Origin of the sequence: Streptomyces sp. NPDC007856 (assembly GCF_042868225.1) — a bacterium.
Lineage (GTDB): Bacteria > Actinomycetota > Actinomycetes > Streptomycetales > Streptomycetaceae > Streptomyces.
On sequence record NZ_JBIAEC010000003.1, the window covers coordinates 517,950 to 573,303 of the forward strand.

Consider the following 55,354-nt stretch of genomic DNA (forward strand, 5'->3'; position numbering starts at 1 on the left):
CGTCCGCCATTCGCCGTTGATGTCTCCGCGCCCGGTCTCCGCCGTTGATGTGTCGTGCGTCCGGTGTCCGCTGTTGACGTCTCCCGCGCCAGGCGCCCGCCGGGCGAACCAGCTGCCCGGCGCCCACGGCACACGTGTCCCGCGCCCGGCGTCTGCCGTTGACGTCTCCGCGCTCGCCGTGCACGTGTCCCGCACCCGGCGTCCGTCGTTGACGTCTCCGTGTCCCGCGCTCGCCGTTCGTTTGCCGCGCCAGGCGTGCGCCATGGTTGAACAGTTGAGCAAAGGAGCCCTCTGATGGATGGAAACCCGGCGAAGTTGGGTAAAAACGCTGTGGGGGCGCCTCTGTTCATGATTCCCTCTAAAACGCCAACGCAGCCCCTCGGACGTCCCTGAGACTCCCCAACCCGGCCGAGCCGGCTGGGCTGACATGGCCGATCTCCCCCTCATCGCGTGCTAGCGGAGCCGATCCATGCTCACGACCCTGAACACCTCCTACACCGATACGCGCGCTGCCGACCTAGCCTGGGCCCTGGGACGCGAGCCGCTGCCGGCCCTGGCCACCCTCGACCTCGAACTCGCCGGAGCCAAGCTCCAGTTGAGACTGCTCGGCGCGTCCCACCAGGTGCTGCTGGACGAGGAGCGCGGCCGCTGTTCGGAGACTGTCGCCTGCATCCCGGGCTCCAGCACCCCGCTGCCGCTCGGCGTCGCCAAGCGCGTCGGCGACTGGGAGTACGAGTTCGCCGCGCGCGTCGAGGTGCTCACCCCCGGCTCGTTCGCGGGCCGCGCCCAGGAGTTGCTGGCCCTGGTCTCCGACCATCCGCACGGCCTCGCCGGCGTCTTCCCGGGCAGCCCGCACGCCTTCACCGCCATGCTGGCCCAGCGCCACGAGGGCCAGGTGCACTGGCGCACCTGGCACGCCTACCCGCAGGACGGGCAGTTGGTGGCCACCCGGACCCGGGTCGGTGTGCGGGTGCCGACCGCACACCTGAGCTGAGCACGCCCGCGCGGAGATAAACCCCCAGGACCTCAACTGCCCCCAGATCCACACGTGTGGGTGACGAAGCGTGCCGCGCGTGTGACGTAACGTCGCAGAGTGATCGAACCGCACGCCCCCGCGCCCCCGGGCTGCCCGCCGTCCTGGACAGTCCCCGCCCGGCTGCCCGTCCGGCCCGGCACCGGGCGGTTCCTGGTCCTCGTGTGCGTCTTCGTCTGCGCGGCCTGCGGACTCGTGTACGAGCTGGAACTCGTCGCGTTTGCCTCGTACTTGATGGGCGACTCGGTCACCCAGGCCTCCGTCGTGCTGTCCGTGATGGTGTTCGCGATGGGCGTCGGCTCCCTCGGCGCCAAGCGGCTGCGCTGGCACGCGGCAGCCGGGTTCGGCGCGATCGAGACCGTCCTCGCGCTGGTCGGCGGATGCAGTGCGATGGCGCTGTACGCCGTCTTCGCCTGGACCGGCGGCTGGGGCGGGATGTGGGCCGAGGGCCCGCGCTGCCTGCTGGTCGCCTTCTCCCTCGCCATCGGCCTGCTCATCGGCGCCGAGGTCCCGCTGCTGATGGAGCTGATCCAGCGCATCCGGCACCAGGACGCGGGCGGCGCGGTGGCCGACCTGTTCGCGGCGGACTACGTCGGCGCGCTGGTCGGCGGCCTCGCCTTCCCCTTCCTTGTCCTGCCCGTCCTGGGCCAGTTGACGGGCGCGCTGCTCACCGGCACGGTCAACGTCGTCGCCGGCGGCGCCCTGGTCCTCGGCCTCTTCCGCCGCGACCTGACCCGCCGGGCCCGCTGGACCCTGCTCCTCGTCGGCCTCGCCGTCCTCGGCGTCCTCGCCTCCGCGGCGGCCCTCGCGGACGAGTTCGAACGCGCCGCCCGGCACGCCGTCTACGGCACGGACGTCCGGGTCGCCGAACAGACCGACGTCCAGGAGGTCGTCCTCGCCGGAGGCACCGACGGCAAGCCCCTCGACCTCTTCCTGGACGGCCGGCTCCGCGTCGGCGGCCGGGACGAACGCCGCTACCACGAGGCCCTCGTCCACCCGGCGCTGTCCGGCGGCCCGCACGCGCGCGTGCTGATCCTCGGCGGCGGCGACGGCCTGGCCGCCCGCGAGGCGCTGCGCCACGGCGGAGTGCGCCGCGTCGACGTCGTGGAACTCGACGCGGGCCTGCTCCGCCTGGCCCGCCACGACCCCGGCCTCGCCACCGCCAACCAGCACGTCTACGCCGACCCCCGCGTCCACACCACCACCGCCGACGCCCTCGGCTGGCTGCGCGGCGCGCCCCCCTCCCGGTACGACGTGGTGATCGCCGACCTCCCCGACCCCTGCATCACCGCCAGCACCAAGCTGTACTCCCAGGAGTTCTACGGCCTGGCCCACCGCGTCCTCGCCCCCGGCGGCCGGCTCGTCGTCCACGCCGGGTCCGTCACCACCCGCCCCCGTGTCTTCTGGACGGTCGCCGCGACCCTGCGCGCCGCCCGCTTCGCCGTCTCCTCCTACCGCGTCCTCGGCCACGACCCCGGCTTCCCGGCCGGCCCCGACCGCTCGGCGGGCGCGTCCGGCGCCCCGCACGACTGGGGGTTCCTGCTGGCGAGCCCGGCGTCCACGCCACCACCGCTGCGACTGACCGCCGGGCCGTCGCACACCCTGACGCAGACGGACCTGACGGCGGACGCGCGGGCGGCGGAACGGACCCGGATCGGCGGGCTGCCCGCGTCGACGCTGGTGCATCCGCGGTACTGACGAGCCGGTCAGGTGAGGGTGAATTCCGGTCACAGCTGGGTAGGCTCACCGGACATGGAGCACCAGGTCTTCGTCCCGGTCGGGCTCGAACCGCTCAGAGCCGCCCTCGCCGACCCCGCGCGCATCGCCCGCGCGATCCCCGGCCTGCAACAGGACGCCGGTGCCGAACCCGTCACCGGACGCCTGAAGCTCCGCGTCCAGGGACACTCCGTCACCTACCGGGGTACGGCCCGGGTGGTCGCCCACGACGACGGTACGTACGCCGTCGAGGCCGACGCCACCGAGGCCCGCGGCACCGGCGCGGTGAAACTCGCCCTCACCCTGCGCCTCGCGGAGGACGAGGGCGGTACGACGGTCACGGTCGAGGGCGCGGCGAACGCGGACGGCCGTATCGCGGAGCTGCCACCGGACGCGGTGCACGCGGCGGCGACCCGCCTGCTGAACCGATTCGTGGAGAACCTGGCGACGGTGGAGCCCCCGGCGGCCTCGGAGGAGGGGGAGGAACAGGCGCCGGAGCCCGAGGCCGAGCGCACCTCGGTCTTCGACACCGAGGTCCCGCCACCGTCCCTGGACCCGGCGGCCGACCGCCTCGCCGAGGACTTCGCCGACACCGGCGAGCCCCCCGCCGAGGCCGCCCATGCCCGCCGTACGATGATCGGCCGCAGCGCGGAGGAGGTCGACCACGCGCCGCCACGAGGCCGTTATGCACCGGTTCCGGCACCCCAGACGGTCACGGCGACATCGGCACTGCGCTGGGCGGCACCGGCGGCGGCCCTGGTGGTGGCGTCGGCGATCGTCGTGAGCAGGGCACTGCGCAAACGCCGTTGAGCGCGATGCGCCCCGATCTCCCCCAAGTACTGTCTTCCCGTGAGTAACGAAGACATCACGCTGACCGCAGGCAATGCGGAAGTACGCCTCAGCCCCACCAACGGCGGCCGTATCAGCAGCCTCAAGGTCAACGCCCTGGAACTGCTGAGGCAAGGGTCCCGCTACGGCTGCTTCCCCATGGTGCCCTGGTGCGGCCGTACCCGCGACGGCCGCTTCCTGGACGGCGGCACCGTCCGCCAGATGCCGCTCAACTCCCCGCCCCACGCCATCCACGGCACCACCCGCGACGGCGCCTGGCGCACCGCGCGCGTCGCGGAGAACGAGGCGGTGATCACGTACGACCTGGTCGACCCCTGGCCGCACCCCGGCCGCGTCACCCACGTCGTCACGCTCGCCGAGGACGGCCTGACGCTGACGATGTCGGTGGAGGCGCGGGACGACTCCTTCCCGGCGCAGATCGGCTGGCACCCCTGGTTCAACCGGAACCTCGGGCGCGAAGACGTGACGGTCGACTTCAAGCCCGCCTGGCAGGAGGAGCGCGGGGACGACCATCTGCCCACCGGCAACCGGATCGACCCCAGGCCCGGTCCCTGGGACGACTGCTTCGGCATGCCCGGCGGCGTCGACGTCACCCTCACCTGGCCGGGGCAGCTGGAGCTGAAGGTGACCAGCCGCGAGGAGTGGGTGGTCGTCTACGACGAGCAGGCCGAGGCCGTGTGCGTGGAGCCGCAGACCGGCCCGCCCAACGGCCTGAACACCCTCCCGCGCCTGGTCACCCCGCTGGAGCCGCTGGAGGCGACGACGACCTGGAGCTGGCGGCGCCTTTAAGCTGGTCGGCATGACGGACGTACGTGGCGCGCTGCTGCAGCAGATCAAGGACAAGGCCGTGGTGCACGGCAAGGTGACCCTCTCCTCGGGTCTTGAGGCCGACTACTACGTCGACCTGCGCCGCATCACCCTCGACGGCGAGGCCGCCCCGCTGGTCGGCCAGGTGCTCCTGGACCTGACGGCCGACCTGGAGTTCGACGCGGTCGGTGGCCTGACCATGGGCGCCGATCCGGTGGCGGCCGCCATGCTGCACGCCGCCGCCGCGCGCGGGCAGCGGCTGGACGCGTTCGTCGTACGGAAGGCGGCGAAGGCGCACGGGCTGCAGCGGCGCGTCGAGGGCCCGGAGATCAAGGGCCGCCGGGTGCTGGTCGTCGAGGACACCTCCACCACCGGCGGCTCCCCGCTCACCGCCGTCGAGGCCGTGCGCGAGGCCGGTGCCGAGGTCGTCGCCGTCGCGACCATCGTGGACCGCGCGACCGGCGCCGCCGAGAAGATCGAGGCCGGCGCGGGCGTTCCGTACCGGTTCGCCTTCTCGAAGGATGAACTGGGTCTGGACTGACGACGCGGATTGACCTGGACTTGACCGGCGCATGGACCATCGGTCCATGTCTGGAAAGATGGGGACGACGACGGCGTCGAAACCCTCAGGTCTAGGTCAGGGCCGTAACGCACAACCCCAACCCGCAACACAAGGAGCGGACAGATGCCCATCGCAACCCCCGAGGTCTACAACGAGATGCTCGACCGGGCGAAGGCAGGCAAGTTCGCCTACCCGGCCATCAACGTCACCTCGAGCCAGACCCTGAACGCGGCGCTGCGCGGCTTCGCGGAGGCGGAGAGCGACGGCATCGTCCAGATCTCGACCGGTGGTGCCGAGTTCCTCGGCGGCCAGTACAGCAAGGACATGGTCACCGGCGCGGTCGCGCTCGCCGAGTACGCGCACATCCTCGCCGAGAAGTACCCGGTCAACATCGCGCTGCACACCGACCACTGCCCGAAGGACAAGCTCGACGGGTACGTACGTCCGCTGATCGCGGTCTCCGAGGAGCGCGTGAAGGCCGGCAGGAACCCGCTGTTCCAGTCCCACATGTGGGACGGCTCCGCCGAGACCCTGGCCGACAACCTGGAGATCGCCCAGGAGCTGCTGGAGCGCACCCGCGCCGCCAAGATCATCCTTGAGGTCGAGATCACCCCGACCGGCGGCGAGGAGGACGGCGTCTCCCACGAGATCAACGACTCCCTGTACACCACGGTCGAGGACGCGATCCGCACCGCCGAGGCCCTCGGCCTGGGCGAGAAGGGCCGCTACCTGCTGGCCGCCTCCTTCGGCAACGTCCACGGCGTGTACAAGCCGGGCAACGTCGTGCTCCGCCCCGACCTGCTGAAGGAGCTGAACGACGGCGTCGCCGCCAAGTTCGGCAAGGCGTCCCCCTTCGACTTCGTCTTCCACGGCGGCTCCGGCTCCACCGAGCAGGAGATCCTGACCGCGCTGGACAACGGCGTCGTGAAGATGAACCTCGACACGGACACCCAGTACGCCTTCACCCGTCCGGTCGCCGCGCACATGTTCCAGAACTACGACGGCGTCCTGAAGGTCGACGGCGAGGTCGGCAACAAGAAGGCCTACGACCCGCGCACCTGGGGCAAGCTGGCCGAGGCGAGCATGGCCGCGCGTGTCGTCGAGGCCACGCAGAACCTGCGCTCGGCGGGCAACAAGATCAAGTAAGCGGTACGTCCGTTCTCCCGCGGCGCGCCCGGCGGCTGTTCCCGGCCGCCGGGCCGCTGTATACCTGGGGCATGCCCGACGTCCGGCTGGCCTCGCCCCAGGGCAAGTGGATCCTGCTCACCACGGTCCTCGGCTCCAGCATGGCGCTGCTGGACTCGACCGTCGTCAACGTGGCGCTCCCGCGCATCGGCCAGGACCTGGGCGCGAGCCTGGCCGCCCTGCAATGGACGGTCAACGCGTACATGGTCACGCTGGCCGGGCTGATCCTGCTGGGCGGCTCGCTGGGCGACCACTACGGCCGGCGGAAGATCTTCGTGCTGGGTGTGGTGTGGTTCGCGGTGGCGTCGCTGCTGTGCGGCCTGGCGCCGAACCCGGTCATGCTGATCGCCGCGCGGGCCCTGCAGGGCATCGGCGGCGCGCTCCTGACCCCGGGCTCCCTGGCGATCATCCAGTCGTCCTTCCACCGCGACGACCGCAGCCGGGCCGTCGGCCTCTGGTCCGGTTTCGGCGGGATCGGCGCGGCGGTCGGCCCGTTCCTCGGCGGCTGGCTGGTGGCCGGCCCCGGCTGGCGCTGGGTGTTCCTGCTGAACGTCCCGCTGGCCCTGCTGTGCGTACCGGTGGCCCTGCGGCACGTCCCCGAGTCGAGGGACGCCGGCAAGCACGCCCGCTTCGACGTCCTCGGCGCGGCACTGGGCGCCCTGGCCCTGGCCCTGCTGACGTACGCGCTGATCGAGGCGAAGGCGGGCTCCCTGGTGGTGACGCTGACCGGGGTGGCCGGTGTGGTCGCGGCGGTGGCCTTCGTGCAGGTGGAGCGGCACCGACCGGACCCGATGCTCCCGCCGGACATCTTCGCCTCGCGCCAGTTCACGGCGGTCAATCTGGTCACCCTGTGCGTGTACGCGGCCTTCGGCGGCTTCTTCTTCCTCACCGCGCTCCAACTGCAGGTGGTCTCGGGCTACTCACCCCTGCAAGCCGGTACGGCCCTGCTGCCGACCACGGCCCTGATGCTCCTCTTCTCCGCCCGCTCGGGCGCCCTGGCGGACCGCACGGGCCCGCGCCTGCCGCTGACGGCCGGCCCGCTGCTCTGCGCGACGGCGATGCTGCTGATGCTGCGGGTGGGGAAGGGTGCCGACTATCTGACGGACGTGCTGCCGGCCCTGCTGGTCATGGGCGCGGGCATGGTGACCCTCGTAGCCCCCCTGACGGCCACGGTCCTCGCCTCCGTGGACACCGCCCGGGCCGGCCTGGCCAGCGGCATCAACAACGCGGCGGCCAGGGCGGCGGGCCTGATCGCGGTCGCCGCGCTGCCGCTGCTCGCGGGGATGGGCCCGGAGGCGTACCGGTCGCCCACGGCGTTCGACGCGGCGTTCGATCGCGCGATGCCGATCTGCGCGGGGGTGCTGGTGGCCGGTTCGCTCGTGGCCTTCGCCCTGGTCCGCCGCCCGGCTCCGGAGTGCCGACACCCCGAGTGCCATGTACACGGGTGCGTCACGGCTCCGCCGTTGGAGGGGGAGCGGCGGGGTGGCTAGGGCCACCGCGGCGGACATGACTGTGCCGCCGTCGCTCAGCGCGAGACGGCGGCACTCAGTAGCACCCTTCTCTACCGCTTCAGCTCGGCGTACGCCTCGGCGCTGCTGTCCTTGAGGAACTGCCAGCAACGCTCCGTCTCGTCCTTCTCATCGATCTCGCCGGCGGCGCGAGCGAGGGCGGCGAGGCAGCGCAGGAATCCGCGATTGGCCCGGTGGCTCCAAGGGATGGGGCCGTGCCCCTTCCACCCCGCCCGGCGTAGCGCGTCCAGACCGCGGTGATAGCCGGTGCGCGCGTATGCGTACGACTCGACCGTTCGCCCTGCCTCGAAGGCGTCGTCGGCGAGCATCGCCCACGCGAGCGAGAACGTGGGGTGCTTCGCCGCGACCTCGGACGGAGACCGGGACTCCTCGCCCAGCAGGCGGTACGCCTCTTCGTTCTCCGGCAGGTAGGTCGGGTCCGGGCCCCCGAGCAGGTTCTTGTGCGTCGTCATGGAAGCAGTCTGCCACTTGGGTCTACACCCGGATCAGCAAGGACGACGAGGCGGAGGGGCTGGGCGTCGCGCGGCAGGAGGAGGACCGCCGACCGCACTGTGCCGTTCGGGGGTGGGAGGTCAGCGCATGTCCGCTGCCCGCTACATCGCGCTCACCGAGGACCCGGAGAAGCAGAGCGCGGAACTGCACCGGGAGCGGGCCCTGCACCGGGCCGAGGCCGCGACCTTCGCGGCGGGCCCGGCAGCACTAGCTGCAGCGCTCCAGCCGGTAGCCATGTCCGCGGAGGGTGGTGATGCGGGGCAGCCGGCAGGGGCGGCCGGAGGCGTCCGCGGCTTGGGCGAGGCGGCGGCGCAGGCCGGCCATGGTGACGTCCAGGGTCTTGGTGGGGCCGAACCAGTTCTCGTCCCACACCTGGGCCATCAGGTTTTCCCGTGAGACGGCCGCGCCCGGGCGCCGGGCGAGCAGGGCCAGCACGTCGAACTCCTTGGGGCGCAGGGAGACTTCGGCGCCGTGGAGGGTGCAGCGGCGGGCCGCGGCGTCCAGGACGAGGTCGCCGAGCCGTACCGGTTGCTCCGCCGGCGAGGTGGCGGTCTGGCGGCGCAGGTGGGCGCGGAGTCGGGCGAGAAGGACGGTGAGGCTGAAGGGTTTGACCAGGTAGTCGTCCGCGCCCGCGTCCAGGCCGGCGATGACGTCGATGTCGTCGGTGCGTGCGGTGAGGATCACGATCAGCAGGTCGGGGAAGCGGGAGCGCAGGGTGCGGGCGAGGTCCAAGCCGTCGAGGTCGGGCAGGCCGAGGTCCAGGAGCAGGGCGTCGTAGGCGGTTTGGGTGGCTTCGGCAAGGGCGGAGGCGCCGGTGCGGCTCCAGGTGGGGGCGTAGCCGTTGCTGCACAGGCCGGTTTCCAGGTGGCGCCCGATGGTGTCGTCGTCCTCGACGACGAGGACGCGGAAGCGGCTGCGGTCCGGTACGGCGGGCGTGCCCATGATGGTCAGCGTAGGAGGGGTCTGTGCGATCGGCACGGGCTCTTGTGCCTGCGGGCTGTTCACAGGTCGCGCAACTCCTCGACGGCGGGGCGTCGCGCGCGGCGGATGCCGTTCAGGGCTGCGGCCAGTACGGCGAGCAGAGCGGCCGACGCGGTGAGCGCGAGGTATGCGCCGGGGACCGACAGGCTTGCGGGCGGTGGGTCGAAGACGCCCGTCAGGACCTTGACCAGCATTTCGGACAGCGCCCAGCCGATCGCCGCGCCTCCGGCCAGGCCGGCCGCGGCCAGGAGGAGCGCCTCCGTGAGGACCATTCCGCGCAGCTGGCGGGTCCGGGCGCCGAGGACGGTGGCGATGGCGAAGGTGCGGCGGCGTTCGGCGAGGCCGAGGGCGAGGACGAGTCCGCCCGCTCCGGCGGCCAGCAGGACGGCGAAGGCGAGCTCGATACGGGTGAGCCCGGCCAGGTCGACGGAGGTCAGGCTGGTGCCGACGGTGCCGCGGGTCTGGGTGAGGTCGGTGACGGTGGCGCTGGTGCCTAGCTGTCCGCGCAGTTGCGCGGCGATCTGCTTCTGGTGGGTACCGCCGGTGTCGAGGAGGAAGGCGCCGATGGCGTCGCTGCCGGTCGCCTTGGCGATGTAGGAGGCGTTGGCGACGAAGAAGCTGTCCTTGGGGGCGGTGGGGAACTCCTTGGCGATGCCGGCGTAGTGGAAGGGGACCGTGCGCAGGGCCTTGGTTCGGGCGTCCTGGATGCGCAGGTTGACGGTGTCACCGGGGGAGAGCTGGAAGTCGTTGACGGTCTCGACGCTGACCAGCAGGTTGTCCGGACGCTCGGCCAGCTTCCGCATGAGCTGGTGCGCGGTGCCGCCGGCGAAGTAGGCGTCCTGGAGCGACGTGGCCCGCGCGATGGTGCCGGGGCGGACGCCGTAGAGGTCCTGCAGGTCGGAGCCGACGTACGCGAAGCGGTGCTGGAGTGGTTCTACGTGCCGTACACCGGAGATCTTCAGGGCGGCACCGGCGCTGGGCGGGACATGGGCGCCGGGTGGTTCGGTGACCGTGACGTCCGAGCCGTTGGTCAGTCGGGCGTCGACCTCGGCCTGCTGCTTGTAGGTGGCGTTGAAGACGGCGGTGGAGATCGCGAAGGACACGGCGAGGGCGAGCAGGACGATCGAGCGGGCGAGCGGGCGTCGGCGCCTGGAGAGGGTGGCGGCGGTGGTGCCGGCGAGGGTCGCGGTGAGCGGGCGGGCCAGCCGGGCCAGGGCGGGGCGGCCGTGGGTGAGGGCGAGGAGGGTGAGCCGCCAGACCAGCAGGGTGGCGCCCACCCACAGCAGGGCCGGGCCGAGGAAGGCCCAGTACGACACGGAGATGCTGGGCACGCCTTCGGGGGCGAGGACGAGGGCGTACTGGTTGCCGGCGGAGGCGCGGAAGACGAGCCAGGAGCCGATCAGGAGGGCGAAGTCCAGGCCGTAGCGCATCCACCACGGGCTGCGGGTGCTGCGGGCGCCGGACTCCTTGCGGGTTTCGGCAACAGTCACCGTGCGCAGGTCGCGCAGGGCGGGGACCAGGACCGCCCCGGCGGCGACGGCGGCGCCGAGGGCGAAGGCGATGCCGTACCAGGCGGCCCAGGTGCCCGCGCTCGCCCCGAAGGAGGCGGCACCGAAGGCGAGACGGCCGGTCAGCGCGGCGATGCCCAGCCCCGACAAGCCGCCCACGAGACCGATCAGGGCCGCTTCCAGCCCCGCGAGGGCGGTGATCTGGCGGGGGCGCAGGCCGCGCATCCGCAGCAGGCCCTGCTCCTGACGGCGGCGCTCACCGCCGGCGGAGGCGACCGCGGCGGTCAGTGCGGCGGCGAGGGCGGCGCCCGGGACGCCGAGGAAGAGGAAGAGGATCTGGGCGTACAGGGCGTCCTGGCGGGCGGAGTCGAGGGCGGCGCCGACGTTGTTGCCGACCAGGGCGGTGCCGGCCGAGCGGGCCTCCAGGTTGTGGGCGGCGCGGGTGACGGTGGTGAAGGCGGCGGCCGGGTCGGAGGGCAGACGGGCGTCGTCACGGGCCACGTGGATCTGCGTGGTGACCGCGGTGGCGCCCCGGGTGAGGGACGCGAACCGAGTGGCGGGCAGGAGGACGACGTTGTCCGGGGGTGCCGTGGGCTGGGACTGGCTGGGGGCGCCGACGGTCTGGAAGAGGGAGTCGGCCTGGGGCAGGTCGACCACGCCGTCCACCTTCACCTGCCTCAGTCCGATGCCGGGGAACCGGACGCCGATGGTGTCGCCGGGGGCTGCGTGCAGGTTGGAGGCGGTCTGCTGGGCCAGCAGGACGCCGGTCGGGGAGCCCGACAGCGTGCGGATGGCGTCGGGGAACAGCCGGCGATAGCCGTCGGGCAGGCCGAGGGCCATGCCGGGGCCGGTGGTCTGGGTGCTGCCCTGTACACGGGCGGTGAATCCGGTGGTGTGGGCGTAGCCGACCGGCAGCGCGGCGCGGGTGTCGGGCGTCCTGCGGACCAGGGTCATCACCGTGCCGGGCTCGGCGCCGGGCTGCACCTGGACCTGCCAGTCGACCGCGACCGAGTGTACGGCGCGCTGGGTCATGGTCGCCTTCGACGCCGTGAGGAAGGACCCCAGGGCGGCGACGAGGGCGACCGCGAGCGCGATGCCGGCCACTGCGGCGAGCAGGCGTCCGGTGCGGTGGCGGGCCAGGCCGGCCGCCCACGAGGTGATCACGACACTCCCTCGGGTGCGAGTAGCCGGCCGTCGCGCATGGTGCGTCGGGTGGTGAGCCGGGTGGCGATGGCCGGGTCGTGGGTGGTGACGACTAGGCCGGCGCCGGTGTGGTCGGCGGCGGTCAGCAGGGCGTCCAGGACGCGGGCGCCGGTGGTGTGGTCGAGGCGGCCGGTGGGTTCGTCGGCGAGGATCAGGCGTGGGGACTGGGCCAGTACCCGGGCGACGGCCACCCGTTGCGCCTGACCACCGGAGATCTCCTCGGGCAGCCGGTCGGCCAGGGCGGCGGCATCGACCAGGGCGAGCGCCGCCAGGGCGGCCTGCCGCGCCTCGTCCTCCGGCCGGTCGGCGAGGACCAGAGGGAGGGCGGTGTTCTCGGCCACGTTCAGGGCCGGGATCAGGCTGTCGCCCTGGAAGACCAGACCGATGTCGTACGGGCCCAGCGAGGCGGCCCGGGTCACCGTGCCGCTGGTGGGCTGCTCGAGCCCGGCCAGCAGGTGCAGCAGGGAACTCTTCCCGGACCCGGAGGGGCCGACGACGGCGAGCCGGTCGCCGGACCCGATCTCCAGGTTGGCACCGTGCACGGCCACGACCGCCTGCGTGCCCCGGCCGAAGGTCAGGGCCGCGTCCGTGCAGGCGACGAGCACCTCGTCACGTGACATCGTCAACCTCCTGCCGCAGCGGGCTCCGGTCCGGGGCCGCGGCGTCGGCGACCCTCCCGTCGTCCAGCGTGATCACTCGGTCCGCGATCCGGACGACTTCGGCGCTGTGCGTCACGATCAGCACCGCGCACCCTTGCGCGGCCCGGTCCCGCAGCATGGTGAGCACCAGCTGCTCCGTGTCACCGTCCAGTTCTCCGGTCGGCTCGTCGGCCAGCAGCACGTCGGGCGAGTTGGCCAGCGATACGGCCAGCCCGGCCCTGGCCAGCTCTCCGCCGGACAGCTGCAGGGGCAGGGAATGCATCCGGTCGCCGAGCCCCACCTGGGTCAGAAGCTCCTTGGCCGAGACGTCGGGCTTACGGCCTGCGGCCCGCTGGGGCAGGCGGACGTTGTCCCGCACGCTCAGGTGAGGCAGCAGGTTCCGGGTCTGCAGCAGCACGCCGATGTGCCGGGCGCGCAACCGGGCGCGCTCGGGCTCGGGCCGGTGGCTGATCCGCACACCACCCAGCCGGACCTCGCCACCGGAGGGCTCGTCGATCCCTGCCAGACACGCCAGCAGGGTCGACTTGCCCGCACCCGAGGGCCCCACGACCGCGACCGTCTCGCCCCGCCGCACCCGCAGCGACACCCCGCGCAGCGCGAGGGTCTCCTCCTCGCCGGCGCGGTAGAAGCGGTACAGCTCGCGGGCGGTGAGGACGTCCTCGTCCGGCCGGGAGGCGGGCATCGGTCTCACCGCCAGGTGAAGGAGTCGCTGATGATGCGCCACGGGTCGACGTTGTCGGCGTTGACCGGGCCGGACAGGGTCAGGTCCACCTCGTGGCCGGACCGGTAGAAGGCGTACCGCTCGAACGCGTCGCGCACCACCTTGCCGGTGACGGGATCCTTCGCCGAGTCACCCTGGTAGGTCAGCAGGACGACACGGCCGGCGTGCCGGTTCACCTCCGACACCTTCGGCGCGGCGAACTTCGCCACCTGGGAGCGCAACCGCGGGACGACCGTGTGGGTGACCGAGCCGGCCGTGGGGGCGGTGGCGGCGGAGGCCGCCGTGATCCTCACGGTGTTCAGCTTGTCGGTGAACACCGTGGTGTTCCCCTGCTCGGTGCGGGCCCAGCCTTCGGGCACCTTCACGGTGAAGCCGGTGAAGGTGCCGCTGGTCGGCCGGTAGGCGACGTACACCTGGTTGTCGGGGATGTCGCCGGGTGGGTTGGACTCGGTGGGAGCCGGGTTGCTCTGCCCGTTGCCGCTGCGTGCCGAGGAGGCCGGCGGTGCCGCCTTCGTCGTGCCGGAACCGGAGTGCGAGCCGGAGCCGGCACAGCCCGCGGTCACCGCCGCGAGGAGCGCCAGCCCGACGACCGCACCTGTCCGTGCGTGTGCTGCCATGGCCACTGCCCTCCAAACAGTCCCCGACGGGGGGTCATGGCACCCACGCTAGGAAGCGGCCGGTTAACACCCTGCTCGCCGAGGGTTAGACGACGGCAAAAAGCGTGGCGCACCGGTTCCGACCAGGTCGGCGGCCCGCAAGATGGAAGGTATGAGACAGCGCGTGGTGCGAGTGGCCCTCACCGCTGCCCTGGTCGCCGTCGTCCTCTTGGCTGTCCCCCTGGCCCTGGTCATCAGGTCCTCCCTGTATGCCGGCCAGCGCGACACCCTGGAACGCGCGGCCCTCGCCGCCGCCGTCCGGGTGAGCCCCGACTACGCGAGCGGCGACCCGGTGGAGCTGCCGGCGGCGCCAGCCGGTGGGCGCCTTGGCCTGTACGACCCGCAGTTGCGGCTCCGGGCGGGCAGCGGCCCCCGGGCCGGTGACACGGCGGTGCGCCGGGCCCTCGGCGCGCAGGTGGTGCGCGGCCACTTCGGCGATGACCTGGTCGCCGCCGTGCCCGTCTCGCACGCCGAGAAGGTGATCGGCGTCGTACGCGCCTCCTCGCCCGCCGCCGCCGTACGCGACCGCGTCATCGCCGCGTGGACGGTCCTCGCCGGTGCCTGCACGCTCGCCCTGACCATCGCCGTCCTGGTGGCGCGTCGCCAGGCACGGCGGCTGGCCGCACCACTGGAGGACCTCTCCCGTCACTGCCGGGCCGTCGCTGCCGGCGACCTGGGCGCACGCGCCGCCGCGAGCAGCATCGCCGAGATCGACCAGGTCGCCCGCACCCACAACGAGATGCTGCACAGCCTGACCGAACTGCTGCGCCACGAACGGGACTTCACCTCCAACGCCTCCCACCAGCTGCGCACCCCGCTGACCGGTCTGCAGCTCACCCTGGAAGCGGGCCTCGCGCAGGACGACGACGCCCGGCTGAGGCCCGCCCTTGAAGAGGCGCTGGCCACCACCCGGCGCCTGCACGGTACGGTCGAGGAGGTGCTGCGCCTGTCCCGTTCCCGCGGCCTGCCCCGTCCGGCTGCCCCGGACACTCCCGTGGCACGGCTGCTGCGGGAGACCGAGGAGCGGTGGCACGGGCTGCTCGCTCGCGACGGCAGGCGCCTGGTGAGCTCCCTCGGCGACGCGCCGGACGACGTCCCTGTCGCAGGCGCCCCCGTCGCCGAGATCCTCGGCATCCTGCTGGACAACGCGCGCGTCCACGGACGCGGCACCGTCCATCTGCGGGTGCGGGACCTCGACGACGCCCTCGCCTTCGACGTCAGCGACGAGGGCACCGTGGAGGACGAGGCGGCTTCGCTGTTCGACCGGGGACACACCGGCGACGGGGCAGGAGCCGGCATCGGCCTCGCGCTGGCCGGCGACCTGGCCGTCTCACTCGGCGGCAGGCTTTCCCTGACCAGCAGCCACCCGGCCACCTTCACCCTGCTCGTCCCGGTCCGCCAGAACGGGACCGTGCACGACGAGACGGGCGAGGGCAACGCCTGAAGGCGGCGGTAGGACCAGCTGGCGTACTCGACGAGCACCGCACAGACCGCCGCGGACACCAGTGCGGTGGTCCCGAGGCCGACTGGCCGGCGGCCAAGCAGGTTGAGCGTGCGGCGGAGACGCCGATGCACGGGCAACTCACACGTTCTTCACATCTGGGTCCTTCTACCGTGGGAGACATGCGGGTGCTGGTCGTGGAGGACGAGGTGCGCACCGCGGGGCTGCTGCGGCGTGGGCTGGAGGAGGCCGGATACACGGTCGATATCGCCTCGGACGGCCAGGATGCGCTGTGGCGTGCCGCCGAGTTCCCCTACGACGTGATCGTGCTCGATGTGTTGCTGCCCAAGCGCGACGGTTTCGAGGTGTGCGGTGAGTTCCGCAAGAGCGGGTGCTGGACGCCCGTGCTGATGCTCACCGCTCGGGACACCGTCCCCGACCGGGTGCGTGGACTGGATGTGGGGGGCGGACGACTACCTGACGAAGCCGTTCAGCTTCGCCGAGCTCTTCGCCCGGATGCGGGCACTGATCCGTCGTGGGGCGGTGGAGCGGCCCTCCGCGTTGCAGGTGGGGGACCTGCGCATGGATCCGCCGAGCCGTCGCGCCTGGCGGGGAGCCGTGGAGCTGGAGCTGACCGCGAAGGAGTTCGCGCTGCTTGAGCTGTTTCTGCGGCATCCCGGAGAGGTCTTGACGCGTACCCGCATCCTGGAGAGCGTGTGGGACTCCGCGTACGACGGTGTGTCGAACGTGGTGGACCAGTACATGGCCTATCTGCGGCGCAAGATCGACCGGCCGTTCGGCGTCGATCAATTGCAGACCGTGCGCGGCGCGGGCTACCGCCTGCGCGAGGCCGCGCCCTGGGATGGGTGACGGTCATGCCGCTGCGGATGCGCCTCGCGCTGATGTCCAGGGATCCGGCCACCTTCACCCTGCTGGTCCCGGTCCGCCGGGACGGTCGTGAGCACACCTGAGAGTCGGCACGCACCCGACCGAGGGGGACCCTCTTCGGCTAGCCGCGCATCACCGGTGTGGCCCGTCTGGCAACGGACGGGCCTTGCCGTACCGGGGGCCGATTGCGGAGGATGCCGGGTGGGGACCGGGGCCCCCGTGCCGGCATCGGCAGGGGCGGACCGCTACCCGGAGCTATAACAGGAGACAGCGATGTCCCAACCGGCTCAGCAGTCCTTGGAGACTCAGGAGCCCGAGACTCCGCATCTCGATTTCGCGGGCACGACGCCGTACGAGGACTACGTCAGGGCGGACGTGCTCACCCATCTCCAGCACACCCTCTCCGACGATCCCGGAGAGATGGTCTTCCTGGTCACGACCCAGGTCATGGAGCTGTGGTTCACCGTCATCGTCCATGAGTGGGAGACGGCCGCGGCCGCCCTGCGCGGCGACGACGTACCGACCGCGATCGCCGCGCTGAAGCGTTCCGTACGGGAACTGGAGGCTCTCAACGCCTCCTGGAAGCCCCTCGGCCAGCTCACCCCGGCGCAGTTCAACTCGTACCGCTCCGCCCTCGGCGAGGGCTCCGGCTTCCAGTCGGCGATGTACCGGCGCCTGGAGTTCCTGCTCGGCGAGAAGTCCGCGTCCATGCTCGTACCGCACCGTGGCGCCCCCCGCGCGCACGCGGAGCTGGAGAAGGCGCTGCACGAGCCGAGCCTGTACGACGAGGTGCTGCGGCTGCTGGCCCGGCGCGGGCATCCGGTCCCCGGGTCCGTCCTGCACCGGGACGTCTCGCAGCGCTACGAGCCCTCCGACGCGGTCGAGCAGGCCTGGACGGCGATCTACTCCGGCGACGAGGACGCCGAACTGGCCCGGCTGGGCGAGGCGTTGACCGACGTGGCCGAACTGGTCTGGCGCTGGCGCAACGACCACCTGGTGGCCACCCGCCGCGCGATGGGCGCCAAGCCCGGCACGGGCGGCTCGGCCGGCGTGGCCTGGCTGGAGAAGCGCGCCCGCAAGAACGTGTTCCCGGAGCTGTGGACGGCGAGGTCCCATGTCTGAGCTGGCTCTGGAGGCAGAGAAGCTGGACGCGGCGGACGAGCTCGCCCCGCTGCGTTCCCGTTTCGTCCTGGACGATGTGATCTACCTGGACGGCAACTCGCTCGGCGCGCTCCCGGCGAACGTCCCGGACCGGGTGGCCGACGTGGTCCGCCGCCAGTGGGGCGAACTGCGCATCCGCTCCTGGGAGGAGAGCGGCTGGTGGACCGCGCCGGAGCGGATCGGCGACCGGATCGCCCCGCTGGTCGGCGCGGCGGCCGGGCAGATCGTCGTGGGCGACTCCACAAGTATCAATGTTTTCAAGGCACTTGTGGCTGCCGTACGGATGGCGGGCGAGGACCGCACCGAGATCCTGGTGGACGCCACCACCTTCCCCACCGACGGTTACATCGCCGAGTCGGCGGCCCGCCTGACCGGGCGTACCCTGCGGGCGGTGAAGCCGGCCGAGGTGCCGGGGGAGTTGAGCGGCCGTACGGCGGCGGTCCTGCTCAACCACGTCGACTACCGCACGGGCCGCCTGCACGACCTGCCGTCCCTCACGGCGGCGATCCACGCCGCCGGCGCGCTCGCGGTCTGGGACCTGTGCCACAGCGCGGGCGCGCTGGAGGTGGGCCTGGACGCGCACGGGGTCGACCTGGCGGTCGGCTGTACCTACAAGTACCTGAACGGCGGCCCGGGTTCGCCGGCGTACCTGTACGTCCGTCGCGATCTCCAGTCCCGCTTCGACTCCCCGCTGCCCGGTTGGAACTCGCACACCGACCCCTTCGGCATGAGCCCTTCGTACACCGCGGCGCCGGGCGCCCTGCGCGGCCGTGTGGGCACCCCGGACATCCTGTCCATGCTGGCCCTGGAGGCGGCCTTGGACGTGTGGGACGACGTGTCCGTCTCCACCGTCCGCGCCAAGTCCCTCGCGCTGACGGACTTCTTCCTGCGGTGCGTGCGGGCGTACACCGAGCCGGGGCGGGTGGAGTCCGTGACCCCGGAACGGCACGAGGAACGCGGCAGCCAGGTCGCCCTGCGCTGCGGTGACGCGGGCGAGGTGATGAAACGCCTGATCGCCCGGGGTGTCGTGGGCGACTTCCGGCACCCCGACGTCCTCCGCTTCGGCTTCACCCCGCTGTACGTCGGCTTCGGCGAGGCGGAGCGGGCGGCGCGGATCCTGGGCGAGGAACTGGCGTAGGAGAGGGGCGGGGCCTGGGGCTTGGCTGGGCCGGGCTGGGCCTGGGGGGCGTACGGGGAGGGGCGCCTTCTCCCCAGGCCTCCCGGGCCTCCCAGGCCTTTCCCTACAGAACCGTTTATTCCTCACCCTGCGTGACATCCCCATGTCCCCGCATGTCACCGGACTGATACGGTCCCGCCAACGGCGAACGAAAATTCCCCACCTGGTCCACCAGGCGCCAAAGAGGTTCCATCGCTGAGAGGTTGGAGCATGCCGGACGACGCCGCAGCAGCCCGCGCCGCCGCCGAAGAGGAGTCGGCCTTCTCGCACCCGCCGGTCGACCCCGACGTCACCTCCGCGTACGGCAGCCATCCCGACCAGGTGATCGACTTCTACGCCCCCCGGACCGCCGCGGACTCCCCGGCCCCGCTGGTCGTGGTCCTGCACGGCGGCGCCTGGCGCGCCCGCTACGACCGCCGCCACATAACTCCCTTCGCGGACTATCTGGCCCGCCGGGGCTTCGCCGTGGCCAACGTCGAGTACCGGCGCGGCGGTGACCTGCTGATCCCCGAGCAGAACAGGGGTGACGGCGGCGACGCCGCTCCTCCGGCCGGCCGCTGGCCCGACACCTTCGACGACATCGCCGCCGCCCTGGACGCGCTGCCCGTTCTGGCCCGGGAGGCGCTCCCACAGGCCGACCTCCGCCGCACGGTGGTGACGGGCCACTCGGCCGGCGGCCACCTCGCCCTGTGGGCGGCGGCCCGCCACCTCCTGCCCCCGGACAGCGGTTGGCGCACCGACAGCCCGGCCTCCCTGCGGGGTGTCGTGGCCCTCGCCCCGATCGCGGACTTCGAGGTGGCGGAGAAGCTGGACGTCTGCGGCAACGCGAGCCTGCAACTCCTCGGCGGATACGACACCTTCGGCGAGCGCCGCCCCTACGCCGACCCCGTCCTGCTCCTCCCGACGGGTATCGCGACGACGCTCGTCCAGGGCCGTACGGACCTGGTGGTGCCGCAGGCGGTGGCCGAGTCGTACGCGGACGCGGCGGCGAAGGCCGGCGAGGTGGTGGGCCTGACCCTGCTGGAGGACGTCGGTCACTTCCCGCTCATCGACCCGGCGGCGGACGCGTGCGCGGTGGTGGCCGAGGAGATCGCGCAACTGGCTTGGTAGCAGGGGCGGTACGCCGCCCACCCCTGCGGGTCGGCCCCGGTCATACCCGTAGTACCTGAGAGCTACCCCGCAGAACAGCTCCCCGGCGGGACGCCGACGACTCCCCCCGATCCATAACTTCCTTGTCAGACAAGCCCGATGGCCGGGCAATCTGAAAGGAAGCCCGCCCATGGGGGACACCCACGAGACCACACACCCACAGCCGCCGACGGCGCCTCCGCCCCACGAGGGCCGCCCGCAGGAACCGACGTACGGTGCCTCCCCCTCCGCGGACTGGCAGCTGCCCACGGGGTCGGACACCCTGCCCACGACCCCGCAGCCGCCGACGGCGCTTCCGCCCCACGAGAGCCGCCCGCACCCGACGACGAAACTGTCACGGGTGGTGCCGGTGGGAACCCGAATCCCGCCGAAGGCGCCCCGCGCCCGCACCCGGAAGTGGCGCCGCACCCTCCTCGCCGCCCTCCTCACCGCAGCCATAGCCGCCCCCCTCTCCGGCGCCGCCCGCCCCCAGGTCCCCGCACCGGCACCCGCCACCCTCCCCCCGCTCACGGCGACGACCCTCCAGACGACCTACGCCGCCAACCGAGCCGACGCCACCCGCGCCGCCGACATGGCCGCGGCGCACGGCGACACCCACCGCGCCGCCGCCGACCGCACCCTGGCCGCCCCGTCCCGCCACCTCCTCAGCTTCGACGGCCGAGGCGCCGGCCAAGCCACGGAGGTGCTCGGCGACCTGGCCCACGCCGACGACATCGCCGTTCTGGTGCCCGGCTCGGACACCTCCCTGGACACCTACGCCCGCTTCCACAAGGCGGCCGCGGCCCTGTACGCCAACCTCACCCACCGCACGCCCCGAGGCACCCGCACCGCGGTCGTCGCCTGGCTCGGCTACGAGACACCGGCCACCGTCAGCACCACGGTGATCACGGCGACCCGCGCCAAGGAAGCCGCCCCTCGCCTGCGCGCCTTCGTACGCCGGCTGCGCGCCGCGACGAAACCGCAGGCGCACCTGTCCCTGCTGTGCCACTCCTACGGCACGGTCGTCTGCGGCCTTGTCGCCCGAGGCCTGGACGCCGACGACATCGTCCTGGTCGGCAGCCCCGGCACCGGCGCCGACTCCGTCGCGGCCCTGCACACCCGCGCAAGGGTCTGGGCGGCCCGCGGCAGCGAGGACTGGATCGCGGATGTGCCGCACGCCGGCGCCACCTTCTTCGGCACCACCGTCGGCTTCGGCACCGACCCGGTCTCCCACGCCTTCGGCGCCCGGGTCTTCGACGCGGGCGACGCCGACCACAGCGGCTACTTCACCCCGGGCTCGGCCTCCCTCGCCAACCTGGCCCGGATCACCCTCGGCGACCCCCCGGAGGCGCCCCATGCCTGACGCAGACACATCCCGCATCCCCCACTCCACGACGGCCTCCGGCACGGTTTCCCCTGCGTCGCGGCTCACTGCGGCCCTCCGCACGATCCCGCCGAAGCCGCCCCTCACCCTCCTCCGATCCGCCCGCAACCTCGAAGCCCTCACCCCCGCCTCCCGCGACCGTGCCGTGGACGCCCTGCGAGCCATCGCGATCCTCGGCGTCGTCCTCGGCCACTGGCTGGTGACCGCACTCGTGGTCGGCGACGGCGGCCTGCACACCACGAGCCCGCTGCAGCACATGCCCTGGCTGGCCCCGATCTCCTGGCTGTTCCAGACCCTGGCCGTGTTCTTCCTGGTCGGCGGCCATGTGGCGACCCGAAGCCTCGCCACCGCCCGGGACAGAGGCGAGACCTACGGCTCCTGGCTGCGCGCCCGCCTGACCCGCCTCCTGCGCCCGGTTGCCGCACTCCTGTGCCTGTGGGCGGTGGCCGCCACGGCTCTCCTCCTCACCGGCACCCCGCTCGCCACGATCGAGGCACTGCTCAAGCTCGCCCTGTCACCGCTGTGGTTCCTGCTGGTCTTCGCCGGCCTGACGGCCGCCACCCCGCTCCTCACCCGCCTCAACCCGCTCTGGCCCCTCGCTGTCGTCCTGCACGTGGACCTGATCCGCTTCGGCCTGCACACCGGCCCGTCCTGGCTCGGCTGGCTGAACCTCCCGGCGGGCTGGCTGGTCCCCTACACCCTGGGCGCGGCCTGGACCCGGGGCGAGCTGGACAGCCGCCGGGCGGCCCGGATCCTGTTCCTCGGCGGTACGGCGGCCACGGCCGTCCTCGTCGGCTGCGCCGGCTACCCGGCGTCCATGGTCGGCGTCCCCGGCGCGAGGATCTCCAACCTCGACCCCCCGACCCTGGCGGCCGTCACCTTCGGCCTGGCCCAGTGCGGTCTCGCTCTCCTCCTGCGCGACCGGCTGCGCCGCGCGATGACCCGCCCGCTGCTCTGGGCGGCGGTGGCCCTGGTCAACCTCTCCGCGATGACGATCTACCTGTGGCACCAGACGGCCATGATGGCCACGACGGCCACGGGCCTCCTGGCCGGCCGGCTGCCCGGCCTGCACAGCGCGCCGGACTCTGTGCTCTGGGTGCCGTACCGCCTCGCCTGGCTTCCGGTCTTCGCCCTGACCCTCGCCCTGTGCTGGACGGCCTTCCGCCACCACGAACAGGGCCCCCGCCGACCCCGGAACCGCAGGTCCCATGTGGTCCGCCGCCATCTCCCCCCAGCGAAGTAGCCACGCAATGCCTAGTGTTGACCTCGTGACGCCCGCGGCCGCCGACGGTAAGAACCCCCAGGGGACACCCGCACCCGAGAACCGACCCGCCACCGACAGCCCGTCCACCGCCAGGACCACTCCGCGCCGCCTTCGGACCTGGCTCGGCGAGAATCCCTCGCCGAACTCACCCCCCTTCTCCCGGCACCGCTGGATCCGCCTGCTCACCTACCTGCTCGTCGGCTACCTCGCCCTGGGCATCGCCCTCGGCGGCGGCGAGGAGCTGACCAACAGCTACGGCTTCACCACGGCCGTGGCGTTCTTCAGCACGTTCCTCCAGGCCGCCGCCGTCGTCCTGGCCCTCTGGCGGCCGGTGTCCGCGTGGGCCCTGTCCCTGGCCGCCGCCCTCGCCACCGCGCTGCTGGCCCGCCAGCAGATGACGGCGCCGCTGCTTCGGCTGTCCAGCCCCGGCTGGCCCTGGGCCACGCCCGTCCTGCTGGCCCACATGGCCGTCCTGGTGCTCCTCGCCCTGCGCGTCCGGTTCCGCGGGACGGTCGCCGCGCTCGTGACGAGCGCATTGGTGACCGCCGTCGTGGAGGGCGGCCTGGGAGCGACGCGCTACTCCCCGACAGGCACGGTGGCCGTCGGCCTGTTCGCGATCGCCGCCGTCATCGGCGCGGCCCTGCGCAGCCGTAGCGAGGCCCGTAAGGAACTGGTCGAGCAGACGACGATCACCGCAGAGGAACGGGCCCGGCGCACACTCCTGGAGGAGCGCAGCCGTATAGCCCGCGAACTGCACGACGTGGTCGCGCACCACATGTCGGTGATCTCGATCCAGGCCCAGGTGGCCCCCCACCTGGTGGAGAACCCCTCCGAGGAGCTCAAGGAGAACCTCGCCGGCATCCGCAACAACGCCCTGGAGGCCCTGACCGAGCTGCGCCGGGTCCTCGGGGTGCTGCGGTCGGAGGGCCCGGACGACCCGGAGGCCGTCGAGCAGACCCACCGGCTGTCCGCCCCCGGCACCGGCCCGGCCCCCGACGCCCCGCAGCCGAACCTCGCCCGCCTGGACGCCCTGATGGAGAACACCAGGGCGGCCGGCCTGGACGTGGTCAAGACGGTGGAGGGCGAGCCTCGCGGCTATCCGCCGGGCGTGGAGCTGTCGGCGTACCGGATCGTCCAGGAGGCCCTGAGCAACGTCCTGCGGCACGCCCCGGGCGCGAAGGTCGACGTGGTGGTCGTCCACCACCCCCACGGGATCTGCCTGGACATCACCAACTCCCGGCCCAGCCGTGCGGCCCCGCCGTCCCCGGGCAGCGGGCACGGTCTGCTCGGCATGCGGGAGCGGGCGGCCATGCTGGGCGGGCACGTCGTCGCGACGGGGGAGCGGGGAGGCGGCTTCCGGGTGACCGCGTTCCTGCCGCGTGACGGCACCCCGGTGCCGATCGGCCTCGCCCTGCCCGCCGTGTTCCGGCGGCAGCTGCCACCCGGCTCCACCCCTGACCCGTACCCGCACGAGCCCCCGACAGGAGAACAGCACCCATGACGAGCGGCGCCGGTCCCATCCGTGTACTCATCGCCGACGACCAGGAGATGGTCCGGCAGGGTTTCGGCGTGCTGCTCAGCGCCCAGCCCGGCATCGAGGTGGTCGGACAGGCGGTGGACGGTCTGGACGCGATCGTGCGGACCGCCGAACTGGCCCCGGACGTGGTGCTGATGGACATCCGGATGCCCGAGCTCGGCGGCATCGAGGCGACCCGCCGGATCACCGCGGAGCATCCCGCCATCAAGGTGCTGGTGCTGACCACGTTCGACCTGGACGAGTACGTGTACGAGGCACTGCGGGCCGGGGCCTCCGGTTTTCTGCTCAAGGACGCCTCCGCGGACAAGCTGGCCGAGGCGGTCCGGGTGGTGGCCGCGGGCGACGCGCTCCTCGCGCCCGCTGTCACCCGCCGTCTCATCGCCGAGTTCTCCCGTCTGGACGGCAGCCCCCGGGCCCCGCTCAAGCAGCGCGTCGGCGATCTCACCGAGCGGGAGACGGAGGTGCTGGCCCTGATCGCGCAGGGCCTGTCGAACGCGGAGATCGCCGAGCGGCTGGTCGTCGCCGAGCAGACCGTGAAGACGCACGTGAGCCGGATCCTGGTGAAGCTGGGCCTGCGCGACCGCACCCAGGCGGCGGTCTTCGCGTATGAGTCGGGCGTGGTCCGCCCCGGCGGCCGCTGACACCCGCAAGGGGCGACCCGTAGTACCTGAGACGGACGCCCGAGAACCAGTCTCCAAGGTGACGACCGTGCCCCGCCGCCCGCCTACCGTTTCGTACGTGACCCAGACGACGCACACGCAGACGACACCGCCGGGCCCGGCCGGCCGGCCGCGCAGCCCGGAGTTCCGGCTGGCCGCGGACGCTTTGCGAGGGCTGCGGCAGGACCTGTTCCAGGACGCCTTCGCCTACGACCCGCTGCCCCGCCGGAGCGCCGACGGCGCGCTCAGCCGCCGTGTGTCCGGCGCGGGCTGGCTGCCGCATGTGGTGGTGGCCGCGCTGGGCGTGGTGGCGATGACCCTGAGCATGGCGGGCTCCTTCGAGTCCGGGCCGGCCGCCCTGCTGTGCGGGCTGCTGGCGCTGGGGCCGGTGCTGCTGACGCTGGCGCGTCCGGTGGGGGCGTTCTGGTTCTCGCTGGGCGCGAGCATGGTCGCCGCCGTGATCGGCCGGAGTGAGTTCAGCGACTGGCCCTGGCTGCCGGGCAGTTTCCTGTCCCACCTGGTGGTGCTCACGGTCGTCGCGCTGCGCACCCGCCCGCGCACCGCGGCCTCGATGTGGGTGATGACCGCGGTCTACGGCTTCGTCACAGGAGGCCTCTTCGGCTGGCACCGCTACGACACCAATGTCACCCCGATGCTGCTCGTGTCGGCCCTGCTCCTGCTGGCCGTCTCGGTCCGGCACATCCGCCGCCAGGCGCAGCAGGAGGTGACCGCCCAGCAGACGGTGACCGAGCACGAGCGCTCCCGCCGCACCCTGCTGGAGGAGCGCACGACGATCGCCCGTGAGCTGCACGACGTGGTCGCCCACCACATGTCGGTGGTCGCCATCCAGGCGGAGGCCGCGCCCTACCGGGTGGAGAACCCGCCGGAGGAGCTGGAGAAGGCGTTCGCCACCATCCGGGAGAACGCGGTGGCGGCCCTGACCGAGCTGCGCCGGGTCCTCGGGGTCGTGCGCGCGGAGGACTACGAGGCGCCGGACGCCCCCCAGCCGACCCTGGCCGACCTCGACGGGCTGCTCGCCAATGTGCGGGAGGCCGGCCTGACGGTGGAGAAGGCGGTGACCGGTGCGGTGCGGGAACTGCCGCAGGGCGTGGAGCTGTCGGCGTACCGGATCGTCCAGGAGGCCCTCAGCAACACCCTGCGGCACGCACCGGGAGCGAGCGCCCGCGTGGAGATCGGCTATGTCCTCGGCGGCCTGGGCCTGCGCATAGTCAACGCTCCGCCGCCCGTGCCACACCTCGTGAAACCCTCTCCGGGCGCGGGGCACGGCATCACGGGCATGCGGGAGCGTGTGTCGATGCTGAACGGCGAGATGACGACGGGCCCGTCGCCGGACGGGGGCTATGAGGTGACGGTGTTCCTGCCGGTGCCGGCGGCCGTCGTGAGCGAAGGGGACGCATGACCATCCGCGTACTGATCGCGGACGACCAGATGATGGTCCGCGAGGGCTTCTCCGTCCTGCTGAACGCGATGCCGGACATCGAGGTCGTCGGCGAGGCCGTCAACGGAAGGGAGGCGGTGGACCGGGTCCGCGAACTCGCCCCGGACGTCGTCCTGATGGACATCCGCATGCCGGAGCTGAACGGCATCGAGGCCACCCGGGAGATCGTGGCGGCGGACGCGGCGGCGAAGGTGCTGGTCCTGACGACCTTCGACCTGGACGAGTATGTGTACCAGGCCCTGCGCGCGGGAGCCTCCGGCTTCCTCCTGAAGGACGCCTCCGCCCGCCAACTGGCCGACGGAGTGCGGGTGGTGGCCGCGGGCGAGGCCCTCCTGGCTCCCTCGGTCACCAAGCGACTGCTCACGGAGTTCTCCCGCCTCTCGGACCCCCCGCGCCTGGCCCCGTCGGCCCACGCGGCCTACGGCGACCTCACCGAACGCGAGACGGAGGTCCTGATCCTGATCGCCCAGGGCCTGTCCAACGTGGAGATCGCCGAGCGCCTGGTGGTGGCGGAGTCGACGATCAAGACCCATGTGAGCCGCATCCTGGTCAAACTCGGCCTCAGAGACCGCACCCAGGCCGCGGTGTTCGCCTACGAGGCGCGGCTGGTGACACCGGGCTGACGGAGAGGCACCGGGGCGTACGCGGCGAGCGGACGTGACGGCCCAGCGAGGGGCCGTGCAGGGAGCCCCCTGGTCAGACCTCGGCCCGGCGGGTTAGCGTCCCCGCATGGCAGGCCCTGACGACCTCGGTTTCGATCCCTGGGACCCGGCGTTTCTCGCCGACCCGTATCCGGCCTACGCCGAGCTGCGCGCACGCGGCCGGGCGATCCGGTACGAGCCGACCGACCAGTGGCTGGTCCCGCACCACGCGGATGTCTCGGCGCTGCTGCGGGACCGTCGGCTGGGGCGGACGTATCAGCACCGGTTCTCGCACGAGGAGTTCGGGCGGACCCCGCCCACGCCGGAGCACGAGCCGTTCCACACCCTCAACGACCACGGCATGCTCGACCTGGAGCCGCCGGACCACACCCGGATCCGGCGCCTGGTGTCGAAGGCGTTCACACCGCGCACGGTGGAGCGGCTGAAGCCGTATGTGCACGGCCTGGCGAACGACCTGGTGGCGGCGCTGGTCCACAACGGCGGCGGTGATCTGCTGACCGACGTGGCCGAGCCGCTGCCGGTGGCGGTGATCGCGGAGATGCTGGGCATCCCCGAGGCGGACCGCGCCCAGCTCCGCCCCTGGTCGGCGGCCATCTGCGGGATGTACGAGCTGAACCCGTCGGAGGAGACCGCGGCGAAGGCGGTCCGGGCCTCGGTGGAGTTCTCGGAGTATCTGCGGTTGCTGATCGCGGCCCGCCGCAAGGAGCCGGGCGAGGATCTCGTCTCCGGCCTGATCGCGGCCCACGACGAGGACGGCGACCGGCTGACCGAGCAGGAGATGATCTCCACGGCGGTCCTGCTGCTCAACGCCGGTCACGAGGCCACGGTCAACGCCACCGTGAACGGCTGGTGGGCGCTGTTCCGCAACCCCGGCCAGCTGGCCGCCCTGCGCGCGGACCACTCCCTGATCCCGTCCGCGATCGAGGAGCTGATGCGCTACGACACCCCGCTCCAGCTCTTCGAACGCTGGGTGCTGGACGACATCGAGATCGACGGCACGGTGATCCCGAGGGGCTCGGAGATCGCCATGCTCTTCGGCTCCGCCAACCACGACCCGGCCGTCTTCACCGACCCCGACCGCCTGGACCTGACCCGCACCGACAACCCGCACATCTCCTTCAGTGCCGGCATCCACTACTGCATCGGCGCTCCACTGGCCCGCATCGAACTGGCCGCCTCGATGACGGCCCTACTGCAGCAGGCCCCCACGCTGACTCTGGCGGCGGAGCCGCGGCGCAAGCCGAACTTCGTGATCCGGGGGCTGGAAGGGCTGAGCGTCGAGATCAGATGATCACCCGTTCGGCTGATCGCAGAGGCGACCCGGCCCGTGCTCGCCGACGGCTCGCCACACTGGCCCTGACCCGAGAGGGGGTGCACCATGACGGTTATGGCAGAGCGCACGTCGCAGACGGCCCAGATGTCCGTGGAGGAGTTCGAGAGGATCGCCGAATTCGCGGCCAAGGAGACCGACGACGCCGTCAGGTTCGAGTTCATCAACGGACGGATCGGGGTCAAGAAGGTGCCCGACGGCGATCACAACACCATCGTGCTGTGGCTGATGCGGCAGTGCATGCAGGCCCGGCCCGACCTGGATCTGTACCAGGGGCAGGGGCTGAGGGTGGAGCAGTACCGCGAGGGCCGGGTCCGTCCGGACGCCGTCCTCGTGCCCGAGGAGCATTTCGCCGGCCACGGGGAGTGGGCCGATCCCAGCGGTGCGCTCCTCGTCCTTGAGGTCACCTCCTACGATTCGGACACCGACCGGCGTGACCGTCAGGAGAAGCCCGTCGCCTATGGTGCGGCGGGTATCCCGTTCTATCTCCTGGTCGACCGGGACGACTGCACGGTCACTCTGTTCAGCGATCCGGACAGGGGCGTCGGCTATCGCACCACCCACAAGGAGGCCTTCGGCGCCAAGCTGCTGGTCCCTCAGCCCCTCGGTATCGAGCTCGATACCGAGAAGCTGAAGCAGTACGTCGACTGACGTTCAGGCGGCCATGTCCCGCCGCCGCAATCCGGCCAGCCCCGTCCCCGCCAGCACCGCAGCCACCCCCAGCAGCACCCCCACCGGCCCCCACTCCATCCCCCCACCCGGCAGCTTCGGCAGATGCCCGAACGGGGACAGGCCCAGCACCGCCCGCGGCGCGTTCAGCGCGGGTCCGATCCAGCCGATCAGCAGTACCGCACCGGCGACACCCCACGCCGCGACCGCGCCCCGTGGCAGCACGCCGAACAGCAGGACCGCGACCCCGCCGATCACCCATACCGCGGCCACCTGGAGCAGGCACGCCCCCAGCACCGGGCCGCTCTGCTTGCCGTAGCCGACGGCGAAGCCCAGGCCGGCCAGGAGCATCAGCAGGGCCGAGCCGCCGAAGGCGATGATCAGATGGCCGGCGGCCCAGCGCAGCCGGCCCACGGCCGCGGCCAGCACCGGTTCGGCCCGGCCGGAGGTCTCCTCGCCGCTCAGCCGCAGCACGGAGGAGACGACGTAGAGCGCGGCGACCAGACCGAGCATGCCGACCATCGCGGCGAGGAACGCGTCCGTCAGCCCCGACTGGCCGCCCATGCGCTGGAAGATCTCCCGTGCCTTGGCGTTGTCGCCGACGAGCCTGGCCGCGCCGTCCGTCATCCCGCCGTAGACGACCCCGGCGAGGAAGAAGCCGGTCGACCAGCCGAGCACGCTGCCGCGCTGCAAGCGCCAGGCGAGCGCGCCCGCCGTGCCGAGTCGGCCGGCCGCCGGTCCAGGGCGGGTCGGCAGGAAGCTCATGCCGATGTCCCGGCGCCCGGCCAACTCGTAGGCCACCAAACCCTGAAGGGCGATGGCCGCCGCGAACAGCAGCAGCACCCACCAGCGTTCGGCCGTGAAGGCGCGCAGGTCCTCCAGCCAGCCCAGCGGGGACAGCCAGGTCAGCACCGACGAACCCCCATCCGACGCCGAGTCGCCCGCCCCGCGCAGCACGAACGCCCCGCCCAGCACGGCCGCCGTCAGCCCCCGGGCCAGCCGGGCGCTCTCCGTCAGCTGGGCGACGATCGCCGCCATCGTGGCGAACACCATGCCCACGCCCGCCACCCCGAGCCCGAAGGCCAGCGCACCCGAGGCGCCCTGCCCGGCCAGCCCCGCCACGAGCAGGACGCACAGAGCCGCGTTCGCGACGGCCGCCGTCAGCAGGGCCGACGTGAGCGGGGCCCGGTGCCCCACCGTCCCGGAGGACACCAGCTCCTGCCGCCCGCTCTCCTCCTCGTCCCGGGTGTGCCGCACGACGACGAGCAGGCTCGTCACGGCGGCGAGGGCGCCCGCGTACACCCCGACCCGCCAGGCCGTCAGCGCACCGAGCGAGTCGTCGAAGACGGGTCCGACCATGGCGCGCAGGGAGGTGTTGGTCGCCATCTGGTGCATCAGGTCGGCGCGGGCGGCCGGGGTGCCGTACAGGGTCTTCAGGGTGTTCGGCATGGACAGGACCATCAGCGCGTTCACCGCGACCCAGACCGGGATCAGCACGCGGTCACGGCGCAGGGCGAACCTCAGCAGGGTTCCCGTCCCCGCAAGTTGGCGCCTCATGCCGTCACCTCGTCCGGCTCGTCCTGGTAGTGCCGCAGGAACAGCTCCTCCAGGGTCGGCGGCGTCGAGGTCAGCGAGCGCACGCCGGAGGCGGTCAACGAGCGCAGTACGGCGTCCAGTCGGTCGGTGTCGACCTGGAGCCGGACCCGGTGGCCCTGGACGTCGAGGTGGTGCACGCCGGGCAGGTGGGCCAGCCCGTCGGGCGGCCCGGCGAGTTCGGCGCTCACACTCGTCCGGGTCAGATGCCGCAGGTCGGCCAGCGACCCGCTCTCCACCGTCCGCCCCTTGCGGATGATGCTGACCCGGTCGCAGAGCTCCTCGACTTCGCTGAGGATGTGCGAGGACAGCAGGACCGTACGGCCGCGCTCCCGCTCCTCCTCCACACAGCGCTGGAAGACCTCCTCCATCAGCGGGTCCAGGCCCGAGGTCGGCTCGTCCAGGATCAGCAGGTCCACGTCCGAGGCGAAGGCGGCGACCAGGGCGACCTTCTGCCGGTTGCCCTTGGAGTAGGTGCGGCCCTTCTTGGTCGGGTCCAGCTCGAAGCGGTCGATCAGCTCGGCGCGCCGCCGCTGGTCCAGCCCTCCGCGCAGGCGGCCGTAGAGGTCGATGACCTCGCCGCCGGAGAGGTTGCGCCACAGGGTCACATCACCGGGCACATAGGCGATCCTGCGGTGCACCTCCACCGCGTCCCGCCACGGGTCGCGGCCCAGCACCTGTGCGGCGCCCGCGTCGGCGCGCAGCAGCCCGAGCAGCAGCCGGATCGTGGTCGACTTGCCGGCGCCGTTGGGGCCGAGGAAACCGTGCACCTCACCGGCCTCGACGTCCAGGTCGAGGCCGTCCAGCGCGTGCGTACGGCCGAAGGACTTGTGGAGCCCGGAGACCGTGATTGCCTTCGTCATGGTTACCGAACGTACGCTTCTTTCAGAAATTTGTGAAGTTAAGGAAGTCCATGAATACCGGTTAGGGTGAGGGCATGACGGAGTCGACGACAGGAACGCCGGAGCGGGACCCGGAGTCGGTCTCGCGGTTCGTGGAGCACTTCGCGGCACAGCTGGTCGAGGCGGGCATGCCGCGCATGCCGTCGCGGGTGTTCGGCGCGCTGCTCGCCTCCGACGACGGCACCCTGACCTCCGCCGAGCTGGGCGAGCAGCTCCGGATCAGCCCGGCGGCCGTCTCCGGCGCGGTCCGCTATCTCGCCCAGGTCCACCTGGTCTCCCGCGAACGCGAGCCCGGCTCGCGCCGGGAGCGGTACCGGGTGCACAGCGACCAGTGGTACGAGGCGCTCACCAACCGCGAGGCGATCATCAAGCGCTGGGAGGACGCCCTGCGGGAAGGGGTGTCGAGCCTCGGGGCCGACACCCCCGCGGGACGCCGGCTGGCCGAGACGCTGGACTTCTTCGAGTTCGTGGAGCGGGACGTGGCGGAGATGATGGAACGCTGGCGGGTGTACCGGGAGCGGAAGTACGGCCGCTGAGCCTTCTCAGCGCTCCTTGGTCTCCTCCAGCACGGTCCGCCCCAGCAGTGCGTACCGCTCGGGCGACCGCCGCTTCAGGTACTGGGCGTAGCCCACCCCCGTCGCCGCGACCAGCGCCACCAGCCACGGCGTCGCCTTCAGCAGCAGGGAGCCGGACTCCGCGCCCGCCGCGACCCCCATGTTGGACACCAGCAGGACGACCACGCCGAGCATCGCGATGCCGCCGATGAGCGGGGCGGTGAAGGTGCGGAACCAGTGGCGGCTCTCGGGGTGGTGCTTGCGGAAGTAGACGAGCACCGCGAAGGAGCACACGGCCTGGACCACCAGGATGGCCATCGTGCCGAGGATGGCCAGCAGGACGTAGAGCGCGTTGTACGGGTCCTTGCCGGCGATCCAGAACGCGGCGATCAGTACGGCGCTCACCACCGTCTGCACCAGGCCCGCGATGTGCGGGGAGCCGTGCCGGGGGTGGGTGCGGCCGACGGTGTTCTTCAGTGAGGGCAGGACGCCCTCCCGCCCGAGGGCGTACAGATAGCGGGCGGCGCAGTTGTGGAAGGCCATGCCGCAGGCCAGCGAGCCGCTGATCATCAGCCACTGCATGACGTCGACGGCCCAGTGGCCGACGTAGCGCTCGGTGGGGTTGAAGAACAGGGCGAGCGGGTTGGCGGAGGAGGCGGCCTTCACGGCCTCGGCCTCGCCGTTGCCCGTGATGGCCATCCAGGAGACGAGGACGTAGAAGACGCCGACGCCCAGGACGCTGATCATCGTGGCCTTCGGGATGATCTTCTTCGGGTCGCGGGACTCCTCGCCGTACATCGCGGTGGACTCGAAACCGACCCAGGACCAGAAGGCGAAGAACAGCCCGAGCCCGGCGGACGTGCCCTTGAAGGCGTTGACCGGGTCGACCGGCGCGAGGCTGAACCCGTGCGGTCCGCCCCCGTGGAAGGCCACGGACACCGCCATCGCCGCCAGCACGGTCACCTCGGTGGCCAGCAGCACCACCAGGAGCTTCTCGGCGACGCTGACCCCGAACCAGGTGCCGGTCGCGTTGATCGCGAGCATCAGGATCGCGAAGGCCCACCAGGGCAGGTGCACGCCCGTCTGGTCCTTCAACGTCGTGGTCGCGAAGGTGGAGAAGATCCCGATCAGCGCCGGTTCGAAGACGACGTACGCGAAGGTCGCGAGCAGCCCGGAGGCGAGACCGGCGGTCCGTCCGAGGCCGTAGGAGATGAACCCGTAGAAGGCGCCGGTCGACGTGATGTGCTTCGCCATCGACGTGAAACCCACGGAAAAGATTGCCAGGACGACCATTGCCACGAGATAGCTCGCGGGTGCCCCGATGCCGTTGCCGGACGACACCATGAAGGGCACGTTGCCGGTCATCGCGGTGATCGGCGCGGCGGTGGCGACGGCCATGAACACCACGCCGAGCAGCCCTACTGCGTTGGGTTTCAGCCGATGAACCGTTTCCTCGTCCGCCGTGCCCGCCGCCGGGGCAACGCCCTCGTCCACTGCCATCGGGTGGCCCCTTCCGTGTCGGGTCCCTGGGTCCTGGTGGGTCCTGATGGAGCAGGATGGTGCACGGGGGAGGGGCACGGGAAGGGGTCTACGCGGTTAAATATTTGTCACCAGACCATTAGGGCGGCCATTGGTGCAGAGTCCGTGTCGGTGCCGTGTTCGTTCGGCTGCTCTGTGTGGTGACTGGTTTGCATCCGGGGGTAGGGCGCATCATGACGCTGATGACAGAGCGACCGACGATAAGCGGCAGCGAGCCCAGCAGTTTCGGGGCGCTTCTCGACGCCCTCGACGAGTTGGACGTTCTCGGCTTCAAAGCCGAGGTCATCAGGGGGAGCATCGTCTTGTCGCCGTGGTCGAAGGGGTACTACGAGGACGTCATGGAGCTGATCTGTGATCGGCTCCGGCCGCACCTCCCCGACGGGCACCGCATCACCACTAGTCCGTTCCTCTACGTCTTCCCCGCGGAGGAGCGCGCCTACGGACCCGACATCCACGTGGCGCCGCGGCACATTACCAGGACGACCGGCAATCGCCTGGACGGCGAGTCCCTGACCCTGGCTGCCGAGCTGACCTCCTCCTCCACTCGCGACGACGACCTGACGGACAAGGCCGTGGTCTACGGCAGGGCGGGTGTTCCGGTGTACCTCCTCCTCGACATGCAGGAGGAGCGGGCCACTGTGTTCTGGGACCCGTCGCCCAAGGGCTACGAGTCGCGTGAGACGAGGCCCTTCGGAGAGAAGCTGCACATCCCCGCCCCCTTCGACTGCACCCTCGACACCACCGGCTTCGAAGCCCCCGCCTCAAGCTGACGGCAGTACCAACCCCCAAGCCCCCTCCGCCACCCGCCACGTCCGTCGCCGTACCGGACCCGTCACCCCTGAGTCAGCCCGGTAGCGGAAATCCGCGCCGACGACCGTCACGGTCCGCCCGGACGTCCGCAGAGGGGTCGCCTCCGCGCCGACCGACAGCGGGCGGACCTCCACCCGCGCGAGCCCGCCCGTGCCCGGTGTCACCGACACCGCCTCCACGGGCTGACCGAGGTCGACCACCGTCTCGCCGTCGACCTCGACCCGGAGCCGGGAGGGGCCGGGGGAAGGCACGGCGGGAAGCCGGGGCGGACGCGGGGCGAGGGTGCGGACCAGCGAGCGGTACCAGGGGCGGCCGGAGCCGACCGGGACCGGCTCGGCGGCAGCCGACCGCACCGGCCCCGGCGGAATGCCCAGCCCGCTCAGCACGACCCCGTCGCTGTCGTCGACCAGCAGATCCAGCCGCCGCTCGGCCCCGTCCAGCACGGCCCGCGCCGCCGCCACCGCCCCGCCCGGCACCCCGAGCGCCTCCGCGAGCCCGCTGTCACCGACCGGGACCACCGACAGCGCACATCCGGCCAGCTCCCGCGCCCGGTGCAGCAGGGTCACGGCCCGTACCAGAGCGTGACCGTCACCCACCACGACCGGCCGCCTCGAACCCCGCCGGCCCAGCGCCCGGGCGAATTCCTCCGGCCCGTCCGGCAGACACACCTTGGCCGCCGCACCCGCGCTGAGCACGTCTTTCGCGATCCTCACGGACTCCCCGTCCGTCTGCCGTGCCGCCGGATCGATGATCACCAGCAGCTGTTCGGACGTCGCGAAGGTCGCCACCTCGGTCCTGCCTCGCTTCCTCGGGTAGCATCTTTGTGCAAGAGCCCCTTGCGCTATTGCGCCAGGGGCTTCGTCTATTCCGGGGCATCCGGTCCGACGGTCGGCGACCAATGACGGTCGCTGTGGTACGCGGCGGTGAACCTTACGCCCAAGCCCCCGACCTTGGACATGCCCCACCCGGAAGGGGTGTACGCGCGTGCCCGCACTTGTGCTGCTCGGTGCTCAGTGGGGTGACGAAGGCAAGGGAAAGGCGACCGACCTGCTCGGTGGCTCGGTGGACTATGTAGTGCGGTACCAGGGCGGCAACAACGCCGGCCACACGGTCGTCGTCGGTGACCAGAAGTACGCGCTTCACCTCCTCCCTTCCGGAATCCTGTCTCCCGGTTGTACGCCGGTCATCGGAAACGGCGTCGTCGTCGACCCGTCGGTCCTGCTCTCCGAGCTGAGCGGTCTGAACGAGCGTGGCGTCGACACGTCCAAGCTCCTGATCAGCGGTAACGCGCACATCATCACGCCGTACAACGTGACCGTCGACAAGGTCACGGAGCGCTTCCTCGGAAAGCGCAAGATCGGGACCACCGGTCGCGGCATCGGGCCGACCTACGCGGACAAGATCAACCGCGTGGGCATCCGGGTCCAGGACCTCTACGACGAGTCGATCCTGCACCAGAAGGTCGAGGCGGCCCTCGACGTCAAGAACCAGATCCTCACCAAGCTGTACAACCGGCGTGCCATCACCGCCGACCAGGTGGTCGAGGAGCTGCTGGGCTACGCCGAGCAGATCAAGCCGTACGTCGCCGACACGGTCCTGGTCCTCAACCAGGCGCTGGAGCAGGACAAGGTCGTGCTCTTCGAGGGCGGCCAGGGCACGCTGCTGGACATCGATCACGGCACGTACCCCTTCGTGACCTCCAGCAACCCGACCGCCGGCGGTGCCTGCACCGGCGCCGGTGTGGGCCCGACGAAGATCAGCCGGGTCATCGGCATCCTCAAGGCCTACACGACCCGCGTCGGCGCCGGCCCCTTCCCGACCGAGCTGTTCGACGAGGACGGCGAGGCGCTGCGCCGCATCGGTGGCGAGCGGGGTGTGACGACGGGGCGTGACCGGCGCTGTGGCTGGTTCGACGCCGTCATCGCCCGCTACGCGACCCGTGTGAACGGACTCACGGACTTCTTCCTCACCAAGCTGGACGTGCTCACCGGCTGGGAGCAGATCCCGGTCTGCGTGGCGTACGAGATCGACGGCAAGCGCGTCGAGGAACTGCCGTACTCCCAGACCGACTTCCACCACGCGAAGCCGGTCTACGAGACCCTGCCCGGCTGGTCCGAGGACATCACCAAGGCGAAGTCCTTCTCCGACCTGCCGAAGAACGCCCAGAACTACGTCAAGGCGCTGGAGGAGATGTCCGGCGCCCCGATCTCCGCGATCGGCGTGGGCCCGGGCCGGGACGAGACGATCGAGATCAACTCGTTCCTGTAGGCGACTTCGTGCACCGGGCGGAGCGTCCGCCGGTCCGCCTCCGGGCGTGATCGGCGGGCGCTCGCGGCCCTGTCCGACACCGGCTGTTTCCCCAGAGTTCGCTCAGGGCGCACACTGACCCATCTTTGACCTGGACATGACCTTTCCCTGGTTTTCCGGCAATCGCGGGCGCGAGCAGCATCTACGCGGGTAGCCTCCGCACTGCACCGCCGCTGCTTGTCGCCAACTCCAGCCAAACCAGGAGCCCTGAATGCCCCTCAGTCCCATGAACCGCCGGGAGTTCGTGAAGAAGTCGGCCGTCACCGGTGCGGCCGTCGCCGCTGCCGGTACCGTCGCGGCGGCCCCCGCCCAGGCGGCCGAGCAGAAGCCCGAACGCAAGCCGCGCACCTGGTCGTTCTCCATCCTCGGCACGACCGACCTGCACAGTCACGTCTTCGACTGGGACTACTACAAGGACGCCGCCTACACCGACAAGGCGGGCAACTCCGTCGGCGTGGCGCGCGTGGCCACCCTCATCAAGCAGCAGCGCGAGGCCAAGGGCGAGGACCATGTCCTCCTCGTCGACGCCGGCGACATCATCCAGGGCACCTCCCTGGCCTACTACTTCGCGCGCGTCGACCCGATCACGGGCACCGACGGCAAGAAGGGCCCCAGGCACCCGATGGCCGTGGCCATGAACCACATGCGCTACGACGCCGCCGCCCTCGGCAACCACGAGTTCAACTACGGCATCGAGGTGCTGCGCAAGTTCGAGAGCCAGTGCCACTTCCCGCTGCTCGGCGCCAACGCCCTCGACGCGAAGACGCTGCGCCCGGCCTTCCATCCGTACACCGTCAAGCGCATCTGCGTTCCGGGCGCCCCGGACATCAAGGTCGGCATCCTCGGCCTCACCAACCCCGGTATCGCGCTGTGGGACAAGGACAACGTCAGCGGGAAGATGGTGTTCCCGGGCCTGGTGGAGCAGGCGAAGAAGTATGTGCCGAGGCTGCGCGCGCTGGGCTGTGACGTCGTCTTCCTGACGGACCACTCGGGCCTGGACGGCTCCTCGTCCTACGGCGACGCACTCCCGTACGTGGAGAACGCGTCGAACCTGGTGGCCGAGCAGGTGCCGGGCATCGACGCGATCCTGGTGGGCCACACGCACGTGGAGGTCCCGTCCTACACGGTGAAGAACGCGGAGACCGGCGAGGAGGTGCTCCTGTCGGAGCCGTACTGCTGGGGCTACCGCCTGAGCGTCTTCGACTTCGAGCTCGAACTCCACCACGGACAGTGGAAGGTGACGAGCAAGACGGCGCAGACCCTCAACCCCAACACGGTGGACGAGGACCCGGAGATCAAGAAGCTCCTGGAGGCCGACCACGAGCTGGTGGTGAAGTACGTCAACACGGCGGTCGGCACGTGTACGGCGGACCTCTCGGCGGCGGAGTCCTGCTGGAAGGACGTGCCGATCATGGACTTCATCCACAAGGTGCAGATGGAGAGCGTGAAGGCGGGCCTGTCGGCGTCGGACGCCGCGCTTCCGCTGATCTCGGTCGCCGCCCCCTTCTCCCGCACGGCCGACATCCCCCAGGGCAACGTCACCATCAAGGACATCGCCGGCCTCTACATCTACGACAACACCCTGTACGGCAAGAAGCTGACCGGCGCCCAGCTCAAGGACTACCTGGAGTACGCGGCGAAGTACTACCACCAGGTCCCGGCGGGCACGAAGGTCGACACGGCGACGCTGACCAACGCCAACAAGTTCTGGGACTACATGTACGACACGGCGGCGGGCGTCGACTACGAGATCGACATCGCCCAGCCGGAGGGGTCGAGGATCAAGAACCTCACCTACAACGGTGCGGCGATCGCCGACGACCAGATGTTCGTCGTCGCGGTGAACAACTACCGCGCCAACGGCGGCTCGGGCTACCCGCACATCGCCTCGGCGCCCATCGCCTACAGCTCGACCAACGAGATCCGCCAGCTGATGATCGACTACGTGACCGCGAAGAAGACCCTCGACCCGGCCGACTTCGCCGTCACCAACTGGAAGCTGACCCAGGCGGGGACACCGGTCTTCTGACCGTCAGCGCGTGGAGCGGGTGGCGCCGAAGTACGTCTCGTGCGACCAGATGTGGTGGCACGACGGACACTGCAGGTGCAGCAGGCTGCCGGTGTTGGACAGCAGGTAGCGCCACCCGCCCCGGTCGTCGCAGTTCGGGCAGTCCACCCCCCAGGCGCGCCGAGCTGTGTCGGCCTGCGGATCAAGCGGCAGCATCACTGGGCCCCGCCGGGAGCACACCGGCCGCCACCAGCTCGTCGTAGATGCGCTGCTGCTCGGCGTCCAGGCCGGAGTACAGCAGCGCACGCGCCTCCTCCTCGCCGCGGAGCGCCGCCGCGGGGTCCCAGCCGGGGCCGAGGGCGGCCATGACATGGGTACGCCGGAGCATCTCGTGCGAGCTCAGGTCGACGCTGAAGTCGAAGGTGGGGCCGTGGGGGGACATGCCACCGAACGTAGGCAGGCATTTCCCCCACGGCAAGAAGAGGTGGGTGAAATCACACCAGGTCCGCCAGGCGGACTCCTCAGCTGAAGACGATCATCGAGCCCTGGGCCAGCGAGCGCGTCGCCGCCGCGTGCAGGCCCAGCCACACATGCCGCTCGCGGGCGAAGGGGCTCGGGTCGTACGGCGCCGGGACGGCCGGTTCCTCCAGTTCGGTGGGGGCCGTGGGCGGGGCCGGGGCGGCCGGCGGGTTGGCCGGGTCGATGCCGATGGACCCGGCGACGTACTCCAGCTCGCGAAGCAAGGTCTGCGAGGAACCCAACGGGCCGCCGCCCGCAAGGAGTTCGTCGTTCGACAGCGGGTGCGGGAAGTCCACCGGGACGTACGCGCCCGCGTGGTCGTAGTGCCAGACCAGATGGGACTGCTGGGCCGTGGACTCGAACATCTCCAGCAACTGCTCGTAGTCGCCGCCGAGTTCGCCGACCGGAGTCACCGGCAGGCCGCAGACCTGCAACAAGTACGCCCGGCGCAGGAAGTGCAGGGCGTCGTAGTCGAAACCGGCCACGGGTGCGACCTCGCCGGACAGGCCCGGCATGTACTGGTACACCGGCACCGGCGGGAGGCCGGCCGCCGCCAGGGCGTTGTTGTACTGCGCGAGTTCCTCCGCGAACGGGTTGTCGGGCGTGTGGCACAACACGTCCACGAGCGGTACCAGCCACAGGTCACAGGCCAAAGAGGGCTCCTCGCACACAGAAGGGGTCACCAAGGAGGTGGTTCGGGAAGGGTACTGGTCATTTACCCGTTGGTCAGGCGTTCCAGTAGCGCCAGTGAGTGGGCGTTGGACTCGGCGATGATCGAGCGGGCGGTGTCGGTCTCGCGCCGGGCCAGCGCGTCGACCAGATCCGTGTGTCCGGACCACAGGCGGCCGCGCAGGTCGGGCAGGCGGAGCAGGTGCTGCACCGCGCAGACCCAGGACTGCACGCGCAGACGGTGCAGGAAGTCGCCGAGGTAGGGGTTGCCGAAGAGGGCGCTGAGCTCACGCCAGAAACGGAGGTCGTAGCCGATGAGAATCGTCAGGTCGCCGGCCGCGGCGGCCCGTGCGGCCTCCTCGCCGCGGCGGCGCACCGTGGTCAGCGCGGCCTTCGTACGGGGGTCCTCGGCCGGGGTGCGGAAGGCGGGGTGGTCGATGGTGAGGGCCTGGAACATGCCGTCGGTGACCAGGCTGCGGGCCTCGATCATGTTCCGGTAGTCGGTGACGGAGTACTCCGGCACCCGGAAGCCGCGGTGCTGGTCGGCCTCCAGGATGCCCTGCGCGGACAGGTCGACCAGCGCCTCGCGCACGGGGGTGGCGGAGACGCCGTACTGCTCGGCGATCTCCTTGACCGTGAACGCCCGGCCCGGTCGCAGCCGCCCCGCCAGCACCTCGTCACGGAGCGCGTCCGCGATCTGCTGGCGCAGGGTGCTGCGTGTCACGGCGCCGCTGCCGGGCATGGTCGGGGTCACTCCTCACGCGTAGACGACGTGCTCGCGCATCTCTCACGAGATTGCTTACGAGCACGTCACCTTACGCGTTCGGGCCTCCCCGGGGGCAGGCGTGGTTCGGTTACGCCGTGTACTCGTCCGCCACGCTCAGCGCGGCGTCCAGGGCGGCGAGGCCCTCCTTCAGCTCGGCCTCCGTGACATTGCACGGCGGGACCACATGGGTGCGGTTCATGTTCACGAACGGCCACACGCCGTGCTGCTTGGCGGCGGCCGTGAACGCGGCCATCGGGGCGTTCGCCTCGCCTGCGGCGTTGTACGGCACCAGCGGCTCGCGGGTCTCGCGGTTCTTCACGAGGTCCAGCGCCCAGAACATGCCGACGCCGCGCACCTCGCCGACGCTCGGGTGGCGCTCGGTCAGCTCGGCGAGGGCCGGGGCGAGGACCGTCTCGCCGAGGCGCCGCGCGTTCTCGACGACGCCCTCCTCCGCCATCACGTTGATCGTGGCGACCGCGGCGGCGCAGGCCAGCGGGTGCCCGGAGTAGGTGAGACCGCCGGGGTACGGCCGCTTGCCGAAGGTCTCGGCGATCGCGCCCGAGACGGCGACACCGCCCAGCGGGACATAGCCGGAGTTCACGCCCTTGGCGAAGGTCATCAGGTCGGGTACGACACCGAAGAGATCGGCGGCGAACCACTCACCCGTGCGTCCGAAGCCGGCCATGACCTCGTCCAGGATGAAGACGATGCCGTGGCGGTCGCAGATCTCGCGGACCCCGGCCAGATAGCCGGGCGGCGGAACCATGATTCCGGCCGTGCCGGGGATGGTCTCCAGGATGATCGCCGCGACCGTGCCCGGCCCCTCGAAGGCGATCGTGGTCTCCAGGTGCTCCAGGGCGCGCGCGGTCTCCTGCTCCTCGTTCTCGGCGTAGAAGCGGGAGCGGTAGAGGAACGGCGCCCAGAAGTGGACGACGCCGTTGGTGGCGCTGTCGCTCGCCCAGCGGCGCGGGTCGCCGGTGAGGTTGATGGCCTGCTGGGTGCCCCCGTGGTACGAGCGGTACGCGGAGAGCACCTTGGGACGGCCCGTGTGCAGCCGGGCCATGCGCACCGCGTGCTCCACGGCGTCGGCGCCGCCGTTGGTGAAGAAGATCTTGTCCAGGTCGCCGGGGGTCCGCTCGGCGATCAACCGGGCCGCCTCCGAGCGCGCCTCGATCGCGAAGGCGGGTGCGAAGGTCGTCAGCTTCGCCGCCTGCTCCTGGATGGCCGCGACGACCTTCGGGTGCTGGTAGCCGATGTTCGTGTAGACGAGCCCGCTGGTGAAGTCCAGGTACCGCTTGCCGTCGTAGTCCCAGAAGTACGACCCCTCGGCGCCTGCGACGGCGAGCGGGTCGATGAGGTCCTGGGCTGACCAGGAGTGGAAGACGTGCGCGCGGTCCGCGGCCTTCACTGCGGCGCCGGCCTGGGGGTTGGGCTGAGGGGTCATGCCCGCGAGCGTAAATGTCCGCGATGCGGAAGGCCTATCGGCGTCTTGTTCCGTGGACGGGGGCTTTTAGCGACAGGTTGTCAAAGGGACGGGGGCCCGGGGCGCCGGGCCCGTTACGGAACCGTAGACAGCGGGCCGCGCGACTCACCGGTAGGGCCGCACTATTCTCGGTCCGTCGCACACGTATGCGTCGTAGTCGTATGCGTTGCGTGTATGGGGTGTACGGGGCGGATCGGGGGAAGGCGGGCGGCCATGGACAAGCTGGGGGCGGGGGATCCGCAGCACATCGGGGGCTATCGGCTGCTGGCGCGGCTGGGTGCGGGCGGCATGGGGCACGTGTATCTGGCCCGGTCGGACCGGGGCCGTACCGTCGCGGTGAAACTGGTCCGCGAGGAGCTTGCCGCGCAGGAGGAGTTCCGGGCGCGGTTCCGGCAGGAGGTGCAGGCCGCGCGGCGGGTCGGCGGGTACTGGACCGCGCCCGTGCTGGACGCGGACACCGAGGCGGCGGTGCCGTGGGTGGCCACCGGGTACGTGGCCGGGCCGAGCCTGCAACAGGTGGTCGGGCACGATCACGGGGCGCTGCCCGAGCGGTCGGTACGGATCCTCGCGGCAGGGCTCGCACACGCGCTGAAGGACATCCACGCGGCGGGGATCGTGCACCGCGATCTGAAACCCTCGAACGTGCTCGTCACGATCGACGGCCCGCGTGTCATCGACTTCGGGATCGCGCGGGCGCTGGAGACGACCTCGCTGGGCGGCGAGGGGCTGACCCGGACCGGGTCGCTGGTCGGGTCGCCGGGGTTCATGGCGCCCGAGCAGGTGCGCGGGGACCGGATCACGCCGGCCTGCGACGTCTTCTGCCTGGGGTCGGTGCTGGCGTACGCGGCGACCGGGGCGCTGCCGTTCGGGACCGCCAACAGCGGGGTACACGCGCTGATGTTCCGGATCGCTCAGGAGGAGCCGGATCTGGCGGGGGTGCCGGAGGGCATCGCGGACCTGGTGCGGGACTGCTTGCGCAAGGATCCGGCGGCTCGGCCTTCGCTGGACGCGGTTCTGGAACGGACGGGGGCGGAGGACACCGTGACCGGGGGGCGGTCCCGGGATCCCTGGCTGCCGGGGGCGCTGGTCGCGCAACTCGGTCGGCATGCCGTGCAGTTGCTGGAGGTCGAGGATCCGGAGGGGGACGGGCCCGGGGCGGCAGCGGGGTCGGTGTCGGGTGCGGGTGCGGGTGGCCCTGGTGGGGCGGACTTGCCGTCAGCGGGTGCGGGTGGTGCCGGTGGGGGTGGTTCGCCTGAGCATGCTGCCGCTGCCGACGACGGGAGCGGAGCGGAGGCGGTCGGGGAGCCTGGGGGCGGGGGTGGTGTGAGTCGTCTGCCCACCGTTGTGGTGGGGCAGACGCCGCCGCCGGGGGGCACGCCGGGGTTCGGGGCGGCACCGGGGTTCGGGGCCGCACCGGGGGCGTACGGGTATCCCCAACAGCATCCGCAGCCTCAGCCTCAGCCGTATGGCTCGTGGGGCGGGACGCCGCCGTACGGGCCGCCGCCCGCCGGTGGGGTGCCGGAGCGGGAGCGGCGCGGTGGGCGGTCGACCGCGCTGCTCGTCGTGGTCGCGCTGGTGGTGGCGCTGGGTGCGGGTGGCTCGGTGTACGCGCTGATGAGGAAGAGCGGTGGGGACGACAAGGGGGGAGGGGTCGTGAGCCCGACGCCCACGGTCAGCAGTTCCGGCACCACGGGGGCGCCCAGCACGGCCGGACCCACGCCGTCCGACTCCGCCTCCTCGGACGGGGTGGTTCCGGCCGGCTATCTGGGCACCTGGGAGACGACCATCGACAACGCCAACGGGAGCAGCACCCGCCAACTGACCATCCGGCAGGGCGCGGTGGGCGACAGCGTGCTGACGCTGGTCGCGGACGGGCCGACGACCGGCGGTGGCTCGTACCACTGCGTCTTCGACGCCAAGCTCGCTCAACAGCCCGGCGCGAACGGGCCGTTGGAGATCGGGCCGTCCACCGTCACCAGTGGTGAGCCCGCCTCCTCCTGCACTCCGGGCAATGCCACCGAGGTCACCCTGCTGTCGGACGGCAGGCTGAAGCGGTCCCAGGTGGGCGGCGGGGAGAGCCTGACGTACACCAAGCAGTGAGGAGCGCTCAGCGCGGCTCCGGTGGGCGCTGGCGTGGCATGTTCGGGCGGGTGCCGTTCGCGGGCGGCATCGGCAAGCGGCCCAGCGGCCCGCCGGCCTCCTGCCGTGGCACATACGCGACCGCCGCCTGCATGCCCAGCGGTGCGGAACCGGTGCGGAACTCGACCATCCAGTCGGTCGTCTCCGTGCGGACCAGCTCCGTGACGTCCTCCGCGAAACGCCGCAGGACCCCCAGGCAGCGCTCGGCCGCCTCGCTCGCCGTGCCCTCCGCCGGGCCCAGCACCTCCCGGATGCTCTCGGAGGCCCAGTCGAACTGCAACGCCTGCAGCCGCCGCTGCACGGCCTGCGCGGTGGCCACGTCCCTTATCCAGCCGGACGTCACGCCGAAGAACCGGTCGATGCCGACGCAGGCGACCCCGAGCAGGAGCGCCAGGCAGCCCCAGGGCGCGACCCCGTGGGCCGTCCCGGTGAGGTCCAGGAGGGGGAGCGCCGCCCCGGCCACCGCGCCCGCCGCCGCACCCGAGCGCAGGATCCGGGCACCGCGCCGCTTCCAGACCCGGTCCCGCAGATACCAGGACACCGTCTGAAGTGCCCCGCGCTCCACCCACTGGTAGAGCTCGTCGAGCCGCTCGGCGGGCTCGCCCCAGTCCCCGAGCGGGAAGGCCCGCCCGGTCAGATCGCCCGGCCGCAGCCCGGCCGCGCCCTCGCCCCGCCCGTCCTGAGGCGGACCCTCGGGCTGCATCTCCGGCTGACCCACCCGGCACTCCCTACTGATCTTCGATCACCTGTCGCGGCCCCGTCACATCGCGTGACGTCCCATGCCGCATTCCATGCCGACGCGCGGCACCCTTCCTACCGCCCAATGGGTGGCGAAGAGGCAGCTTTCCCGGCTTTTCCGCCCAGAAGAGGGTCTTGATCAGGTATAGGGCCGTCGCGCTTCTCACTCGAAAGAGTGGCGGGGCGACGCGGGCGTGGACCACGTAGGCTCATGCTCAAGGAGAAGAACGTAGAGGAGCTGATCGTGATCCCCGGTGGTGGCCAGCCCAACATGCAGCAGTTGCTCCAGCAGGCCCAGAAGATGCAGCAGGATCTCCAGCGGGCGCAGGAGGAACTGGCGAACACGGAGGTCGACGGCCAGGCGGGCGGCGGTCTGGTGAGGGCCACCGTGACCGGTGCCGGAGAGCTGCGCGCGCTGAAGATCGACCCGAAGGCGGTCGACCCTGAGGACACCGAGACCCTCGCCGACCTGATCGTGGCGGCCGTACAGGCGGCCAACGAGAACGCGCAGACGCTGCAGCAGCAGAAGCTCGGCCCGCTGGCCCAGGGCCTCGGCGGCGGCACGGGCATCCCCGGTCTGCCTTTCTGAGGCCGGGCCAACTACGGTACGTACCGAAAGGTCTTAAGGAAGGGCAGTCCGGTGTACGAAGGCGTGGTCCAGGACCTCATCGACGAGCTGGGGCGGCTGCCCGGCGTCGGTCCCAAGAGCGCGCAGCGGATCGCCTTCCACATCCTGCAGGCCGAGCCGGCGGACGTGAAGCGGCTCGCGCAGGCGCTCCTGGAGGTCAAGGCGAAGGTCCGCTTCTGCGCGACCTGCGGCAATGTTGCACAGGAGGAGCTGTGCAACATCTGCCGCGACCCGCGTCGGGATCCCTCCGTCATCTGTGTGGTGGAGGAGCCCAAGGACGTCGTCGCCATCGAGCGCACCCGTGAGTTCCGCGGCCGCTACCACGTGCTCGGCGGCGCCATCAGCCCGATCGAGGGTGTCGGTCCCGACGACCTGCGTATACGAGAACTTCTCGCGCGGTTGGCCGACGGGACGGTCACGGAGCTGATCCTTGCGACGGACCCCAATCTGGAGGGCGAGGCCACGGCCACCTACCTCGCCCGCATGATCAAGCCCATGGGCCTGAAGGTCACCCGCCTGGCCAGCGGCCTCCCGGTGGGTGGCGACCTGGAATACGCGGACGAGGTTACCCTCGGCCGCGCCTTCGAGGGGAGACGACTCCTAGATGTCTGACGCCACACTGCACGCGACCGGTCGGGACCCGGACGACTTCGCGGTCCAGATCGCGGACCAGATCGAGAGCTTCCTGGTGGCCGTCACGGAGGTGGCGAGGGGCGACGAGCCCGGCTCGACCGTGCCCTTCCTCCTCCTGGAGGTCTCCCAGCTGCTGCTGGCCGGCGGCCGCCTGGGCGCCCACGAGGACATCGTGCCCGACGAGCGCTACGAGCCGGACACGGGCCCGGACCCGGACGTGGACGGCCTCCGCGAGAACCTGGCCCGCCTCCTGGAGCCGGTCGACGTCTACTCCGAGGTCTTCGACCCGTACGAGCCCCGCAAGGCCCCGGTGCCGGCCCGGATCTCCGACGACCTCGCCGACGTCATCACCGACCTCCGCCACGGCATGGCCCACTACCGCGCGGGTCGCACCACGGAGGCCCTGTGGTGGTGGCAGTTCTCCTACTTCTCCAACTGGGGCCCCACGTCCTCCGCCGTCCTGCGCGCCCTGCAGTCGGTCCTCATCCACGTCCGCCTCAACCAGCCCCTGGAGGAACTGGACGGCCTCGACACCGACCAGGCCACGATGGGCGACGAGACCCTGGAGTTCGAGGCGGGCCGGGTCATGGCCGAGGAGATCGGCGGACAACTGGGGTTGCGGTCGGCGAAGTGACCGCGAGCAGCGCCGCCGCGTCGACGTACGGCGCGGTCGGCGTCGGCTCGCTGTACCAGCGCAGCGGCCAGGTGTCGCCGTCCAGCGCCGGAACGCCGACGTACGTGACGGCCCGCTCGGCGCGCCGCCCGAAGTACTGCACGCCGAGCGGCCAGTCGTAGCGGTGTACGACGCCGGGCGCCAGCAGGAAGTACACCCACCGCGTCCCGCTGCCGCCCGCGCACACGACGGGCCCCGCGTCGCCATCGCCCCGCTCGATCAGCCAGTCGGCGACGGCCTCGCCCCATCTCCCCTCGATCCGCACGGCGTCGAAGTGCACGCCGGCCACGCGCAGCCGGTGCCCACGGAGGGGGACCCAGGCGGGCCGGTGAATTCCGGTCGTCATGGTCACACGGTGGCGTTGACGTGGCTACCCTCGGTAGTGACCCAGGTGATACACGGCGGGGTGTACCGGTCGGAGGTGCGTACGGTGACCCAGTCGCCGCCCATGTGGCGCTTCAGCGGCAACCAGTTGAAACGCTGGCGCACGAAGGCCAATGTCTCTCGGGAGGAGTTGGCCGCCGCGTCGAACTACTCCCCGGACACCATCAAGGCCATGGAGCAGGGGGTGCGCATGCCGACGCCCCGAGTCCTCGACGTGGCGGACGACTTGTGCCGGGCGGACGGGATGCTCAGCGCGGCGAAGGACTACTGGAGCAGGGAGAAGTTCCCGCCCAGGGCGCAGGAGTTCATGGAGCGGGAGAGGGAGGCGATCAGCCTGTGGACGTACGAGGTCACGTACATTCCCGGGCTGTTGCAGACCAAGGGGTACGCGCGGGCACTCATCGAGAACCACGTTCCACCGCTGGATGAGGAAACGGCGGAGGAGCGGATCACGGCCCGTATCGAGCGACAGGCGATTCTCACCGGCTGTAAGCCGCCGGTGGCCTTCAGCTTCATCCTCTACGAGGCGTCGCTCCGCAGCCCCCAGGTGGACGCGGAACAACTGAACCGTCTGCTGGAGGCGTCCCGTCTGTGGAACGTCGCAGTCCAGTTGCTTCCCTTCGAACGGGCCGTCGCAGCGGCATTGATGGGACCCATGGTGTTGTTGGAGACCCGTGACCACGAGCGGTTCGCCTTCACCGAGGGCCCGTTGGGGAGCGAACTGTCGGCCGATCCAGGGGTTGTCAGCCGCACGACCGAGCGGCTTAGCATGATCCGCGCGCAGGCTCTCAGCCCCGCCGAGTCGGCCCGTTTCCTCAAACGGATGGTGGATCAGTCATGAGTGACCAGCTGAACTGGTTCAAGTCGAGCTACAGCGACTCCGAGGGCGGCAACTGCGTCGAAGTCGCGTTCGCCACCCGCATCCACATCCGCGACTCCAAGAACCCCACCGGCCCGGAGCTCCACCTCCCCGCCCCCGCCTGGTCGGCGTTCATCTCCGCACTTCAGCCCGGAGCTTGAGCCTCGGGCTTCGAGCCCTTCTCTGGGTTTCTGGGCTGGGTGAAAACCTCCCAACCAACCAAGCCTGTACGTGAGTTAAGGGCGGCTTACCTCGAATGGGTGACGTTCCGTGATCAGCTTGCGCCGGAACGTAAAGCGCCTCTAGGTTCGCGGCAAATAGATCGGCCCCGGGCGGTGTTGGCGCACCGGCACCGAGGCCTGGACCTACGGATCGAAAGCAGCTCGATCGTGGCTTACTCCCACCCTAGCCCTGCCCTGCCGTCCCCGTCCCACCCCATGGCCAAAACGGGTTACGGCAAGCGTTCCGCCGGTGACGAAGACCCGCACGCGGACGCTGACTTCGCACATCTGGACGGCCGTGAACGCGACCTCGCGGTCTTCATCGACCACCTCCAAGACGGCCACGCGATGGGTTACAAGGCGATCGCCGCCGAACACCCGCGGTACGGCCAGCAGGCGACGCGCGCTGCGATGGCGCTGCTGACCGATGCCGGACACCTGCACCGGATCCGGGAGCACATCACTGTCGAGGACGGCGCCATGCGCTGGGTGACGCGTACGTACTGGTCGCGTACGCCCAGGTCGGCCACCTGGTGGGAAGAGTTCGCACGGTCGCGCAACGGCAGGATCGTGACCGACGGGTACCGGTCCGGGCTTGCCCGGCCCGAGGAGGTCGAGGAGGAGATCCACGAGAGGGAGCCGGTGGAGCCGGCCGAGCCACAGCACAGCGACGCCTACCGCACCCTCGCCGGACTTCGCGACGCTGACCGCCGTATGCCGCTGTCCGAACGGGACTGCCGGTCTCTCGAAGCGCTTGCCGCGGAGTGGCTGTCGCGTGGCTCGACGCCGGAGGACATCACCCGTGCCCTCACCGAAGGACTTCCGCCCGAAGTGACCAACCCGGGCGGATTCGCTCGCAAGCGATTGGAGAACTGCATGCCGCCGAAGAAGGCGAAGGTGCGCCAGAAGAAGGCGCCGCTCCGCGCCCGCATCGACCGGGTGGTCCGGGTCTGCGGCACTTGTGACGCGGACGAGCGGACCGCGGAGATCACCCAGGGACTGTGCCGGGAGTGCCGCGTGGAGCTGGGTCTGGAGACGCCGGCGGGCGAACGCATCCCGCAGCTGCCGGAGACGTTTCTGGGAAGGCCGCTCCCCAGCGCCGAGGAAGTGCATGAGTGGGCCGCCCGGGTCCGAGCGGCGGGCGGTCTGCGCTCTCCCGGGGGCCTGGCGCTGCGGAAGGGCGGCGTATGAGCGTGCAGGACGCGCCGGTCAGGGCACCATGGAGTCGAGGAGGCGCCATGACCCCCAGGACCGAGGACCGGCCGCAGATGACCGTCGAGGAGTTCGAGGAACTGGAACGCCATGCCCCGGAGACCGTGTGGCTGGAGTTCATCAACGGAAAGGTCGTGGTCAAGCCCATGGGGGACGGCAACCACCGCGAGATGATCGCGTGGCTGCAGCGAGTGTGCATGCAGCATCGTCCTGACCTTTGGTTGCATGCCGAGAGCGGGCTGAAGACCGAGAGGTACCGCAAGGGGCGCGCCCGCGCCGACGGCGTGCTCGTCCGGGTGGGCGGCCTCAAGGGGCACGGGGAGTGGTCCGAGTCGGAGAGCGCCCTGATGGCGGTCGAGATCACGTCGTACGACTCCGACACCAACCAGCGCGACCGTATCGACAAACCTGACGGCTACGCCGCCGCCGGTATCCCCGTCTACCTCCTCATCGACCGTGACGACTGCTCGGTCGTGGTGTTCAACCAGCCCGAGGACGGCCGCTACCGGCACGAGGAGAAGCTGCCCTTCGGCGCCTCCGTCAAGCTCCCCGACCCCGTGAACATCACTCTGGACACCGAGCCGCTGAAGGAGTTCAGCGACTGAGCCACACCCCCCACAGTCCCTTCGTCATCGCCGTCGCCCCGCCCGCCAGGGCCAGCAGCAGGACCAGGTGGCGGGCCCGGTGCTCCGGGATGCGGCCGGCGATGGCGTGGCCGATCACCGCGCCGGTCGTCATCGCGGCGCAGACGGCCGCCCACTGCGCGCCGGTCAGGTGAGGTGTGCCGTTCGCCGCTATCGAGAAGGCGTTGACGGCGACGCCGTAGAACTGCGCGTTGGGCACGAACTCCCGTACCGTCCAGCCCGCGTTGAGGGCGTACAGGGACACCGGTGGGCCGCCCACGCCCGCCGCAGCGTTCATGAAGCCGCCCAGCGCGCCGGCCGTCACCGCTCCCTTGCCGCCCCGCAGGGACGGTATCCGGGCGCCGCGCATGACCAGGAGGACCGCCGCCGTCACCAGGGCGCCCATCACCAACAGCAGGACGGGGCGGGGGAGTTGGCGGGTCATCCAGGCGCCCGCAGGTACCGTGCAGGCCGCCGCGGCGCACAGGGGCACCATTGCCGCGGGGCGGACCCGGCGCCAGCCGCCCGCCAGCCCCACGACGCTGATCGCGCCGGCGGCGCAGTTGGCGAGCACCACCCCGTCGGCGGGGCCGAGCAGCAGGACCAGCGCCGGTACGGCGACCAGGGCGAAGCCCATTCCGGTCAGCCACTGCACGCAGCCGCCGAGCAGGACGATCGCCGCGAGCAGCGTCTCCGTCATGTCGCCCCCGTGTGTCACACCCGTGTGGTGGAAAACTAGTGCAGTGGCGACTGTGACCCGGGGCACTTTCCCGCGTGGTCCGGCAGAGGCTGGGCAGGTGCCGGACACGGACGACCGGATGTCTCACCATGCGGGAGCACGGTGGTGGAATTCGGTCGCTCGTTAGACTGAGCCGACACAAACGAACCGAGCGAGGAGCGCACGTGGGCCTTGTCGTGCAGAAGTACGGAGGCTCCTCCGTAGCCGATGCCGAGGGCATCAAGCGCGTCGCCAAGCGGATCGTGGAAGCGAAGAAGAACGGCAACCAGGTTGTCGTCGTCGTTTCCGCGATGGGCGACACGACGGACGAGCTGATCGATCTCGCCGAGCAGGTTTCTCCGATGCCTGCCGGGCGTGAATTCGACATGCTGCTGACCGCCGGAGAGCGGATCTCCATGGCCCTGCTGGCGATGGCGATCAAAAACCTGGGTCACGAGGCCCAGTCCTTCACCGGCAGCCAGGCAGGCGTCATCACCGACTCGGTCCACAACAAAGCCCGGATCATCGACGTCACCCCGGGCCGGATCCGGGACTCGCTGGACAAGGGCAACATCGCGATCGTCGCCGGGTTCCAGGGCGTCAGCGCCGACAAGAAGGACATCACCACGCTGGGGCGTGGCGGGTCCGACACCACCGCCGTTGCCCTCGCCGCCGCGCTCGACGCCGAGGTCTGCGAGATCTACACCGACGTCGACGGCGTGTTCACCGCCGACCCGCGTGTGGTGAAGAAGGCGAAGAAGATCGACTGGATCTCCTTCGAGGACATGCTGGAGCTCGCGGCCTCCGGCTCCAAGGTGCTGCTCCACCGCTGTGTGGAGTACGCCCGCCGCTACAACATCCCGATCCATGTCCGGTCCAGCTTCAGCGGGCTGCAGGGCACCTGGGTCAGCAGTGAGCCGATTGGGGACAAGCAGGTGGAGCAGGCCATCATCTCCGGTGTCGCGCACGACACCTCCGAGGCCAAGATCACGGTCGTCGGCGTGCCGGACAAGCCGGGTGAGGCCGCCGCGATCTTCCGGGCCATCGCCGATGCCGAGATCAACATCGACATGGTCGTGCAGAACGTGTCCGCCGCCTCCACGGGCCTGACGGACATCTCCTTCACGCTGCCGAAGACCGAGGGCCGCAAGGCGATCGACGCGCTGGAGAAGAGCCGGTCGGGCATCGGCTTCGACTCGCTGCGCTACGACGACCAGATCGGCAAGATCTCGCTGGTCGGCGCGGGTATGAAGACCAACCCGGGCGTCACCGCCTCCTTCTTCGAGGCGCTGAGCGACGCGGGCGTGAACATCGAGCTGATCTCGACCTCCGAGATCCGTATCTCGGTCGTCACCCGCGCCGACGACGTCAACGAGGCCGTGCGCGCCGTGCACACCGCCTTCGGGCTCGACTCCGACACCGACGAGGCCGTCGTCTACGGCGGCACCGGCCGATGACCGTCTCCCTGACGTACGGAGGCGTACGACGATGACCGGCAAGCCGACGCTCGCGGTCGTGGGAGCGACCGGGGCCGTCGGCGCGGTCATGCTCCAGATCCTGTCCCAGCGCGCGGACGTCTGGGGCGAGATCCGCCTGCTCGCCTCCCCCCGCTCGGCCGGCCGGAAGCTGGCCGTGCGCGGGGAGGAGGTCGAGGTGGCGGCCCTGAGCGAGGAGGCCTTCGACGGGGTCGACATCGCCATGTTCGACGTCCCGGACGAGGTGGCCGCGCACTGGGCGCCGATCGCCGCCGCGCGCGGTGCGGTGGTCGTCGACAACTCCGCCGCCTTCCGGCTGGACCCCGAGGTGCCGCTGGTGGTGCCCGAGGTCAACCCGCACGCCGTACGGACCCGGCCGCGCGGGATCGTCGCCAACCCCAACTGCACGACACTGACGATGATCGTCGCCCTGGGTGCGCTGCACGCCGAGTTCGGGCTGCGCGAGCTGGTGGTGTCGTCGTACCAGGCGGTGAGCGGGGCCGGGCGGGCCGGGGTGGACGCACTGCGGGCCCAGCTGTCCCTGGTGGCCGGGACCGAGCTGGGCACCAAGCCCGGTGACGTACGGCGGGCGGTCGGGGAGGACACCGGGCCGTTCCCGGAGCCGGTCGCGCTGAACGTGGTGCCGTGGGCCGGGTCGCTCCGGGAGGACGGCTGGTCCTCGGAGGAGATGAAGGTCCGCGACGAGTCCCGCAAGATCCTCGGACTGCCGCGCCTGCCGGTCGCGGTGACCTGCGTACGGGTCCCGGTGATCACCACCCACTCCCTGACCGTGCACGCCCGCTTCCAGGGCGAGGTCACGGTCGACCGGGCCCGGGAGATCCTCGCGACCGCGCCTGGAGTGGTGCTGTGCGACGACCCGGCCGCGGGCGAGTACCCCACCCCGGCGGACGTCGTGGGCACCGACCCGACCTGGGTGGGCCGGCTGCGGCGGGCCCTGGACGACCCGACCGCGCTCGAACTCTTCGTGTGCGGCGACAATCTCCGCAAGGGTGCCGCGCTGAACACCGCGCAGATCGCGGAGCTGGTCGCGGCGGAGTGGGCCGACCGGTGACCGGCTTCGGCAAGAGGTTTATAGGATCTCAGTAAGAGGACGTGGCTGGGAGCTTGGTCCAAACCACTTGAACCATTGCTCAAGGCAACAGATGATTTCTCTCCCCGTCCCCGCAACCGTGCGGAGGGCGGGGAGCGTCTTTGCGGTCACTCTTCGGGCGCGGGGATGCCGTGATCGGGCCGGGTGTGGGGACACCCGCCCATATCAGACATAGGGGAAGAGCGGGACGCATGACGGCACTTGAGGCTCGGCCGGTTGTCGCACATGTGACGCCCGGCACGTACAACCCTGGCGGGGTCGGACGTGTCCAATTGGCGTGGCAGAGGTACTCGAACTCAGCGCGGCCCGCGGCGCGGCGGTTCTCCGGCCGCCCCGTGCGGCGCTCCGGCGCACGCCCGGCGGCATGCCGGTGATCGCGCCCATGCCCGCAGCGCGGCCCACCCGCATACCCAGTCAGCGTGACGGCTCCGAGGAGACCGCGGCGACCACGGCGACCGCGGCCGCCGGCACGACCGTCGACCACCTCACCGAGACCTACCGGGCGCACTACCGCTCGCTGCTCGGCCTCGCCGCGCTGCTCCTGGACGACACCGCCTCCTGCGAGGACGTGGTCCAGGAGGCCTTCATCCGCGTGCACTCGGCCCGCAAACGCGTCCGCGACCCCGAGAAGACCCTCGCCTACCTCAGGCAGACGGTCGTCAACCTCTCCCGCTCGACCCTGCGCCGCCGCATCCTCGGCCTGAAGCTGCTCTCCAAGCCGATGCCGGACATGGCGAGCGCGGAGGAGGGTGCCTACGACCAGCTGGAGCGCCGCGACCTCATCAAGGCGATGAAGGGCCTGCAGCGCCGCCAGCGCGAGGTGCTGGTCCTGCGCTACTTCGCGGACATGACCGAGGCCCAGGTCGCCGAGACCCTCGGGATCTCGCTGGGCTCGGTGAAGGCGTACGGCTCGCGGGGCATCGCCGCGCTGCGGGTGGCCATGGAGGCGTCGGCATGAGCGAGCGCGCCCAAGGGGGCGATTCCCATGAACGCCTTTCCCATGAACGTCACGAGCCCTTCGCCTGGCACGAGCCGATGGGGCGGGACGAGCAAGAGCACACGCAGTCGCACGCTGGGAACGAAACTGTGAACCACGGCCCCGACGAGAAGGGCCCCAAGGGCCTCGACCAGGGTCCCGAGGGCCTGAAGCAGGGTCCCGGCGCCGGTGCGGACGGCCTCGGCACCGATCTCGACGGCCTCGGTGCCGACGAGCTGGCCCTGCGCCGGATGCTGCACTCCGCCGTCGACGGCATCGAGCCGCGCACCGGCACGCTGGAGCATCTGCGCCGGGCCGTGCCCGCGCGGCGGGCCCGCAAGCGGCAGGCCGCCGTCGGCATGGCCGCCGCGGCCCTGTTCTTCGGGACCGCTATCCCCGCCCTGGTGCACGTCTCCGAGTCCGGCGGCACCGACCCCAACACCGCCATGGCCGGCCAGTCCTCCCAGGCCCAGGGCGGCACCGGGCAGGGCAAGGACAAGGGCGGTGACAAGGGCGGCAGCAAGGACGCCGGCAGTACGACCGTCAGCCCCGGCAAGGGGCCCGGCAAGCCCGGGGAGAAGGGCAAGGACGGTGCCGGCAGCGGCGGTGGCTCCACGGGGGGCGCCAACCCGTCCTCCACCGTCGCGTCCAGCGGCGTCCCGCTGTGCACGACGGCCCAGCTGGGCTCGGCCACCGGGACCACCGGCGCCCCCAACTCCGCGGGCGTGGTCTACGGCACGTTCCGGGTCGTCAACATCTCCTCCGCCGCCTGCACCGTCGCGGGCGCGGGCACCATCACGCCGACCGCGATGGGCGCGGCCGACCAGACCAAGATCAGCACCGCGCGGCATGTGGCCGGGGACGCGGCGACCGATCTGCCCGACCCCTCGCTGGAGGTCTCCGGGCTGGTCCTGCAGCCGGGTGCGGCCTACGAGGAGAAGTTCGCCTTCGTACCCTCCGAGACCTGCCCCACCACCGGCGGCGGCACCAGCACCACCGGCGGCTCGGGCACCGGTGGCGCCACGCCGGACCCGACGCCGACTGCCTCCGGCGGTTCGACCGACAGCGCGGGGTCAGCCGGTACGACCACCCAGCTGATGACCGAGGACAGTACTGCGGACGGCAGCGTACAGATCACCCACACGGCGCAGGGT

55 protein-coding genes and 1 pseudogene (1 of these 56 running past the window's edge) are annotated in these 55,354 nt (G+C 71.4%); 37 read left to right on the top strand and 19 right to left on the bottom strand.

Annotated elements, in window-relative coordinates:
- On the bottom strand, positions 1-264 hold a 264-nt coding region (locus ACFYOH_RS10420), incomplete at its 3' end, for a hypothetical protein (RefSeq protein ID WP_388623352.1).
- A 205-nt stretch (positions 265-469) separates the two neighbouring features.
- On the opposite strand from ACFYOH_RS10420, the gene ACFYOH_RS10425 reads away from it, so the two are divergent.
- The 7 genes from ACFYOH_RS10425 (at position 470) to ACFYOH_RS10455 (ending at position 7,642) form a co-directional block, all read left to right on the top strand.
- On the top strand, positions 470-994 hold the full coding sequence (locus ACFYOH_RS10425; RefSeq protein WP_388623354.1) for a DUF2617 family protein: 525 nt from the start codon (positions 470-472) through the stop codon (positions 992-994).
- Between the two features lie 99 nt (positions 995-1,093).
- Positions 1,094-2,731 carry a polyamine aminopropyltransferase gene (locus tag ACFYOH_RS10430; RefSeq protein ID WP_388623357.1) on the top strand — a complete coding sequence of 546 codons (1,638 nt, stop codon included), beginning with the start codon at positions 1,094-1,096 and terminating at the stop codon, positions 2,729-2,731.
- A gap of 54 nt (positions 2,732-2,785) precedes the next feature.
- Positions 2,786-3,559, top strand: coding sequence for an SRPBCC domain-containing protein (locus ACFYOH_RS10435; RefSeq protein ID WP_388623359.1), 774 nt, complete (start codon positions 2,786-2,788; stop codon positions 3,557-3,559).
- A 39-nt stretch (positions 3,560-3,598) separates the two neighbouring features.
- The gene (locus ACFYOH_RS10440; protein WP_388623362.1) at positions 3,599-4,387 is read left to right on the top strand and encodes an aldose 1-epimerase; all 789 of its coding nucleotides are present in this window, start codon (positions 3,599-3,601) and stop codon (positions 4,385-4,387) included.
- Positions 4,388-4,397: 10 nt separating this feature from the next.
- The gene (gene pyrE, locus ACFYOH_RS10445) at positions 4,398-4,946 is read left to right on the top strand and encodes an orotate phosphoribosyltransferase (RefSeq protein ID WP_388623364.1); all 549 of its coding nucleotides are present in this window, start codon (positions 4,398-4,400) and stop codon (positions 4,944-4,946) included.
- 144 nt (positions 4,947-5,090) lie between these two features.
- On the top strand, positions 5,091-6,113 hold the full coding sequence (fbaA, locus tag ACFYOH_RS10450; RefSeq protein WP_388623367.1) for a class II fructose-bisphosphate aldolase: 1,023 nt from the start codon (positions 5,091-5,093) through the stop codon (positions 6,111-6,113).
- A gap of 71 nt (positions 6,114-6,184) precedes the next feature.
- Positions 6,185-7,642 carry an MFS transporter gene (locus ACFYOH_RS10455; protein WP_388623369.1) on the top strand — a complete coding sequence of 486 codons (1,458 nt, stop codon included), beginning with the start codon at positions 6,185-6,187 and terminating at the stop codon, positions 7,640-7,642.
- 71 nt (positions 7,643-7,713) lie between these two features.
- Here ACFYOH_RS10455 and ACFYOH_RS10460 read toward each other — a convergent pair whose 3' ends face one another.
- The 6 genes from ACFYOH_RS10460 to ACFYOH_RS10485 form a co-directional block, all read right to left on the bottom strand.
- Positions 7,714-8,133 (bottom strand): DUF3151 domain-containing protein, encoded by a 420-nt coding sequence (locus ACFYOH_RS10460; protein WP_388623372.1) that lies wholly within the window; start codon positions 8,131-8,133, stop codon positions 7,714-7,716.
- Between the two features lie 247 nt (positions 8,134-8,380).
- Positions 8,381-9,115 (bottom strand): response regulator transcription factor, encoded by a 735-nt coding sequence (locus ACFYOH_RS10465; protein WP_388623375.1) that lies wholly within the window; start codon positions 9,113-9,115, stop codon positions 8,381-8,383.
- A 59-nt stretch (positions 9,116-9,174) separates the two neighbouring features.
- A complete protein-coding gene (locus ACFYOH_RS10470) occupies positions 9,175-11,826 on the bottom strand; it encodes an FtsX-like permease family protein (protein WP_388623377.1) in 2,652 nt (883 codons plus the stop codon).
- A complete protein-coding gene (locus tag ACFYOH_RS10475; RefSeq protein ID WP_388623380.1) occupies positions 11,823-12,485 on the bottom strand; it encodes an ABC transporter ATP-binding protein in 663 nt (220 codons plus the stop codon). Before ACFYOH_RS10475 ends, ACFYOH_RS10470 begins: the two co-directional genes overlap by 4 nt.
- Positions 12,475-13,206, bottom strand: coding sequence for an ABC transporter ATP-binding protein (locus ACFYOH_RS10480; protein WP_388623381.1), 732 nt, complete (start codon positions 13,204-13,206; stop codon positions 12,475-12,477). The genes ACFYOH_RS10475 and ACFYOH_RS10480 overlap by 11 nt, the downstream gene beginning before the upstream one ends.
- Before the next feature lie 5 nt (positions 13,207-13,211).
- A complete protein-coding gene (locus ACFYOH_RS10485; RefSeq protein WP_388623384.1) occupies positions 13,212-13,862 on the bottom strand; it encodes a hypothetical protein in 651 nt (216 codons plus the stop codon).
- Positions 13,863-14,013: 151 nt separating this feature from the next.
- On the opposite strand from ACFYOH_RS10485, the gene ACFYOH_RS10490 reads away from it, so the two are divergent.
- From ACFYOH_RS10490 to ACFYOH_RS10555, 14 genes and pseudogenes are all read left to right on the top strand, one after another.
- A complete protein-coding gene (locus ACFYOH_RS10490; protein ID WP_388623386.1) occupies positions 14,014-15,345 on the top strand; it encodes a sensor histidine kinase in 1,332 nt (443 codons plus the stop codon).
- Between the two features lie 179 nt (positions 15,346-15,524).
- Positions 15,525-15,746, top strand: a pseudogene (locus ACFYOH_RS10495) (response regulator); the annotation flags it as partial.
- A gap of 52 nt (positions 15,747-15,798) precedes the next feature.
- Entirely contained in the window at positions 15,799-16,212 is a 414-nt protein-coding gene (locus ACFYOH_RS10500; RefSeq protein WP_388623389.1) for a winged helix-turn-helix domain-containing protein, read from the top strand.
- Between the two features lie 291 nt (positions 16,213-16,503).
- Complete coding sequence (locus ACFYOH_RS10505) at positions 16,504-17,352, top strand: tryptophan 2,3-dioxygenase family protein (RefSeq protein ID WP_388623392.1); 849 nt, start codon at positions 16,504-16,506, stop codon at positions 17,350-17,352.
- Positions 17,345-18,529 (top strand): kynureninase, encoded by a 1,185-nt coding sequence (gene kynU / locus ACFYOH_RS10510; RefSeq protein WP_388623395.1) that lies wholly within the window; start codon positions 17,345-17,347, stop codon positions 18,527-18,529. The genes ACFYOH_RS10505 and kynU overlap by 8 nt, the downstream gene beginning before the upstream one ends.
- A 249-nt stretch (positions 18,530-18,778) precedes the next feature.
- Positions 18,779-19,678 carry an alpha/beta hydrolase gene (locus ACFYOH_RS10515; protein WP_388623398.1) on the top strand — a complete coding sequence of 300 codons (900 nt, stop codon included), beginning with the start codon at positions 18,779-18,781 and terminating at the stop codon, positions 19,676-19,678.
- 169 nt (positions 19,679-19,847) lie between these two features.
- Positions 19,848-21,059, top strand: coding sequence for an alpha/beta hydrolase (locus tag ACFYOH_RS10520; RefSeq protein ID WP_388623401.1), 1,212 nt, complete (start codon positions 19,848-19,850; stop codon positions 21,057-21,059).
- Entirely contained in the window at positions 21,052-22,323 is a 1,272-nt protein-coding gene (locus tag ACFYOH_RS10525; RefSeq protein WP_388623403.1) for an acyltransferase, read from the top strand. Before ACFYOH_RS10520 ends, ACFYOH_RS10525 begins: the two co-directional genes overlap by 8 nt.
- A gap of 25 nt (positions 22,324-22,348) precedes the next feature.
- Complete coding sequence (locus tag ACFYOH_RS10530) at positions 22,349-23,845, top strand: sensor histidine kinase (protein ID WP_388623406.1); 1,497 nt, start codon at positions 22,349-22,351, stop codon at positions 23,843-23,845.
- Entirely contained in the window at positions 23,842-24,522 is a 681-nt protein-coding gene (locus tag ACFYOH_RS10535) for a response regulator (RefSeq protein WP_388623409.1), read from the top strand. The genes ACFYOH_RS10530 and ACFYOH_RS10535 overlap by 4 nt, the downstream gene beginning before the upstream one ends.
- A 97-nt stretch (positions 24,523-24,619) precedes the next feature.
- Entirely contained in the window at positions 24,620-25,960 is a 1,341-nt protein-coding gene (locus tag ACFYOH_RS10540) for a sensor histidine kinase (RefSeq protein ID WP_388623412.1), read from the top strand.
- Positions 25,957-26,622 (top strand): response regulator, encoded by a 666-nt coding sequence (locus ACFYOH_RS10545; RefSeq protein WP_388623415.1) that lies wholly within the window; start codon positions 25,957-25,959, stop codon positions 26,620-26,622. The genes ACFYOH_RS10540 and ACFYOH_RS10545 overlap by 4 nt, the downstream gene beginning before the upstream one ends.
- 106 nt (positions 26,623-26,728) lie before the next feature.
- On the top strand, positions 26,729-27,952 hold the full coding sequence (locus ACFYOH_RS10550; protein ID WP_388623417.1) for a cytochrome P450: 1,224 nt from the start codon (positions 26,729-26,731) through the stop codon (positions 27,950-27,952).
- A gap of 87 nt (positions 27,953-28,039) precedes the next feature.
- A complete protein-coding gene (locus ACFYOH_RS10555; protein ID WP_351602484.1) occupies positions 28,040-28,642 on the top strand; it encodes a Uma2 family endonuclease in 603 nt (200 codons plus the stop codon).
- Positions 28,643-28,645: 3 nt separating this feature from the next.
- Here the strand turns inward: ACFYOH_RS10555 and ACFYOH_RS10560 are convergent, their stop codons facing one another.
- The gene (locus ACFYOH_RS10560) at positions 28,646-30,217 is read right to left on the bottom strand and encodes an ABC transporter permease (RefSeq protein ID WP_388623420.1); all 1,572 of its coding nucleotides are present in this window, start codon (positions 30,215-30,217) and stop codon (positions 28,646-28,648) included.
- Positions 30,214-31,116, bottom strand: coding sequence for an ATP-binding cassette domain-containing protein (locus ACFYOH_RS10565; protein WP_388623422.1), 903 nt, complete (start codon positions 31,114-31,116; stop codon positions 30,214-30,216). Before ACFYOH_RS10565 ends, ACFYOH_RS10560 begins: the two co-directional genes overlap by 4 nt.
- A gap of 74 nt (positions 31,117-31,190) precedes the next feature.
- Between ACFYOH_RS10565 and ACFYOH_RS10570 the strand changes: the two genes are divergently transcribed.
- Positions 31,191-31,691 (top strand): GbsR/MarR family transcriptional regulator, encoded by a 501-nt coding sequence (locus ACFYOH_RS10570; RefSeq protein WP_388623425.1) that lies wholly within the window; start codon positions 31,191-31,193, stop codon positions 31,689-31,691.
- Between the two features lie 6 nt (positions 31,692-31,697).
- Here ACFYOH_RS10570 and ACFYOH_RS10575 read toward each other — a convergent pair whose 3' ends face one another.
- Complete coding sequence (locus tag ACFYOH_RS10575; protein WP_388623428.1) at positions 31,698-33,209, bottom strand: APC family permease; 1,512 nt, start codon at positions 33,207-33,209, stop codon at positions 31,698-31,700.
- Positions 33,210-33,421: 212 nt separating this feature from the next.
- On the opposite strand from ACFYOH_RS10575, the gene ACFYOH_RS10580 reads away from it, so the two are divergent.
- A complete protein-coding gene (locus ACFYOH_RS10580; RefSeq protein WP_388623431.1) occupies positions 33,422-34,018 on the top strand; it encodes a Uma2 family endonuclease in 597 nt (198 codons plus the stop codon).
- Here the strand turns inward: ACFYOH_RS10580 and ACFYOH_RS10585 are convergent.
- Positions 34,010-34,846: a diacylglycerol kinase gene (locus ACFYOH_RS10585; protein ID WP_388623433.1), complete on the bottom strand. Its 837-nt coding sequence runs from the start codon at positions 34,844-34,846 to the stop codon at positions 34,010-34,012. The genes ACFYOH_RS10580 and ACFYOH_RS10585 overlap by 9 nt on opposite strands.
- 196 nt (positions 34,847-35,042) lie before the next feature.
- Here ACFYOH_RS10585 and ACFYOH_RS10590 point away from each other — a divergent pair, with 196 nt between their 5' ends.
- A complete protein-coding gene (locus tag ACFYOH_RS10590; RefSeq protein WP_388623436.1) occupies positions 35,043-36,326 on the top strand; it encodes an adenylosuccinate synthase in 1,284 nt (427 codons plus the stop codon).
- Positions 36,327-36,576: 250 nt separating this feature from the next.
- Positions 36,577-38,394, top strand: a complete 1,818-nt coding sequence (locus ACFYOH_RS10595) for a bifunctional metallophosphatase/5'-nucleotidase (protein ID WP_388623437.1) — start codon at positions 36,577-36,579, stop codon at positions 38,392-38,394.
- A gap of 3 nt (positions 38,395-38,397) precedes the next feature.
- Here ACFYOH_RS10595 and ACFYOH_RS10600 read toward each other — a convergent pair whose 3' ends face one another.
- From ACFYOH_RS10600 to ACFYOH_RS10620, 5 genes are all read right to left on the bottom strand, one after another.
- The gene (locus ACFYOH_RS10600; RefSeq protein WP_388623440.1) at positions 38,398-38,589 is read right to left on the bottom strand and encodes a hypothetical protein; all 192 of its coding nucleotides are present in this window, start codon (positions 38,587-38,589) and stop codon (positions 38,398-38,400) included.
- On the bottom strand, positions 38,576-38,815 hold the full coding sequence (locus ACFYOH_RS10605) for a DUF6400 family protein (RefSeq protein WP_388623443.1): 240 nt from the start codon (positions 38,813-38,815) through the stop codon (positions 38,576-38,578). The genes ACFYOH_RS10600 and ACFYOH_RS10605 overlap by 14 nt, the downstream gene beginning before the upstream one ends.
- Positions 38,816-38,894: 79 nt before the next feature.
- On the bottom strand, positions 38,895-39,545 hold the full coding sequence (locus ACFYOH_RS10610) for a hypothetical protein (protein WP_388623446.1): 651 nt from the start codon (positions 39,543-39,545) through the stop codon (positions 38,895-38,897).
- A 62-nt stretch (positions 39,546-39,607) separates the two neighbouring features.
- Positions 39,608-40,303 carry a GntR family transcriptional regulator gene (locus ACFYOH_RS10615; RefSeq protein ID WP_388623449.1) on the bottom strand — a complete coding sequence of 232 codons (696 nt, stop codon included), beginning with the start codon at positions 40,301-40,303 and terminating at the stop codon, positions 39,608-39,610.
- A gap of 112 nt (positions 40,304-40,415) precedes the next feature.
- The gene (locus tag ACFYOH_RS10620; RefSeq protein ID WP_388623452.1) at positions 40,416-41,771 is read right to left on the bottom strand and encodes an aspartate aminotransferase family protein; all 1,356 of its coding nucleotides are present in this window, start codon (positions 41,769-41,771) and stop codon (positions 40,416-40,418) included.
- 252 nt (positions 41,772-42,023) lie between these two features.
- Between ACFYOH_RS10620 and ACFYOH_RS10625 the strand changes: the two genes are divergently transcribed.
- Entirely contained in the window at positions 42,024-43,910 is a 1,887-nt protein-coding gene (locus ACFYOH_RS10625) for a serine/threonine-protein kinase (RefSeq protein WP_388623455.1), read from the top strand.
- A gap of 7 nt (positions 43,911-43,917) precedes the next feature.
- On the opposite strand, the gene ACFYOH_RS10630 is transcribed toward ACFYOH_RS10625, so the two are convergent.
- Positions 43,918-44,667: an SLATT domain-containing protein gene (locus ACFYOH_RS10630; RefSeq protein WP_388623457.1), complete on the bottom strand. Its 750-nt coding sequence runs from the start codon at positions 44,665-44,667 to the stop codon at positions 43,918-43,920.
- Between the two features lie 264 nt (positions 44,668-44,931).
- Between ACFYOH_RS10630 and ACFYOH_RS10635 the strand changes: the two genes are divergently transcribed.
- From ACFYOH_RS10635 to ACFYOH_RS10645, 3 genes are read left to right on the top strand one after another with little or no spacing between them, the layout of a single operon-like run.
- A complete protein-coding gene (locus ACFYOH_RS10635; protein WP_055705749.1) occupies positions 44,932-45,276 on the top strand; it encodes a YbaB/EbfC family nucleoid-associated protein in 345 nt (114 codons plus the stop codon).
- 51 nt (positions 45,277-45,327) lie between these two features.
- Positions 45,328-45,927: a recombination mediator RecR gene (recR, locus tag ACFYOH_RS10640; protein WP_199211360.1), complete on the top strand. Its 600-nt coding sequence runs from the start codon at positions 45,328-45,330 to the stop codon at positions 45,925-45,927.
- Positions 45,920-46,582, top strand: a complete 663-nt coding sequence (locus tag ACFYOH_RS10645) for a DUF5063 domain-containing protein (protein WP_388623460.1) — start codon at positions 45,920-45,922, stop codon at positions 46,580-46,582. The genes recR and ACFYOH_RS10645 overlap by 8 nt, the downstream gene beginning before the upstream one ends.
- On the opposite strand, the gene ACFYOH_RS10650 is transcribed toward ACFYOH_RS10645, so the two are convergent.
- Positions 46,533-46,967, bottom strand: coding sequence for a hypothetical protein (locus tag ACFYOH_RS10650; RefSeq protein WP_388623463.1), 435 nt, complete (start codon positions 46,965-46,967; stop codon positions 46,533-46,535). The genes ACFYOH_RS10645 and ACFYOH_RS10650 overlap by 50 nt on opposite strands.
- A gap of 84 nt (positions 46,968-47,051) precedes the next feature.
- Here ACFYOH_RS10650 and ACFYOH_RS10655 point away from each other — a divergent pair, with 84 nt between their 5' ends.
- The 4 genes from ACFYOH_RS10655 to ACFYOH_RS10670 all read left to right on the top strand — a co-directional run bounded on the left by ACFYOH_RS10655 (position 47,052) and on the right by ACFYOH_RS10670 (position 49,902).
- Entirely contained in the window at positions 47,052-47,846 is a 795-nt protein-coding gene (locus ACFYOH_RS10655; RefSeq protein ID WP_388623466.1) for a helix-turn-helix domain-containing protein, read from the top strand.
- Positions 47,843-48,025, top strand: a complete 183-nt coding sequence (locus ACFYOH_RS10660) for a DUF397 domain-containing protein (protein WP_388623468.1) — start codon at positions 47,843-47,845, stop codon at positions 48,023-48,025. Before ACFYOH_RS10655 ends, ACFYOH_RS10660 begins: the two co-directional genes overlap by 4 nt.
- 276 nt (positions 48,026-48,301) lie before the next feature.
- Positions 48,302-49,276, top strand: a complete 975-nt coding sequence (locus ACFYOH_RS10665; RefSeq protein WP_388623470.1) for a hypothetical protein — start codon at positions 48,302-48,304, stop codon at positions 49,274-49,276.
- 47 nt (positions 49,277-49,323) lie between these two features.
- On the top strand, positions 49,324-49,902 hold the full coding sequence (locus tag ACFYOH_RS10670; RefSeq protein WP_388623473.1) for a Uma2 family endonuclease: 579 nt from the start codon (positions 49,324-49,326) through the stop codon (positions 49,900-49,902).
- Here the strand turns inward: ACFYOH_RS10670 and ACFYOH_RS10675 are convergent.
- Positions 49,892-50,620 carry a sulfite exporter TauE/SafE family protein gene (locus tag ACFYOH_RS10675; protein ID WP_388623476.1) on the bottom strand — a complete coding sequence of 243 codons (729 nt, stop codon included), beginning with the start codon at positions 50,618-50,620 and terminating at the stop codon, positions 49,892-49,894. The two genes, ACFYOH_RS10670 and ACFYOH_RS10675, sit on opposite strands and share 11 nt — an antisense overlap.
- Positions 50,621-50,823: 203 nt before the next feature.
- Here ACFYOH_RS10675 and ACFYOH_RS10680 point away from each other — a divergent pair, with 203 nt between their 5' ends.
- The 4 genes from ACFYOH_RS10680 to ACFYOH_RS10695 form a co-directional block, all read left to right on the top strand.
- The gene (locus ACFYOH_RS10680) at positions 50,824-52,095 is read left to right on the top strand and encodes an aspartate kinase (RefSeq protein WP_351602530.1); all 1,272 of its coding nucleotides are present in this window, start codon (positions 50,824-50,826) and stop codon (positions 52,093-52,095) included.
- 31 nt (positions 52,096-52,126) lie between these two features.
- The gene (locus ACFYOH_RS10685; RefSeq protein WP_388623479.1) at positions 52,127-53,185 is read left to right on the top strand and encodes an aspartate-semialdehyde dehydrogenase; all 1,059 of its coding nucleotides are present in this window, start codon (positions 52,127-52,129) and stop codon (positions 53,183-53,185) included.
- 316 nt (positions 53,186-53,501) lie between these two features.
- Positions 53,502-54,182, top strand: coding sequence for a SigE family RNA polymerase sigma factor (locus ACFYOH_RS10690; RefSeq protein WP_388623482.1), 681 nt, complete (start codon positions 53,502-53,504; stop codon positions 54,180-54,182).
- Positions 54,183-54,310: 128 nt separating this feature from the next.
- Positions 54,311-55,354: the 5' portion of a hypothetical protein gene (locus tag ACFYOH_RS10695; RefSeq protein ID WP_388623485.1), read on the top strand. 81 nt of this gene lie beyond the right edge of the window; only the first 1,044 of its 1,125 coding nucleotides appear in the window; it begins with the start codon at positions 54,311-54,313; its stop codon lies off the right edge, out of view.

Bases quoted from the DNA above. Each gene is read 5' to 3' on its own strand.
- ACFYOH_RS10645 (WP_388623460.1), top strand. From the start codon at position 45,920: ATGTCTGACGCCACACTGCACGCGACCGGTCGGGACCCGGACGACTTC.
- kynU (WP_388623395.1), top strand. From the start codon at position 17,345: ATGTCTGAGCTGGCTCTGGAGGCAGAGAAGCTGGACGCGGCGGACGAG.
- ACFYOH_RS10425 (WP_388623354.1), top strand. From the start codon at position 470: ATGCTCACGACCCTGAACACCTCCTACACCGATACGCGCGCTGCCGAC.
- ACFYOH_RS10505 (WP_388623392.1), top strand. From the start codon at position 16,504: ATGTCCCAACCGGCTCAGCAGTCCTTGGAGACTCAGGAGCCCGAGACT.
- ACFYOH_RS10670 (WP_388623473.1), top strand. From the start codon at position 49,324: ATGACCCCCAGGACCGAGGACCGGCCGCAGATGACCGTCGAGGAGTTC.
- ACFYOH_RS10560 (WP_388623420.1), bottom strand. From the start codon at position 30,217: ATGAGGCGCCAACTTGCGGGGACGGGAACCCTGCTGAGGTTCGCCCTG.
- ACFYOH_RS10525 (WP_388623403.1), top strand. From the start codon at position 21,052: ATGCCTGACGCAGACACATCCCGCATCCCCCACTCCACGACGGCCTCC.
- ACFYOH_RS10460 (WP_388623372.1), bottom strand. From the start codon at position 8,133: ATGACGACGCACAAGAACCTGCTCGGGGGCCCGGACCCGACCTACCTG.
- ACFYOH_RS10550 (WP_388623417.1), top strand. From the start codon at position 26,729: ATGGCAGGCCCTGACGACCTCGGTTTCGATCCCTGGGACCCGGCGTTT.
- ACFYOH_RS10475 (WP_388623380.1), bottom strand. From the start codon at position 12,485: ATGTCACGTGACGAGGTGCTCGTCGCCTGCACGGACGCGGCCCTGACC.
- ACFYOH_RS10575 (WP_388623428.1), bottom strand. From the start codon at position 33,209: ATGGCAGTGGACGAGGGCGTTGCCCCGGCGGCGGGCACGGCGGACGAG.
- ACFYOH_RS10435 (WP_388623359.1), top strand. From the start codon at position 2,786: ATGGAGCACCAGGTCTTCGTCCCGGTCGGGCTCGAACCGCTCAGAGCC.
- ACFYOH_RS10455 (WP_388623369.1), top strand. From the start codon at position 6,185: ATGCCCGACGTCCGGCTGGCCTCGCCCCAGGGCAAGTGGATCCTGCTC.
- pyrE (WP_388623364.1), top strand. From the start codon at position 4,398: ATGACGGACGTACGTGGCGCGCTGCTGCAGCAGATCAAGGACAAGGCC.
- ACFYOH_RS10595 (WP_388623437.1), top strand. From the start codon at position 36,577: ATGCCCCTCAGTCCCATGAACCGCCGGGAGTTCGTGAAGAAGTCGGCC.
- ACFYOH_RS10465 (WP_388623375.1), bottom strand. From the start codon at position 9,115: ATGGGCACGCCCGCCGTACCGGACCGCAGCCGCTTCCGCGTCCTCGTC.
- ACFYOH_RS10480 (WP_388623381.1), bottom strand. From the start codon at position 13,206: ATGCCCGCCTCCCGGCCGGACGAGGACGTCCTCACCGCCCGCGAGCTG.
- ACFYOH_RS10685 (WP_388623479.1), top strand. From the start codon at position 52,127: ATGACCGGCAAGCCGACGCTCGCGGTCGTGGGAGCGACCGGGGCCGTC.
- ACFYOH_RS10625 (WP_388623455.1), top strand. From the start codon at position 42,024: ATGGACAAGCTGGGGGCGGGGGATCCGCAGCACATCGGGGGCTATCGG.
- ACFYOH_RS10650 (WP_388623463.1), bottom strand. From the start codon at position 46,967: ATGACGACCGGAATTCACCGGCCCGCCTGGGTCCCCCTCCGTGGGCAC.
- ACFYOH_RS10485 (WP_388623384.1), bottom strand. From the start codon at position 13,862: ATGGCAGCACACGCACGGACAGGTGCGGTCGTCGGGCTGGCGCTCCTC.
- ACFYOH_RS10555 (WP_351602484.1), top strand. From the start codon at position 28,040: ATGACGGTTATGGCAGAGCGCACGTCGCAGACGGCCCAGATGTCCGTG.
- fbaA (WP_388623367.1), top strand. From the start codon at position 5,091: ATGCCCATCGCAACCCCCGAGGTCTACAACGAGATGCTCGACCGGGCG.
- ACFYOH_RS10535 (WP_388623409.1), top strand. From the start codon at position 23,842: ATGACGAGCGGCGCCGGTCCCATCCGTGTACTCATCGCCGACGACCAG.
- ACFYOH_RS10675 (WP_388623476.1), bottom strand. From the start codon at position 50,620: ATGACGGAGACGCTGCTCGCGGCGATCGTCCTGCTCGGCGGCTGCGTG.
- ACFYOH_RS10580 (WP_388623431.1), top strand. From the start codon at position 33,422: ATGACGCTGATGACAGAGCGACCGACGATAAGCGGCAGCGAGCCCAGC.
- ACFYOH_RS10615 (WP_388623449.1), bottom strand. From the start codon at position 40,303: ATGCCCGGCAGCGGCGCCGTGACACGCAGCACCCTGCGCCAGCAGATC.
- ACFYOH_RS10620 (WP_388623452.1), bottom strand. From the start codon at position 41,771: ATGACCCCTCAGCCCAACCCCCAGGCCGGCGCCGCAGTGAAGGCCGCG.
- ACFYOH_RS10665 (WP_388623470.1), top strand. From the start codon at position 48,302: ATGGCCAAAACGGGTTACGGCAAGCGTTCCGCCGGTGACGAAGACCCG.
- ACFYOH_RS10570 (WP_388623425.1), top strand. From the start codon at position 31,191: ATGACGGAGTCGACGACAGGAACGCCGGAGCGGGACCCGGAGTCGGTC.
- ACFYOH_RS10660 (WP_388623468.1), top strand. From the start codon at position 47,843: ATGAGTGACCAGCTGAACTGGTTCAAGTCGAGCTACAGCGACTCCGAG.
- ACFYOH_RS10605 (WP_388623443.1), bottom strand. From the start codon at position 38,815: ATGTCCCCCCACGGCCCCACCTTCGACTTCAGCGTCGACCTGAGCTCG.
- ACFYOH_RS10515 (WP_388623398.1), top strand. From the start codon at position 18,779: ATGCCGGACGACGCCGCAGCAGCCCGCGCCGCCGCCGAAGAGGAGTCG.
- ACFYOH_RS10600 (WP_388623440.1), bottom strand. From the start codon at position 38,589: ATGCTGCCGCTTGATCCGCAGGCCGACACAGCTCGGCGCGCCTGGGGG.
- ACFYOH_RS10545 (WP_388623415.1), top strand. From the start codon at position 25,957: ATGACCATCCGCGTACTGATCGCGGACGACCAGATGATGGTCCGCGAG.
- ACFYOH_RS10490 (WP_388623386.1), top strand. From the start codon at position 14,014: ATGAGACAGCGCGTGGTGCGAGTGGCCCTCACCGCTGCCCTGGTCGCC.
- ACFYOH_RS10500 (WP_388623389.1), top strand. From the start codon at position 15,799: ATGTGGGGGGCGGACGACTACCTGACGAAGCCGTTCAGCTTCGCCGAG.
- ACFYOH_RS10520 (WP_388623401.1), top strand. From the start codon at position 19,848: ATGGGGGACACCCACGAGACCACACACCCACAGCCGCCGACGGCGCCT.
- ACFYOH_RS10565 (WP_388623422.1), bottom strand. From the start codon at position 31,116: ATGACGAAGGCAATCACGGTCTCCGGGCTCCACAAGTCCTTCGGCCGT.